The 57,173-nt window shown below is 69.9% G+C and carries 54 protein-coding genes (2 of these 54 running past the window's edge); 36 read left to right on the forward strand and 18 right to left on the reverse strand.

What is annotated here, in order from left to right:
* Window positions 1-448: the 5' portion of a serine hydrolase gene (locus G406_RS54535; RefSeq protein ID WP_051342672.1), read on the reverse strand. 407 nt of this gene lie to the left of the window's left edge; the window shows 448 of its 855 coding nt (coding positions 1-448); the start codon lies at window positions 446-448; the stop codon falls past the left edge of the window.
* An 87-nt stretch (window positions 449-535) separates the two neighbouring features.
* Here G406_RS54535 and G406_RS49810 point away from each other — a divergent pair, with 87 nt between their 5' ends.
* On the forward strand, window positions 536-1,156 hold the full coding sequence (locus G406_RS49810) for an HD domain-containing protein (RefSeq protein WP_051342673.1): 621 nt from the start codon (window positions 536-538) through the stop codon (window positions 1,154-1,156).
* 33 nt (window positions 1,157-1,189) lie between these two features.
* The gene (locus tag G406_RS0125375) at window positions 1,190-1,912 is read left to right on the forward strand and encodes a polysaccharide deacetylase family protein (protein ID WP_028935924.1); all 723 of its coding nucleotides are present in this window, start codon (window positions 1,190-1,192) and stop codon (window positions 1,910-1,912) included.
* 124 nt (window positions 1,913-2,036) lie between these two features.
* On the opposite strand, the gene G406_RS0125380 is transcribed toward G406_RS0125375, so the two are convergent.
* Window positions 2,037-2,867 carry a class I SAM-dependent methyltransferase gene (locus G406_RS0125380; protein WP_028935925.1) on the reverse strand — a complete coding sequence of 277 codons (831 nt, stop codon included), beginning with the start codon at window positions 2,865-2,867 and terminating at the stop codon, window positions 2,037-2,039.
* A 225-nt stretch (window positions 2,868-3,092) separates the two neighbouring features.
* Here G406_RS0125380 and rpsA point away from each other — a divergent pair, with 225 nt between their 5' ends.
* From rpsA to G406_RS0125405, 5 genes are all read left to right on the forward strand, one after another.
* A complete protein-coding gene (gene rpsA, locus G406_RS0125385; protein WP_028935926.1) occupies window positions 3,093-4,574 on the forward strand; it encodes a 30S ribosomal protein S1 in 1,482 nt (493 codons plus the stop codon).
* 172 nt (window positions 4,575-4,746) lie between these two features.
* Window positions 4,747-5,400, forward strand: coding sequence for a hypothetical protein (locus tag G406_RS0125390; protein ID WP_156935156.1), 654 nt, complete (start codon window positions 4,747-4,749; stop codon window positions 5,398-5,400).
* Between the two features lie 9 nt (window positions 5,401-5,409).
* Window positions 5,410-6,621, forward strand: a complete 1,212-nt coding sequence (gene coaE, locus G406_RS0125395; protein WP_028935928.1) for a dephospho-CoA kinase — start codon at window positions 5,410-5,412, stop codon at window positions 6,619-6,621.
* A 196-nt stretch (window positions 6,622-6,817) separates the two neighbouring features.
* The gene (locus G406_RS49815) at window positions 6,818-7,387 is read left to right on the forward strand and encodes a sigma factor-like helix-turn-helix DNA-binding protein (RefSeq protein ID WP_169736783.1); all 570 of its coding nucleotides are present in this window, start codon (window positions 6,818-6,820) and stop codon (window positions 7,385-7,387) included.
* On the forward strand, window positions 7,384-8,913 hold the full coding sequence (locus tag G406_RS0125405) for a hypothetical protein (protein WP_156935157.1): 1,530 nt from the start codon (window positions 7,384-7,386) through the stop codon (window positions 8,911-8,913). The genes G406_RS49815 and G406_RS0125405 overlap by 4 nt, the downstream gene beginning before the upstream one ends.
* A gap of 168 nt (window positions 8,914-9,081) precedes the next feature.
* Here G406_RS0125405 and G406_RS0125410 read toward each other — a convergent pair whose 3' ends face one another.
* Window positions 9,082-9,588: a ribonuclease FAU-1 family protein gene (locus tag G406_RS0125410; RefSeq protein ID WP_037078393.1), complete on the reverse strand. Its 507-nt coding sequence runs from the start codon at window positions 9,586-9,588 to the stop codon at window positions 9,082-9,084.
* 294 nt (window positions 9,589-9,882) lie between these two features.
* Here G406_RS0125410 and uvrB point away from each other — a divergent pair, with 294 nt between their 5' ends.
* From uvrB to G406_RS0125425, 3 genes are all read left to right on the forward strand, one after another.
* On the forward strand, window positions 9,883-12,030 hold the full coding sequence (gene uvrB, locus G406_RS0125415; protein ID WP_028935931.1) for an excinuclease ABC subunit UvrB: 2,148 nt from the start codon (window positions 9,883-9,885) through the stop codon (window positions 12,028-12,030).
* Window positions 12,031-12,608: 578 nt separating this feature from the next.
* On the forward strand, window positions 12,609-13,814 hold the full coding sequence (locus G406_RS49820; protein WP_051342676.1) for a glycosyltransferase 87 family protein: 1,206 nt from the start codon (window positions 12,609-12,611) through the stop codon (window positions 13,812-13,814).
* A 156-nt stretch (window positions 13,815-13,970) separates the two neighbouring features.
* Window positions 13,971-14,810: a hypothetical protein gene (locus tag G406_RS0125425; RefSeq protein ID WP_156935159.1), complete on the forward strand. Its 840-nt coding sequence runs from the start codon at window positions 13,971-13,973 to the stop codon at window positions 14,808-14,810.
* Here G406_RS0125425 and mug read toward each other — a convergent pair.
* The 3 genes from mug to G406_RS0125435 all read right to left on the reverse strand — a co-directional run bounded on the left by mug (window position 14,807) and on the right by G406_RS0125435 (window position 16,790).
* A complete protein-coding gene (gene mug, locus G406_RS0125430) occupies window positions 14,807-15,328 on the reverse strand; it encodes a G/U mismatch-specific DNA glycosylase (protein WP_028935933.1) in 522 nt (173 codons plus the stop codon). The genes G406_RS0125425 and mug overlap by 4 nt on opposite strands.
* A complete protein-coding gene (locus G406_RS57900; protein ID WP_169736769.1) occupies window positions 15,325-15,738 on the reverse strand; it encodes a hypothetical protein in 414 nt (137 codons plus the stop codon). The genes mug and G406_RS57900 overlap by 4 nt, the downstream gene beginning before the upstream one ends.
* Window positions 15,739-15,878: 140 nt before the next feature.
* Window positions 15,879-16,790 carry a LysR family transcriptional regulator gene (locus tag G406_RS0125435; protein ID WP_028935934.1) on the reverse strand — a complete coding sequence of 304 codons (912 nt, stop codon included), beginning with the start codon at window positions 16,788-16,790 and terminating at the stop codon, window positions 15,879-15,881.
* Between the two features lie 71 nt (window positions 16,791-16,861).
* Between G406_RS0125435 and G406_RS49825 the strand changes: the two genes are divergently transcribed.
* The 8 genes from G406_RS49825 to G406_RS0125475 all read left to right on the forward strand — a co-directional run bounded on the left by G406_RS49825 (window position 16,862) and on the right by G406_RS0125475 (window position 25,331).
* Entirely contained in the window at window positions 16,862-17,794 is a 933-nt protein-coding gene (locus G406_RS49825; protein WP_156935160.1) for an EamA family transporter, read from the forward strand.
* 94 nt (window positions 17,795-17,888) lie between these two features.
* Complete coding sequence (locus tag G406_RS49830; protein WP_425414621.1) at window positions 17,889-19,163, forward strand: GAF domain-containing protein; 1,275 nt, start codon at window positions 17,889-17,891, stop codon at window positions 19,161-19,163.
* A 148-nt stretch (window positions 19,164-19,311) separates the two neighbouring features.
* Window positions 19,312-20,388 (forward strand): ATP-NAD kinase family protein, encoded by a 1,077-nt coding sequence (locus G406_RS49835; RefSeq protein WP_245607213.1) that lies wholly within the window; start codon window positions 19,312-19,314, stop codon window positions 20,386-20,388.
* On the forward strand, window positions 20,385-21,455 hold the full coding sequence (locus tag G406_RS0125455; protein ID WP_028935935.1) for a 2,3-butanediol dehydrogenase: 1,071 nt from the start codon (window positions 20,385-20,387) through the stop codon (window positions 21,453-21,455). Before G406_RS49835 ends, G406_RS0125455 begins: the two co-directional genes overlap by 4 nt.
* Complete coding sequence (locus G406_RS0125460) at window positions 21,452-22,210, forward strand: acetoin reductase (RefSeq protein WP_028935936.1); 759 nt, start codon at window positions 21,452-21,454, stop codon at window positions 22,208-22,210. The genes G406_RS0125455 and G406_RS0125460 overlap by 4 nt, the downstream gene beginning before the upstream one ends.
* Entirely contained in the window at window positions 22,207-23,202 is a 996-nt protein-coding gene (locus G406_RS0125465; protein WP_028935937.1) for a thiamine pyrophosphate-dependent dehydrogenase E1 component subunit alpha, read from the forward strand. Before G406_RS0125460 ends, G406_RS0125465 begins: the two co-directional genes overlap by 4 nt.
* 12 nt (window positions 23,203-23,214) lie before the next feature.
* Window positions 23,215-24,228: an alpha-ketoacid dehydrogenase subunit beta gene (locus G406_RS0125470; RefSeq protein ID WP_028935938.1), complete on the forward strand. Its 1,014-nt coding sequence runs from the start codon at window positions 23,215-23,217 to the stop codon at window positions 24,226-24,228.
* Window positions 24,229-24,233: 5 nt separating this feature from the next.
* Complete coding sequence (locus G406_RS0125475) at window positions 24,234-25,331, forward strand: acetoin dehydrogenase dihydrolipoyllysine-residue acetyltransferase subunit (protein WP_028935939.1); 1,098 nt, start codon at window positions 24,234-24,236, stop codon at window positions 25,329-25,331.
* A gap of 41 nt (window positions 25,332-25,372) precedes the next feature.
* Here the strand turns inward: G406_RS0125475 and G406_RS49840 are convergent, their stop codons facing one another.
* Window positions 25,373-26,230 (reverse strand): ABC transporter permease, encoded by an 858-nt coding sequence (locus G406_RS49840; RefSeq protein ID WP_156935161.1) that lies wholly within the window; start codon window positions 26,228-26,230, stop codon window positions 25,373-25,375.
* Window positions 26,227-29,148 (reverse strand): alpha/beta fold hydrolase, encoded by a 2,922-nt coding sequence (locus G406_RS0125485; RefSeq protein WP_028935940.1) that lies wholly within the window; start codon window positions 29,146-29,148, stop codon window positions 26,227-26,229. The genes G406_RS49840 and G406_RS0125485 overlap by 4 nt, the downstream gene beginning before the upstream one ends.
* Before the next feature lie 660 nt (window positions 29,149-29,808).
* Between G406_RS0125485 and G406_RS49845 the strand changes: the two genes are divergently transcribed.
* From G406_RS49845 to G406_RS49855, 3 genes are all read left to right on the forward strand, one after another.
* Window positions 29,809-30,924: a TerC family protein gene (locus G406_RS49845; protein ID WP_084216375.1), complete on the forward strand. Its 1,116-nt coding sequence runs from the start codon at window positions 29,809-29,811 to the stop codon at window positions 30,922-30,924.
* A gap of 96 nt (window positions 30,925-31,020) precedes the next feature.
* Window positions 31,021-32,418, forward strand: coding sequence for an MFS transporter (locus G406_RS49850; RefSeq protein WP_084216448.1), 1,398 nt, complete (start codon window positions 31,021-31,023; stop codon window positions 32,416-32,418).
* Entirely contained in the window at window positions 32,415-33,701 is a 1,287-nt protein-coding gene (locus G406_RS49855; protein ID WP_037078399.1) for an MFS transporter, read from the forward strand. The genes G406_RS49850 and G406_RS49855 overlap by 4 nt, the downstream gene beginning before the upstream one ends.
* A gap of 18 nt (window positions 33,702-33,719) precedes the next feature.
* Here G406_RS49855 and G406_RS0125505 read toward each other — a convergent pair whose 3' ends face one another.
* Window positions 33,720-34,229: a metallophosphoesterase family protein gene (locus G406_RS0125505; protein ID WP_028935941.1), complete on the reverse strand. Its 510-nt coding sequence runs from the start codon at window positions 34,227-34,229 to the stop codon at window positions 33,720-33,722.
* A gap of 7 nt (window positions 34,230-34,236) precedes the next feature.
* Window positions 34,237-34,518, reverse strand: coding sequence for a hypothetical protein (locus G406_RS0125510; RefSeq protein ID WP_028935942.1), 282 nt, complete (start codon window positions 34,516-34,518; stop codon window positions 34,237-34,239).
* 384 nt (window positions 34,519-34,902) lie between these two features.
* On the opposite strand from G406_RS0125510, the gene G406_RS0125515 reads away from it, so the two are divergent.
* The gene (locus tag G406_RS0125515; RefSeq protein WP_169736784.1) at window positions 34,903-36,429 is read left to right on the forward strand and encodes an efflux RND transporter periplasmic adaptor subunit; all 1,527 of its coding nucleotides are present in this window, start codon (window positions 34,903-34,905) and stop codon (window positions 36,427-36,429) included.
* A gap of 124 nt (window positions 36,430-36,553) precedes the next feature.
* Window positions 36,554-36,817 (forward strand): hypothetical protein, encoded by a 264-nt coding sequence (locus tag G406_RS0125520; RefSeq protein ID WP_028935944.1) that lies wholly within the window; start codon window positions 36,554-36,556, stop codon window positions 36,815-36,817.
* A gap of 82 nt (window positions 36,818-36,899) precedes the next feature.
* Here the strand turns inward: G406_RS0125520 and G406_RS49860 are convergent, their stop codons facing one another.
* A complete protein-coding gene (locus G406_RS49860; RefSeq protein ID WP_051342830.1) occupies window positions 36,900-37,982 on the reverse strand; it encodes a cupin domain-containing protein in 1,083 nt (360 codons plus the stop codon).
* Window positions 37,983-38,227: 245 nt separating this feature from the next.
* Between G406_RS49860 and G406_RS49865 the strand changes: the two genes are divergently transcribed.
* The 13 genes from G406_RS49865 (at window position 38,228) to G406_RS54540 (ending at window position 53,474) form a co-directional block, all read left to right on the forward strand.
* Complete coding sequence (locus G406_RS49865; RefSeq protein ID WP_051342678.1) at window positions 38,228-39,073, forward strand: FAD binding domain-containing protein; 846 nt, start codon at window positions 38,228-38,230, stop codon at window positions 39,071-39,073.
* Entirely contained in the window at window positions 39,070-39,567 is a 498-nt protein-coding gene (locus G406_RS0125535; RefSeq protein ID WP_028935945.1) for a (2Fe-2S)-binding protein, read from the forward strand. The genes G406_RS49865 and G406_RS0125535 overlap by 4 nt, the downstream gene beginning before the upstream one ends.
* A complete protein-coding gene (locus G406_RS49870; RefSeq protein WP_051342679.1) occupies window positions 39,564-41,963 on the forward strand; it encodes a xanthine dehydrogenase family protein molybdopterin-binding subunit in 2,400 nt (799 codons plus the stop codon). The genes G406_RS0125535 and G406_RS49870 overlap by 4 nt, the downstream gene beginning before the upstream one ends.
* A 25-nt stretch (window positions 41,964-41,988) precedes the next feature.
* Window positions 41,989-42,999: an LLM class flavin-dependent oxidoreductase gene (locus tag G406_RS0125545; RefSeq protein ID WP_037078401.1), complete on the forward strand. Its 1,011-nt coding sequence runs from the start codon at window positions 41,989-41,991 to the stop codon at window positions 42,997-42,999.
* A gap of 39 nt (window positions 43,000-43,038) precedes the next feature.
* Window positions 43,039-43,500 (forward strand): nuclear transport factor 2 family protein, encoded by a 462-nt coding sequence (locus G406_RS58520; RefSeq protein ID WP_028935947.1) that lies wholly within the window; start codon window positions 43,039-43,041, stop codon window positions 43,498-43,500.
* Window positions 43,497-44,279 (forward strand): alpha/beta fold hydrolase, encoded by a 783-nt coding sequence (locus G406_RS0125555; RefSeq protein WP_028935948.1) that lies wholly within the window; start codon window positions 43,497-43,499, stop codon window positions 44,277-44,279. Before G406_RS58520 ends, G406_RS0125555 begins: the two co-directional genes overlap by 4 nt.
* Window positions 44,276-45,187, forward strand: coding sequence for a DUF1028 domain-containing protein (locus G406_RS0125560; protein WP_028935949.1), 912 nt, complete (start codon window positions 44,276-44,278; stop codon window positions 45,185-45,187). The genes G406_RS0125555 and G406_RS0125560 overlap by 4 nt, the downstream gene beginning before the upstream one ends.
* On the forward strand, window positions 45,184-46,380 hold the full coding sequence (locus G406_RS0125565; RefSeq protein WP_037078404.1) for a M20 family metallopeptidase: 1,197 nt from the start codon (window positions 45,184-45,186) through the stop codon (window positions 46,378-46,380). Before G406_RS0125560 ends, G406_RS0125565 begins: the two co-directional genes overlap by 4 nt.
* Window positions 46,381-46,431: 51 nt before the next feature.
* Window positions 46,432-47,511 (forward strand): S-methyl thiohydantoin desulfurase family protein, encoded by a 1,080-nt coding sequence (locus tag G406_RS0125570; RefSeq protein WP_028935951.1) that lies wholly within the window; start codon window positions 46,432-46,434, stop codon window positions 47,509-47,511.
* Window positions 47,508-48,899, forward strand: coding sequence for a hydantoinase/oxoprolinase family protein (locus tag G406_RS57325; RefSeq protein WP_028935952.1), 1,392 nt, complete (start codon window positions 47,508-47,510; stop codon window positions 48,897-48,899). The genes G406_RS0125570 and G406_RS57325 overlap by 4 nt, the downstream gene beginning before the upstream one ends.
* On the forward strand, window positions 48,896-50,497 hold the full coding sequence (locus G406_RS0125580; RefSeq protein WP_028935953.1) for a helix-turn-helix domain-containing protein: 1,602 nt from the start codon (window positions 48,896-48,898) through the stop codon (window positions 50,495-50,497). The genes G406_RS57325 and G406_RS0125580 overlap by 4 nt, the downstream gene beginning before the upstream one ends.
* Window positions 50,498-50,626: 129 nt before the next feature.
* Window positions 50,627-52,276 (forward strand): PucR family transcriptional regulator, encoded by a 1,650-nt coding sequence (locus G406_RS0125585; RefSeq protein ID WP_028935954.1) that lies wholly within the window; start codon window positions 50,627-50,629, stop codon window positions 52,274-52,276.
* A gap of 271 nt (window positions 52,277-52,547) precedes the next feature.
* Window positions 52,548-53,474: a coiled-coil domain-containing protein gene (locus G406_RS54540; RefSeq protein ID WP_156935162.1), complete on the forward strand. Its 927-nt coding sequence runs from the start codon at window positions 52,548-52,550 to the stop codon at window positions 53,472-53,474.
* Window positions 53,475-53,563: 89 nt separating this feature from the next.
* Here G406_RS54540 and G406_RS0125595 read toward each other — a convergent pair whose 3' ends face one another.
* The 7 genes from G406_RS0125595 to G406_RS0125625 all read right to left on the reverse strand — a co-directional run.
* Entirely contained in the window at window positions 53,564-54,382 is an 819-nt protein-coding gene (locus tag G406_RS0125595) for an IniB N-terminal domain-containing protein (RefSeq protein ID WP_028935956.1), read from the reverse strand.
* Window positions 54,383-54,544: 162 nt separating this feature from the next.
* A complete protein-coding gene (locus tag G406_RS0125600) occupies window positions 54,545-54,931 on the reverse strand; it encodes a VOC family protein (protein WP_037078409.1) in 387 nt (128 codons plus the stop codon).
* Between the two features lie 2 nt (window positions 54,932-54,933).
* The gene (locus G406_RS54545) at window positions 54,934-55,335 is read right to left on the reverse strand and encodes an STAS domain-containing protein (protein ID WP_051342680.1); all 402 of its coding nucleotides are present in this window, start codon (window positions 55,333-55,335) and stop codon (window positions 54,934-54,936) included.
* A gap of 206 nt (window positions 55,336-55,541) precedes the next feature.
* Window positions 55,542-55,883, reverse strand: coding sequence for a hypothetical protein (locus tag G406_RS0125610; protein WP_156935163.1), 342 nt, complete (start codon window positions 55,881-55,883; stop codon window positions 55,542-55,544).
* Between the two features lie 154 nt (window positions 55,884-56,037).
* Window positions 56,038-56,694: an HAD family hydrolase gene (locus tag G406_RS49890; protein ID WP_051342681.1), complete on the reverse strand. Its 657-nt coding sequence runs from the start codon at window positions 56,692-56,694 to the stop codon at window positions 56,038-56,040.
* Complete coding sequence (locus G406_RS0125620) at window positions 56,691-57,164, reverse strand: PTS sugar transporter subunit IIA (protein WP_028935959.1); 474 nt, start codon at window positions 57,162-57,164, stop codon at window positions 56,691-56,693. Before G406_RS0125620 ends, G406_RS49890 begins: the two co-directional genes overlap by 4 nt.
* Window positions 57,161-57,173, reverse strand: the 3' end of a protein-coding gene (locus tag G406_RS0125625) for a PTS sugar transporter subunit IIB (RefSeq protein WP_028935960.1). Its footprint extends 218 nt past the window's final position; 13 of the gene's 231 nt are visible here — the last part of the coding sequence; the start codon falls outside the window, past its right edge; it ends in the stop codon at window positions 57,161-57,163. Before G406_RS0125625 ends, G406_RS0125620 begins: the two co-directional genes overlap by 4 nt.

The following is a 57,173-nucleotide window of genomic DNA, read 5'->3' on the forward strand; positions in this document are numbered from 1 at the left end:
GCCCAGCGAGGCCGATCAGCTCGGTGATGGTGCTCGGTCCACCGAACGCGTTCCACAGTGCGCTCATCGCCGCGTCGTCGCTCACCGTCAGGGTCCGTTTGAGGCTCACGAGCTGGGCCGGGGTCAACTTCGCGGCGCCGGTCTCGGTGCGGTGCAGGATGTCGACGACGGTGAACAGCTTCACCACGGACGCGGAGAAGAACGGGGTAGCGCCCTCCCGGCCGAGCGTGAGCACACCGGTGGTGCGGTCGAGTACGGCGACGCCGAACTCGGCGGAGCCGGAGCTCATCGCATCGACGGCGGTCACGGCCGTCCGGACCGGGTCGCCGGCGGCGCGGCGGGCAGCGGACGCGGTACCCGACGAACCGAGCAGGGCGGTCACGACCAGTGCGGCGAACGAGGCGACCAGGCACCCGGCACGGCGTGATCGAGAGCGGAACGCGGTCACCTGATCCCCTCCCTCGTGCAATCGATCTTGCCAGTTCGGAAGGGTTGCCGCTTGGCGCAGCGCAGGTAGCGGGCCTAATCTGCCCGAGTGGCTGACCTCAGTGATGATCTGCTCACCCGGTGGAGTGAGGTAGCGCCCGGTTCCGTCGGCTGCGGGCGGGACCTTCTCGAACGGTGGGGCGAGCCGCACCGCCGCTATCACACGCCGACTCACCTGGCGGCCGTCCTGGACCGCGTCGCGCTGCTCGGCGACCACGCCGACGATCTGGCGGCGGTCCTGCTGGCGGCCTGGTTCCACGACGCCGTGTACGACCTGGACAGCGACGAGAACGAGGAGCGCAGTGCGCGGCTGGCGGAGCAGCTGCTGCCCGGGCTGGGGGTCGAGAACGAACGCACCGCCGAGGTCGCGCGCCTGGTGCGCCTCACCGCCGGGCACCTCCCCGCGATCGGCGACCGCAACGGCGAGGTGCTGTGCGACGCCGATCTCGCGGTGCTCGGTGGAACGCCCGCCGAGTACGAGGCCTACGCGGCGTCGGTCCGCGACGAGTACGGCTTCCTGCCCGACGAGACCTTCGCCGCGGGCCGCGCGGACGTCCTGCGACGGCTGCTCGGGCTGCCGACCCTGTTCCGCACGCCGCTCGGTCACGATCGCTGGGAGGAAGCCGCCCGCGAGAACCTCGAGGCCGAACTGGCGCGGCTGGGCGGCTGACACCCCGTTCCCGACGCACGCGACACTGGGGCCGTGCGTAGGTGGATCACCGCGGTCGGGGTCGTCCTCCTGGTGGCGGTCGCCGTCTCCAGCGGCCTGTGGTGGGTGACGAACGCCCGCGGCTTCCAGCTGTTCGGGGACCTCGTCGACCGCGTGGACACCGCTGACAAGGTCGTGGCGCTCACGTTCGACGACGGGCCTGCTCCGGCGGGCACCCAACCGCTACTGGACGTAGTGGCGAGCAGACGGGTCCCCGCCACCTTCTACCTGATCGGCAGTGATCTGCGGCGGAATCCGGAGCTGGGTGCGCGGATCGCCGCCGCCGGTCACGAGATCGGCAACCACACCTACTCACACCGGCGGATGGTCTTCGTCAGCGGCGACGTCGTCGCGTCCGAGATCGAGCGGACCGACGAGCTGATCCGCCGGACCGGATATCGAGGCGACATCACCTTCCGGCCGCCGAACGGCAAGAAGTTCTACGCACTGCCGCACTACCTCGGCGCACACCATCGGCTGACCGTCACCTGGGACGTCGAACCGAACTCGGATCCGGAGACGGACGCGCACGCGTCCGCGATCGTCGAGTGGGCCGCGACCCGGGTCCGCCCGGGGTCGATCATCCTGCTGCACGGGATGTATCCGAGCCGGGAACAGACCCGTCTCGCGGTAGGCCCGCTGATCGACCGGCTGCACGCGGACGGCTACCGCTTCGTCACGGTCTCCGACCTGCTCGGCCACCGAGCCGCGGGCTAGGCGTCAGCCGGCTTGAGGCGCGACTTCGCAGAGCCTCGTGTCGTGTCGCAGACACTGCGGTGTCTGCGACACGACACGACGGTCTGCGAGGCGAGACGAACGGTGTCGGCCACCGAGCCGCGGGTCAGCTCGGTTTGCGGCAGCAGAAGATCGCGGTGCCGGGGAACAGGTCGCCGCGCAGCGGTGACCACTGGCCCCAGGTCGCGGTGAGGTCCTCGGGCCACTCCGGCTCCACGACGTCGACCAGCTCCAGGCCGGCGCCGACGATGTCGCGGATGCGGTCGCCCATCGTGCGGTGGTGCTCGACGTACCCGGGCACGCCGTCGGCGTCGACCTCGACATAGGGGGAGCGGTCGAAGTAGGACTGGGCGACCTTCAGGCCGTCGGGCCCGGGGTCGTCGGAGAACATCCAGCGCATCGGATGGTTCACCGAGAACACCCAGCGGCCGCCGGGACGCAGGACCCTGGCGATCTCGCTCATGACCCGGGCCGGCTCGGCGACGAACGGGACGGCGCCGAACGCCGAGCACGCGAGATCGAAGGAGGCGTCGGAGAAAGGCAGCCATTCGGCGCCGGCCTGGACCAGCGGCACCGTGATCCCGGTGCGTACGGACGCCAGCGCGGCCTGACGCAACATCCCGCCGGACAGATCGAGCGCCACCGGCAGTGCACCCCGGCGCTTCAGCCACCGGGAGCATGCCGCCGCGCCGCAGCCGACCTCGAGCACCCGTGCGCCGACGAGGGTGCTGGGGTCGCCGAGCAGCCGGGCGTCGGCCTCGCGCAGCCGTTCCGGGCACCAGACGAAGTCGTCGTCACCGAGGAACTCGCCGTGTTCGGCCTGGTAGTCGTCGGCGTCCGCGTCCCACCAGCGCCGGCTGGCCGACGCCGATTCCTGGGGTCCGACCGCGACTCGCGCCACCCCGGAGAGACCGAGCCGTTGTTCCGTGGAGCTCACCGCTGAATCTTGACCGGTCCACGTGCCGGAATAACGGTGGGGCGCCGTTGCCGCCTCGAACAGGTGATGCGTAATATGGACAGTGCATGGGTTTACCTGTTGCCCGGAATACGTCGTCACTGTTCCGCGTTGGATCATGACGGACGAACGGTGCCAGGCTCGCCTCGTGCAACCACGTCCACCTGTCCGTCTCATCCCTATCCATTAACCGGAGCAACCCACCGCATGTCCATCGACACCACCACCGTCTCGACGACCCCGCAGGTCGCAGTCAACGACATCGGGACGGAGGAGGACTTCCTCGCCGCCATCGATCAGACGATCAAGTACTTCAACGACGGCGATATCGTTGAAGGCACCATTGTCAAGGTCGACCGTGACGAGGTTCTTCTCGATATCGGCTACAAGACCGAGGGGGTCATCCCCTCCCGCGAGCTCTCCATCAAACACGACGTCGATCCGGCCGAAGTGGTCAAGGTCGGCGAGTTCGTGGAGGCCCTCGTTCTCCAGAAGGAGGACAAGGAGGGCCGGCTGATCCTGTCCAAGAAGCGCGCTCAGTACGAGCGGGCCTGGGGCACGATCGAAGCTCTCAAGGAGGCCGACGAGCCGGTCGAGGGCACGGTCATCGAGGTCGTCAAGGGTGGTCTCATCCTGGACATCGGGCTCCGTGGCTTCCTCCCCGCCTCGCTGGTGGAGATGCGTCGTGTCCGCGACCTGCAGCCGTACGTCGGCCGCAAGATCGAGGCCAAGATCATCGAGCTGGACAAGAACCGCAACAACGTGGTTCTGTCCCGCCGCGCCTGGCTGGAGCAGACCCAGTCCGAGGTGCGCAGCGAGTTCCTCAACCAGCTCGCCAAGGGCCAGGTCCGCAAGGGCCAGGTCTCGTCGGTGGTCAACTTCGGTGCGTTCGTGGACCTGGGCGGGGTCGACGGCCTCGTGCACGTCTCCGAGCTGTCCTGGAAGCACATCGACCACCCGAGCGAGGTCGTCGAGGTCGGCCAGGAGGTCACCGTCGAGGTTCTCGACGTCGACCTGGACCGCGAGCGTGTCTCGCTGTCGCTCAAGGCCACCCAGGAAGACCCGTGGCGCCTGTACGCCCGGACCCACGCGATCGGCCAGATCGTGCCGGGCAAGGTCACCAAGCTCGTTCCGTTCGGCGCGTTCGTCCGCGTCGAGGAGGGCATCGAGGGCCTGGTGCACATCTCCGAGCTGGCCGAGCGCCACGTGGAGATTCCGGAGCAGGTCGTGCAGGTCGGCGACGACTGCATGGTCAAGGTCATCGACATCGACCTCGACCGGCGTCGCATCTCGCTGTCGCTCAAGCAGGCCAACGAGGGCATGACGGTCGAGACCGAGTTCGACCCGACGCGCTACGGCATGGCTGCCGAGTACGACAACGAGGGCAACTACATCTACCCCGAGGGCTTCGACGTCGAGAGCGGCGACTGGCAGGAGGGCTTCGAGGCTCAGCGCGAGGAGTGGGAGCGCCAGTACGCGGAGGCGCACGTCCGCTACGAGCAGCACATCGCGCAGCTCAAGAAGGCCGCCGAGGCCGAGGCAGAGGCTGCAACCGAGGAAGGCGTCGCCGCGGCGTCGAACTACTCCTCGGACAGCGCCGCCCCGTCGTCGGAGGCCAGCACCGGTGGCACCCTGGCCAGCGACGAGCAGCTCGCCGCGCTGCGCGAGAAGCTGTCGGGTGGCGCCTGAGAACTGAGGAGCGTGTGCCCGTGACGTCTCTCGGGCCGCCCGCTTAATCAGTTCCGGTACATCTCGAACACGAGCCGGGTACTCCCAACCTGTTGGGGGTACCCGGTTTCGTGTTCCCAGACCCGTTCCGGCTGCCCGCGGGCACGCTCGGTATCCAGCTAAGGTGATAACGGTGCGTGCTCACTTATCACTCCTCGTGTTCGCGGTGACAGCCGTGCTGGGTGCGGGTGTACTGGCGGGTTGCGCCGGCTCGTCCCGGGAGCAGACCGAGCAGCCGATCCCCACTTTCTCGTCGTCCGCGCAACCGGGTCTGGCAGGTCAGGCACATCCTCGGGAGACCTTGCTGCCCGTCGACTGCGCCGACATGCTGCCCGGCGCGAACATGTCCGCGCTGCTCGGTCAGCCGGTGGACAGCGTCGACCTGCACACCGTCCTCGGAGTCGGCTCGCCCTCCGTCGGCCGCTTGGAACGCGTCGCCTGTCAGTACCGCAGGGCGGGCGCGAAGAAGGGGACGCCGCCGGTACTGGAGATCAACGCGGCCGCCTACACGACGCCGGCCGCCGCAGACACCCAGATGACCACCAACTCCTCGGCCGAGCGCGCCGATGCGCAGAAGGTCGAGAACATCTCGATCGGCAGTGCCAGAGCGGCACTGTTCACCGAACGAGGCAAGACCGTCATGCTCGTGGCCAGCGGCCGGTCGACGATCACCATGACGATGCTCGACGGAGTCATCGCGCCGGACCAGACCCGCCCGGTCATGGTGGACCTGGTGCAGCGTGTCCTGCCGACCCTCATCCCCGAGCCGCAGGGAAAGGCGCGATAGCGTCACCGCATGCTGCGAATTGGGCTGACCGGTGGGATCGGTGCCGGTAAGTCGACGGTCGCCCGCCGGCTGGTGGAGCTGGGCGCGACACTGGTCGACGCGGACGTCGTCGCCCGAGAGGTCGTCGAGCCGGGCAGCGAGGGACTGGCGCAGGTCGTCGCCGAGTTCGGGTCGGAGGTGCTCGATGCGGACGGCGCGCTTGACCGGCCGGCGCTGGGGTCCATCGTGTTCGGTGATCCCGCCGCGCTCACACGGCTGAACGGCATCCTGCACCCGTTGATCGGGCGCCGCACCATGGAGCTGGTGGAGCGTGCGCCGGAGGACGGTGTGCTGGTCCAGGACATCCCGCTTCTCGTCGAAGGCACCATGGCGCCGTTGTTCGCCCTGGTCATCGTGGTGAACGCGGCGGAGGACGAGCGGGTGCGCCGGCTGGTCGGCGACCGGGGGATGAGCGAGTCCGAAGCTCGGGCGCGCATCGGTGCGCAGGCGACGGACGACGCGCGACGTGCGGCGGCCGACGTGTGGCTGGACAACTCGGGTAGCCCGGACCAGGCGCGGGACGAGGTCGACCGGCTGTGGCGCGACCGGTTGCTGCCGTTCGAGGAGAACGTCCGCCTGGGGCGCCCCGGGTCATCGCGTCCACCTCGACTGGTCGAACCGGACGCGTCCTGGCCGGTGCAGTACGAGCGCCTGGCCGCCCGCATCGGTCACGCGGTGGGGGATGCCGCGCTCCGGGTGGACCACATCGGCTCCACCGCGATCCCCGGCCTGCCGGCCAAGGACGTGCTGGACATCCAGCTCACGGTCAAGGAGCTCTCGGCGGTCGATGTGGCGCTGCCGGCTCTGCGCGGCGTCGGCTTCATCGACCGGCCCGGCGTCGACCGGGACAACCCGAAACCCGCCGACCCGGATCCTGAGCACTGGCGGAAGCGGTTCCTCACCTCGGCCGATCCCGCGCGACCGGTGAATCTGCACGTTCGCGCCGAGGGTTCCCCCGGCGCCCGTTACGCGCTGTTGTTCCGCGACTGGCTGCGCGCCGACCGCCGGGCGCGCGACGAGTACCTGACGGTCAAGCGGCGCGCGGCGGAGCGTCATGCCGGCGATTCGGACGCATCTCGCTACGTCGAGGAGAAGGAACCGTGGTTCGACGAGGCGCTGCCGAAGGCCGAACAGTGGGCACAGAACGAGGCCTGGCGCAACCCGACAGATGGCTTATTGTGACGTGATCCTCTCCGCTCAAAAGGTGTAACACTCTCGCGCCGGTACTCGACAGACCAGTCACAAGGCGGACGTCGCAAGGCGGCCGATCCACGTGGAGAAGGGGCGGCCACGCCCCCCGAGTCGCCCTTCTCTCCGTTCTACTGCTCAGTCGGGGGTCTTTCCCGGAGACGGTGGGGGGAGTGACATGGACCAGTGGATGGCTGCCCAGCCAGAGTCTGCGACCGAGTACTTGGGCGCCGCTGTCGCGACCGCGCCGGAACCGAACCTGCGTGCCGAATTCGGTGCGAACCTCGAGGCCAACTATCCGCGCCTGGTCGCTCAGCTGTGCATGATCACGCTGAGCCCTGGTGAAGCGCAGGACCTGGTCCAAGAAGCGTTCGCGCGTGCCTGGCAGCGCTGGGGTGACATTCGTGAGCTGCCCGACCCGACGCACTGGGTCCGCCAGATGGCGGTGCGGGGCAGCAACAGCCGCTGGCGCCGACTGCTGAGCAAGCTCGGCCGAGGTAAGCACACCGGTGAGGTGCCGTCCGACGACCCGCAGCACGCGGCCGTGCTGGACGCCCTGCGACAGATTCCGCCGTACCGGCGCCGCGCACTGGTACTCGGCGACGTCGCGCAGCTCTCCCTCGAGGAGATCGCCGACATCGAGGGCATCGCCCCCGGTGTGGCCGAGGCACGACTGACCCACGCACGACGTGAGCTGAACGAATTTATGGCGATGCAGGGCCCCGTACCCGCTTCGCCCTCGCACTGGGAGGACATGTGACTGCCCCTTCGGGTCTCGGCGCTGCCGCACTCCGGCGGCTGGATGAGGATCTGACCCGATCCGTCATGTTGCCCCCGGTCGACGCGGTCATCCGGCGCGCCGACACGATGAACCGCACCACGACCGCCGCGACCGCGGCGGTGCTCACCGTGGGTGCTCTCGGCGCCGTGACCGTCATCGCGCAGTCCGTGGTGTCCGGCGCGGTTCCGCTGCCCGCGCCCGTCGCGCTCGCTCCCGTTCCGGCCGCCGCGCAGCTTCCCGCCGCGGGCCAGCCACCCGCCGTCGCCGAGGTGCTCAACCCCGGTGAGCAGCTCGTCCGGCTCAAGCCGGGCGTCGCCGCACCGGCAGGCTCGCACAGCATCGAGAACGTCGGCGTGGTGCTCGCGCCGGGTACCCACCTCACCGAGGGTGAAGCGGACCCGGTCGACGTCCAGCGCGACGACGACGATGACGACGATGACAACGGGCGCGACTGGGACGACGACCACGGTCGTGACCACGACTGGAACGACGGGCGCGACCACGACGGCCACCACGACAACGACGGTCACAACCACGATGGCGGCTGGGACCACGACGGCGACCACAACGGTCACGACGGTGACCACAACGGCGGTCACAACGGGGATCACGACGGCGACCACAACGGTGGGCACGACGGCGACTGGCCGGGCAACAACCACCCGGGTTGGCCAGGCGGCAACTGGCCGGGTAACCCCGGTCGTCCCGGTGACAACGACCCCGGCCACAACTGGCCTGGTCGTCCCGGTGACAACCACCCGGGTCGCCCGGGTGGCGGCACCGACGGATCGGCGGACCCGAAGCCTCCGGTGACGACCCTGCCGGCCCCGTCGAACCCGACGACCTCGGACACCCCGAAGCCGCTGCCGTTCCCGGTGCCGACCAAGGACACTCCGAAGCCGGACCCGACGACGTCCGAGGCGCCGAAGCCGAACCCGTTCCCGGTGCCGACGAAGGACACCCCGAAGCCGCTGCCGACCACGGCACCGACCCAGGAGAGGCCGGTTCCGTTCCCGATCCCGACCCGGGAGACGCCGAAGCCGGACCCGACGACGCAGGAGAAGCCGAAGCCGGTCCCGTCGTTCTCGGTGCCGACCAAGGAGACCACGCAGGAAGCGCCGAAGCCGGTGCGGACGCAGGCTCCCGAGCCGAAGCCCGCCGTCAGCAAGCCGGCGCCGGAGCGGGAAGAGCCGAAGCCGGTCGCCACCCGTGAGTCGAAACCGACCGTGAGCCACGAGTCGAACAGCGGCTCCCGCGGCGGTAGCTCGGAGGGTTCCGCGTCCCGCGGCGGCAGCGGTGGCGGCTCGGACAGCGGTGCGTCCCGAGGCAGCTCGGGCGGCTCGGACAGCGGCAGCTCGCGCGGCGGCGGTTCGAGCGGCAGTGGTTCTTCGGGTGGCGGCAGCTCACGCGGCGGCGGCAGCAGCGAAGGCGCGGCTACCGGCGGCGGCTCCGGCGGAGCCGAGGCCGGCGCCTACCCCCGTGGCGGTTCTCGCGGCGGCGAGTGACCGACCAGCACGACATGACGCCGTGGGCGGCCGGACACAGTCCGGCCGCCCACGGCGTTTCTGTACCGAGGTCCTCTCGGCGAGGGACCTTGCACACCGTGATGTCGCGTCGCACATGTCCGGACGTGTGCGAGGCAGCACGAAGGTGTGCGAAGTCCCGGTGCGGGGTCAGTGGCGCTTCCAGGTGAGTTTCATTCCCAGGTCGGTGAGCCAGGCGTTGAGGTCGTGGCGGTGTGTCGCCAGGCCGTCCAACGCCCGGTAGCTGCTGGTCAGGGCTCGTTGCGCGGCTGCATGGTCCAACAGTCCCTGACCGACCGCCTCGACGTACTCGTCGAGGTCGATGACCTCGCTGCGCCGGCCCGTGTGCACGATGACGTCCAGGTAGTGGTCGACGGTGTGCCAGACGTCACCGTCGCGCTCGATGTCCACGATGTCGATATAGAAGTCCTGGTCGCGTTCCTGACCGGGGTGCCACCACCAGTCGGTCACCCGGATGCCCAGCTCGGGCAGTAGCCACGACTCCAACGCCGATACCCGGGGATGGTTCTCCATCGGCCGGGCGACGTAGAGGCCGAAGGGCTCCGTGCGGTACTCGTCGACCGGGCGGACGAAACCCTTGGGGTCGGTGTTGGTGCGAGCGGGGACGTCGAAAGTCTCGACCTTCGGCGGGTGCATCCGCCGAATCCTGTCAGTGTTCGATCCGCACCGCACCGTGATCATTCCGTCAACGGATCTCCGAGTGGGTTTCCGCAGGTCCAGGTACTCTAGGAGCGCGCTGATCAACTCGGGCCTACCGCGTGGCGCCCAGGCGGCGCCCTTGCTGCGTTGTCGGTGCGGGCCGATCCAACAGCGGGATCGGCCCACGCCTCCGCCTTCCGATGACGTCACCTGGCCGTCACGCGCCACGGCCGGAGTTGACCAGCACGCTCCTAGCGGAAACTGTCGGTGGGAGGGCTTACTCTCGACAACGTGGCATTCGCGACTGAATACCCTGTCCTCGCCCACTCCGACACCCGGCCGGTCGAGGCGATCCCTCGCGAGACCGGTCGCTTCGAGGTGGTCAGCGAGTTCGAGCCCGCCGGCGACCAGCCGGCGGCGATCGAGGAGCTGGAGCGCCGGATCAGGGCCCGCGAACAGGATGTCGTCCTGCTCGGTGCCACCGGTACCGGTAAGTCGGCGACCACGGCCTGGCTGATCGAGCGGCTGCAGCGTCCGGCGCTGGTGATGGCGCCGAACAAGACACTCGCGGCGCAGCTGGCCAACGAGCTGCGCGAGATGTTGCCGAACAACGCGGTCGAGTACTTCGTCTCGTACTACGACTACTACCAACCCGAGGCGTACATCGCGCAGACCGACACCTACATCGAGAAGGACTCGTCGATCAACGACGACGTCGAGCGGCTGCGGCACTCGGCGACGATGAACCTGCTGTCGCGCCGTGATGTGGTGGTCGTCGCGTCGGTGTCCTGCATCTACGGCCTCGGTACGCCGCAGTCGTACCTGGATCGGTCGGTGCAGCTGGAGGTCGGCACCCAGATCGACCGGGACGCATTGCTGCGCGCGCTGGTTGACGTGCAGTACACGCGCAACGACGTCGCGTTCAACCGGGGCACGTTCCGCGTTCGGGGCGACACGGTGGAGATCATCCCCGCGTACGAGGAGCTCGCGGTCCGGATCGAGTTCTTCGGCGACGAGATCGAGTCGCTGTACTACCTGCACCCGCTCACCGGTGACGTGGTCAAGCAGGTCGACACGGTGCGCATCTTCCCGGCGACGCACTACGTCGCGGGCCCGGAGCGCATGGAGCGGGCGATCCGCGACATCGAGGCCGAGCTGGAGGAGCGGCTGGCCGAGCTGGAGCGTCAGGGCAAGCTCCTGGAGGCGCAGCGGCTGCGGATGCGCACGCAGTACGACCTGGAGATGATGCGGCAGGTCGGGTTCTGCTCCGGGATCGAGAACTACTCGCGCCACATCGACGGGCGCGCCGCCGGCACCGCGCCGTCGACGCTGCTGGACTACTTCCCGGAGGACTTCCTCCTGGTGATCGACGAGTCGCACCAGACGGTTCCGCAGATCGGCGGCATGTACGAGGGCGACATGTCCCGCAAGCGCAACCTGGTCGAGTACGGGTTCCGCCTGCCGTCCGCGGTCGACAACCGGCCTCTGACCTGGGAGGAGTTCGCCGACCGGATCGGTCAGGTCGTGTACCTGTCCGCGACGCCAGGGCCGTACGAGATGCAGCGCACCGGTGGCGAGTTCGTCGAACAGGTCATCCGGCCCACCGGCCTGGTCGATCCGAAGGTCGTGATCAAGCCGACGAAGGGGCAGATCGACGACCTGGTGCACGAGATCCGGGAGCGCGCCGAGAAGGACGAGCGGGTGCTGGTCACCACACTCACGAAGAAGATGGCGGAAGACCTCACCGACTACCTGCTGGAGCTGGGCATCCGGGTGCGCTACCTGCACTCGGAGGTCGACACGTTGCGGCGGGTCGAGCTGTTGCGGCAGCTACGGCTGGGTGACTTCGACGTGCTGGTCGGCATCAACCTGCTGCGTGAGGGCCTCGACCTGCCCGAGGTGTCGCTCGTGGCGATCCTCGATGCGGACAAGGAGGGCTTCCTGCGGTCCGGCACGTCGCTGATCCAGACGATCGGCCGTGCGGCGCGCAACGTGTCCGGCGAGGTCCACATGTACGCGGACAAGATCACCGACTCGATGCAGTACGCGATCGACGAGACCGACCGTCGCCGGGCCAAACAGGTTGCTTACAACACGGAGAAGGGGCTCGACCCCCAGCCGCTGCGCAAGAAGATCGCCGACATCCTCGACCAGGTCTACCGGGAGAACGAGGAGGTCCCGGTCGGTGGGTCGGGCCGCAACGCCTCGCGTGGCAAGCGCGCGGCGGGCGAGCCCGGGCGTGCCAGCTCCGGCGTGATCGCCGGGCGCGACACGAAGAACCTGCCCCGCGCCGAGCTGGCCGACCTGATCCAGCAGCTGTCGGACCAGATGATGACCGCGGCGCGCGACCTTCAGTTCGAGCTGGCCGCCCGCCTGCGCGACGAGATCCACGACCTGAAGAAGGAGCTGCGGGGCATGGACGCGGCCGGCATCGGCTAGCCGGCCCGCCGACCGGACCGGGGCGGCTCGCACAGAGATTCTCTGCGCCGCACAGAGGCTGGTGTCGGTGCCACTCGCGTAGTTCGATCGTGGTGTTTGAGCTGTGGCTTTGTCGGTGGTTCTGTCTACGACGGTCTGAACCGGGGACGGTGTGGCAGATGGCGGTTGTTGCTGGCCGGGTGGCGGCGCGGTGCGTCGGAGTGCGCCCGGAGACTTCTCGGATCGATGCCCGTCAGTTCTTACGGGCCCCGTGTGTACTTTCTCTGCGAAGTCGGGTTCAGTGCGGGCCGTCGGCCGGGTTTTCATGATCAGCACGGTGTGGTGGCGGAGTTGCCGCCCGGATTCAGCCACCAGGCCGTGGTGGTCATGACTGAGGGCTTTCGGGCGCAGCCTTCGGAGCCAGCTGACAGCCGGCCGAGTGGTATCGGGCCAGGCCTCTGTGTGGTGTGTAGCCAGTCTGCGCGAGAGGGGGTCTCGCGGTGCGGGCTTGGGAAGTGGCGCCGCTGAGGCGCTGGTTACCCATCCGTTACGGTGTTGCTGTGATGGCGGTGGCAGCTCTGCGTGGGCGCGTGAGCGGAATGGGATCGTCGTTACGGGAGCATCCCCAGCGTCTCTACTTCGTGTCGGTGCCGCTGCTGATCGCCACGGTCGCGTTGCTGGTGGTGGAGCTCGGCGGGTACTTCCTCGATCTCGAGGTGTACCGGCTGGGCGTGCAGACCTGGTTGTCCGGGGGAGACCTCTACGGGGTGCTGCCACCGACCAGCGTGGGGCGGGTGTTGCCGTTCATCTACCCGCCGTTCGCGGCGTTGCTGATGGTGCCGCTGACCGTCACCGGGTGGGTGTTCGCCTGGGTGTCGCTGTTCGTGGTCTCGCTGGTGTCGCTCGCGGTCACCATGTACGTGGTGGTGCGGCGGTTGTGGCCGACAGGCGGCCACGCTGGTGCGCTGGCCGCGACGTCCGCGGTACTGCCGCTGTGCCTGGCGCTGGAACCGGTGCTGGAGACGTTCAAGTTCGGGCAGGTCAACCTCATCCTGATGGCCATGGTCACCGTCGACTGCCTGATGGTTCGGACCAGGTGGCCGCGCGGAGTGCTGGTCGGGCTGGCCGCCGCGATCAAGCTGACACCCGCCGCCTTCGTACTGTTCTTCCTGCTGCGCCGTGACTACCGCTCGGCTGTGGTCGCGGCGGTCAGCGGCGCCGTCGCCACCGGGGTGGGTGCGGTCATCGCGCCGGCCGCGTCGCAGCGCTACTGGGGCAACGGGCTGGCCGGCGCCAGCGGTGTCGGCGGCTCGCCGTTCTTCACCAACCAGACCTTCCAGGCGGTCCTGGCCCGCGCCGGGATCACCGGGGTCGAGTTCAAGCTGATCTGGATCGTGCTGTCCGTGCTCCTCCTGCTGCTGGCCGCTCCGGCGATCCGCCGCGCACCCCAGCCGTTGGCGCTCATGGCGACCGCGGGCGCGGCGTTGCTCGTGTCGCCGACCTCCTGGTCGCACCACTGGGTGTGGATCGCTCCGTCGCTGCTGATCGCCGGGGTGTCCGCGTGGCGCGCCCGCTCGGCCTTGTGGAGCGCGGTCACGGGCGTGCTCGCGGTCGTGTTCGTCGTGGCGACCCACCGGTTCCTCCCGCACGACAACGGCGCGGAGATGACCTGGTCGCTGGTCCAGCAGCTGTTCGGCGCCAGCTACGTGATCGTCACGTCGGCGGTCTTCGTCCTGCTGTGGTTGACCTACCGGGCTCCAGCGAGGGCAGCTACCGCTGAGGCCGGGCTGGTGCGCGCCGAGTAGCTCCCGCCACGGGAGCAGCGCTGGTCCTGACACCAAGGCCCAGGGTGGTCCGATCCTGAGCCTCAGCAGTGTCGCCTGCGCCGCGTTCCTGGCCGACGTCCGGTAACTGTCTGCTCCGACCCCAACCGTTCCGCCGCGGTGGGGGTCAGGGAAGGCATGACACAAAACTTCTCAGGCGGTGCGGGCGACCCGTTGGTGGCCCAGGGCTTCGGTAGCTGGACCCAGGCGGTCGCGCGGACCGTCGTCCGCAGCGCGTGGCCACTGTTGCGGCTGCATTTGCTGCTGGTCGCTGTGCTCCTAGTTCCGGCGGCGGTGTCCGCTGGGCTGTTGTTCGCGAGTGGCTTCAGCCTTAGCGACGGACACGTGCCGGACGGCGGCAAGGTGTACCTGGTCGTGGCGCTGGTTCTCGTCTTCGTGTCGTTGACGGCGTGGGCGGGTTTCGCCGCCGGCGCGTCGGTGGCCGTCGTCGTCCTCGACGCGGCCGGTGAACCTCAGAGCGTGCGCAAGGCGCTGCCGGTGGCCTGGCGTCGGTGCCTTCCGATGCTGCTGATGGGCTTGGCCGGGGGAATTCTCGCGGTGGTTGGGCTCATCTGCCTGGTCCTCCCGGGTATCTGGGTGATGGTTGTCCTCAACGCGGCGCTCAGCGGAGCGGTCGTCGTCGAAGGCCGGGGGATCGCCAGGAGTTTCGAGCTGGTCAGCCGCCGGTTCTGGGTGACGTTCGGGCGTCTGTTCTTCGGCTGGTTCGTCGGCCAGGCCCTGTATCTGGTCGTCAGCGTCGGCGCTCAGCTCGGCGCCTCGCAGGTGCACACCACGACAGGATCGTGGATGGCGACCGTGCTGTTCGGCATCGTGATCGCGCTGCCGACGATGGCGGCGATGTGGTTCGTCGGGCTCATCCTGCCGACGGCGACGAGCGTGGTCACCTATGCCGAGCTGCGCGGCCATCACGGCCCGGGGACGTCGACCGCGCTGCTCGCCGCCGAGATGACCCGCTAGGGGCCGGCCACGGCGTGGAGCCGCGCGAACTCCTCGGCCAGCGCGGGAAGCTGCCAGTGCGCGTTCAGGCCGCTCGGGTTCGGCAATGCCCAGACCCGGGCGTCGCCGAGGAGGCGGTCCTGCCGGCCGACGACGGCCTTCGGTTCGGCGAAGGCCGTCCGGTAGGCGGTGATGCCGACGACGGCCACCCACCTCGGGGCCAGCCGTCGCGCGAGCTCGGTCAGCCGGGCGCCGCCTGCGCGAAGCTCGTCGGTAGTCAGCTCCTGGGCGCGGGCGGTCGGCCGGGAGACCAGGTTCGTGATGCCCAGCCCGAGCGCCGGCAGCTCGGACTGCTGGTCCGGGCCCAAGAGGGTCGGGGTGAAGCCGGAGCCGTGCAGCGCGGGCCAGAACCTGTTGCCGGGCCGGGCGAAGTGCTGGCCCTTCCGGGCTGACAGCAGTCCGGGGTTGATGCCGCAGAACAGCACGCGCAGCGGGGGATCGGCCGGTCCCGGCAGGATGTCCGGCAGCGGGTCGGTCAGAGCAACCCCGCGAGAACGAACGCCGCCGCCACACCGGCGGCGAACACGAGCCAGCCCAGCCAGCCGGCGACGACGGGGGAGCGCCGCAGCTTCACGACGATCCGGCCGCCCACGATGCTCACCGCGAGTCCGGCGATCATGGCGGCCACCGGCAGCGCCACGACCATCGCGTGCACCTTCGGTACACAGATCCGCAGGCCGGGACTCGGGCAGGCGTTGACCGCCGCACCCAGCGGCCCCAGCGACCAGAAGCCGACGACCAGCCCGACGACGAACAGCGACATGGTGATCAGGCCCCACGCCGGATACCGCGCGGCGAGCGCCGCACGGCTCACCGAGGGCCGAGGGTTGCGGCTGAGCTCGTCCAGCACGTCGCCCTGCCGCACACCCTCACCACCTGCTTCAGCCACGTCGGCACACTAGCCTGCGGACCGGGCCACAACTCCTGGGCCCACGCACCACCTCGCAGAGCTTCACGTTGCATCGCACACACTGCAGCGTCTGCGATGCGACATGAAGCTCTGCGAAGTCGCCCGAACAGCCTCCGCGGCTAGCTCCGCGACGTCACCGCGTCGGCCTCCGTGCGCAGGGCGTTGAGGACCGTTCGGACGGCTGGGCGGACCAGGGTGCTCCGGCGGGCTATCGCCTCGACCAGGCGCGCCGCGTGCACGCCGGTCAGGGGGCGCCGGACCAGTCGCCGGCCGCCCCGGTCGTCGGTCGAGTAGCGGGGCAGCAGCGCGATGCCCAGACCGGCGGCCACCAGCTCCTCGGTGACTCCGAAGTCGTTGATGCGCTGCACGATCCGGGGCTGGGTCCCGGTGCGGATCGCGATCGAGCGCAGGACATCGTCGACCGGGAATCCGTCGCGCACACTGATCCAGGACTCGTCCGCCAGGTCGGCCGGGCGCAGGCCCCGGCGGCGGGCGAGTCGGTGACCGGGGGGAAGGACCACGTCCAGGGGCTCGCGCAGCAGCGCGGTGACCTCCCAGCGGTCGGTGGAGAACGGCGCGGAGTGCTCGTCGCGGTGTGCGATCACCAGGTCGAAATCGGCGGCCAGCTGGGGGACCTCGTTCGGCACCATGTCGACGTCGGTACACCGCAGGTCGATGTGCGGGTTCGCCGCGACCCGGCGCAACAGCGCCGGCAGCAGCAGCCGCGCCGCGGACTGGAACATCGCGACCCGCACCACGCCCCGGGGCTCGGACCGGTACCGCTGCACGGCGGCTTCGGCCTCGGCGAGCGCGGCGAGCACCGAGTCGGCCTGTCCCGCCAGCTCACGGCCCGCCTCGGTGAGACGCAGACCCCGGCCCGCCGGCTCGGTCAGCGTCAGCCCGACCTCCTGAGCCAGGGCACCCAGCTGCTGGGAGATCGCCGACGGGGTGAAGGACAACGCCTCGGCGACCGCCGCCACCGAGCCACGATCGGCGAACTCACGCAACACCCGCAACCGACGAACATCCATGAAGCAACCCTAAACAATAGGCACAGATTATCTTGATTGTCTTTTTAGTTGTAGTCACGGACGTTGGGAGCGTGACGTTCAAGGATCGGATGCTGGCGGTTGTCGTGGCGGTGCTGTGGGGGGCCAACTTTCTGGCGATCCACTACGGGCTCGACCACTTTCCGCCGCTGTTGCTCGGTTCACTGCGATTCCTGGTGCTGGCGATTCCGACGGTCGTGTTCGTGCGACGGCCGAACGTCCGGTGGCGGTGGCTGGTCGGCTACGGCGTCGGGTTCGGCACCGTGCAGTTCGCCTTCCTGTTCCTCTCCATGTCCGCCGGCCTGCCGACCGGGCTCGCCTCGCTCGTCCTGCAGGCCTCGGCGCCGTTCACCGCGGTCCTCGCCGCGCTCCTGCTGCGTGAACGCATGGGCCGCCGGCAGGCGATCGGGATCAGCGCCGCCGTGGCCGGTCTGGTGGCCATCGCGGTGGCTCGATCGGCGGTCGCGCCGATCCTCCCGCTGATGCTGTGCCTGCTCGGGGCGCTCGGCTGGGCGTTCGGGAACCTGTGCAGCCGCAAGGCTGAGACCGACGACCCGCTGCGGTTCATGCTCTGGATGTCGGTGGTCCCGCCCGTTCCGCTGTTCCTGCTGTCCTGGTTCGTGGAGGGCCCACGCGCGATCGGCGAAGCACTGGCCACCGCTGTGACCCCGGCAGGGATTCCGGGTCTCGCCGCGCTGGGCTACCTCGTCGTGTGCGCGACGATCATCGGGCAGGGCATGTGGACGGCGTTGCTCGGGCGCTACCCGGCGGGCATGGTGGCGCCCTACTCGCTGCTCGTCCCGGTCGTCGGCATCGGGCTGGCGTTCGTGCTGCTCGCCGAGCGGCCCAGCTGGATCGAGCTGGTGGCCGGCGTCGTGATCGTCGGTGGAGTTCTGCTGGGGACGCCACGGGCCCGCAAGGCGGTTCCCCCGCTGGACCCGGGTGCCGCCGCCGTGCTGGAGGAGCCCACCCGCGCCGCGCCCTGAGGCGCGACCACGTCCGGGCTATGGCGTAGCGCACACGCTCTACCTAGGCTGGGCTCCGGGCGGAGGGTGACAGACCGCTCTCGGAGGTATGTCGGTGGACGAAGGCGTCTGCGCGGTCCGGCCCGGGGTCGACCTGGGTCGGCATGCCCGGCTGCTCGCCCGGGTACACAGTGCTCTGCTCACCGGCGACCGGCCGCCCGTGCCGCCGCGTGACCTGGTCGGCCGGTCCTGGACGAGGGTCCGCAGCCAGGGCGTGAGTCCGGACCTGGGTGACCCGCCGGCCGCGGTCGCTCTCGACGAGGTCGAGCTGCGCCGCCAGACCTCACCGCTGGCCCGAGTGCTCCCGGAGCTGCGGGCGAGTCTGACCTCGGTCGCCGAGGACGCGCGGCACGTCATGGTGATCACCGACGCGCAGGGTGTCCTGCTGTGGCGCGAGGGCGCGCCGAGGGTCCGGCACCGTGCCGACGCGCTGGGGTTCATCGAGGGTGCACGCTGGTCAGAGGGAATCGTCGGGACGAACGCGATCGGCACGGCGCTGGTCGAAGGGGCGCCGGTGCAGATCTTCTCGGCCGAGCACTTCGTCCGCAGCCAACATGCCTGGACCTGCACCGCGTGCCCGATCCACGACCCGCGCACCGGTGAGCTACTCGGCGTCGTCGACGTCAGCGGGCCGGCCGAGACGGTGCACCCGACGACCGTGGCACTGGTGTGCACGGCGGTGAAGCTCGCCGAGTCCAGCCTGTGGCGCCAGCACGAGACCCGCCTCGACGCGCTGCGCACGATCGGCGCCCCCCTGCTCGCCGGGATCAACGGCCCCGGTCTCGTCGTCGACGACCACGGATGGGTCGCCGCCGTGGCCGGGATGGCGCCACTGGACCGGGTGTCGGTGCCCCGGCAGGGCCTCCCGCTCGCGGTGCACGGCGTCGGCCCGTGCCAGCCGGAGGCGGTGCCCGGAGGTTGGCTGCTGCGCGCCGATGCCTCGGCGCGCAGCGGGAGCGCCACCGAGCGGATGCGGCTGCGGCTCGAGCTGGACGTCAGACCAGCGAGAGCCGTCGTGGAAGGCACGAACGTGTGGATCCATCCGCTGTCGACCCGGCACGCCGAGGTGCTCCTGCTGCTCGCGGCGGCGGGGCAGAAGGGTATGAACGCGGCCGAGCTGAGCCGCGCGCTGTACGGCGACGGCGAACACCTGGTGACCCTGCGAGCCGAGCTGTCCCGTCTGCGGCGCACCCTCGGTGGTCTGCTGCAGGCCAGGCCGTACCGCATCGGCCCCGGCATCGAGGTGACGCTGCCCGACCTGCTCGCGTCAGGTTTCGCGGCCCGCTCGACCGCCCCCGGCGTACACGCGCTGGCCGCCCGCCCCCAGTGACACGAATGTGGCTTCAGGGACGTTCAACGTCCCTGAAGCCACATTCGTGCCGTCGGCTGCAACGGTGGTGCAACTGTTGCTGTGTGCGTCAGCTTGGGGTGAGGTGGGACACATCGCACGGTGACGCGCACAGCAAAGGAGCTGGTCGGTGCAGCTGCCCGTGGTTCCTGGCTCGTCGCTCGGCATCATCGTCAACCCGATGTCGGGGCGGGACATCCGGCGGCTCGTCGCGCGTGCCTCGGTCTTCCCGAATGCGGAGAAGACCAACATGGCGCTGCGGCTGATCTCCGCGGCAGGCGCACTGGGCGTCGAGCGGGTGCACATGTCCACCGACGCGATGGGCGTCGCCGCCGGCGTGCTGCGTGCGGCCGCGAAGCGACGGGAACGCGAGGGCCGATGGCCGGAGCTGGAGTTCTGCGAGCTCGCGCCCACCGGCACCGCCGAGGACACGAAGACGCTGGTCCGCCGGATGCGTGAGCTGGGCGTCCGGGTGCTTGTCGTGCTGGGCGGGGACGGCACGGTGCGCGCGGCCGCCGTTCACAGCGGTGACCTGCCCGTGCTGCCGCTGTCCACCGGCACGAACAACGCATTTCCGGAGATGTGGGAGGCGACCGTCGCCGGCACGGCGGCCGGCCTGCTCGCCACCGAACGGATCAGCGAGGCGGAAGCGACCTACCGGGCCAAGGCACTGCGGGTGAACTGCGCCGACCAGGTCGAGAACGCTCTCGTCGACGTGTGCATCTCGACCGTGGCACACGTCGGCGCGCGGGCGCTGTGGGAGATCGGGCCGCTGCGTGAGCTGTACTGCGCGTTCGCCGAACCGCACGCGATCGGGCTGTCCGCCATCGCCGGTCTCGCGGCGCCGGTCGGACGTACCGAGGCGAACGGGGTGCGGGTCCGCCTCGCCGGCTCCGAGGACGCCACCAGGCGGGTCCTCGCGCCGATCGCGCCGGGCGTGCTCGCCTCGGTCGGGCTGCACGACGTCGCACCGCTGCTGCCGGACAGCCCGGTGACCAGCGCGGTCGCCCGAGGGACCGTGGCCGTCGACGGTGAACGCGAGATCGAGTTCGGCCCGTCGGCCCCGGTGACCGTGACCCTCACCTCGACCGGACCGAGAGTGGTGGACGTGCGTGCCGCGCTGGCCGCGGCTGCCGAGCGGCACCTGCTCGTGTCCGAGTTCGTCCTCGACGCTGCACCGATGAACAGCTACCAGGAGGTTCGATGAAAGCGGCACGGTTCCACGGACGCGGCGACATCCGGATCGACGAGGTACCCGAGCCGGAGGTGGGCCCCGGTCAGGTCAAGGTCGCGGTCGATTGGTGCGGGATCTGCGGCAGCGACCTGCACGAATATCTCGAAGGACCGCTGTTCATCCCACCGCCCGGCTCCCCGCATCCGCTGACCGGGGAGACCCTGCCGGTCGTCATGGGGCACGAGTTCGCGGGCACGATCGCCGAGCTCGGTGACGGCGTGTCCGGCATGTCGGTGGGGGACAAGGTCGCCGTCGAGCCGTACCTGGTGTGCGGGAAATGTCCGGCGTGCGCGGCCGGGCGGTACAACATCTGCCGCACGTTCGGGTTCGTCGGCCTGTCCGGTACCCAGGGCGGGTTCTCCGAGCGTTGCGTCGTCGACCAGAAGTGGATTCACCCGCTCGGCGACCTGGGCACCGACGTCGGTGCGTTGGTCGAGCCGCTCGCCGTCGGGTACCACGCGGCGCGGTTGTCACCGATGCGTGAGGGCGACACCGCCGTCGTGTTCGGCGCGGGCCCGATCGGTCTGGTCACCATCGCCTCGCTCAAGGCCCGGGGCGCCGGTCAGGTCATCTCCGTCGAGCCCGCCGCCGCGCGCAAAGGCAAGGCGCCCGGTGCCGGTGCGGACGTCGTGCTCGACCCGACCGAGGTGGACGTGACGAGCGCGGTCCGCGACCTGACCGGCGGCGCCGGTGCCGACGTGGCGTTCGAGTGCGCCGGCATCGACGCGGTGCTCGCCGGGGCGATCGCCTCGGTCCGCCCCGGCGGGACGGTGGTCAACGTGGCGATCTGGGGGCACGAGGCCACCGTCCAGATGAACGCGCTGGTCGCCTCCGAGGTCGCGGTGATCGGCTCACTCGCCTACTGCGAGGACCACTCCGACACCATCGCGCTGCTTCGGGACAAGAAGGTCGACGCCGGGCAGTTCATCACCGGCCGGATCGGACTCGACGACCTGGTGTCCGGCGGGTTCCGCGAGCTGATCGACAACAAGGAGGAGAACGTGAAGATCCTCGTGTCTCCCCAGGAAGCACTGCTGTGAGCACCGCGATCGTCACCGGCGCCGGTCGCGGCATCGGCAGGGCCATCGCCTTGCGGCTGGCCAGGGACGGGCACGCGGTCGCGGTCAACGACGTCGACGCCGAGAGCGCCGAGGCGGTGGCGAAGGAGATCGGCGGGCGGTCCATGGCGGTGCCCGCCGACGTGACCGACCGGGACGCCGTCTTCGCCATGGTCGACGCGGTGGCCGGTGAGCTCGGCAGCGTCGACGTGATGGTGGCCAATGCCGGCATCGCGCAGGTCAAGACTCTGCTGGAGGTCACGCCGGACGACCTGCGGACGATGTTCTCGGTCAATGTGTTCGGCGTCGTCTACTGCCTGCAGGCGGCGGCGACGCGCATGATCACCCAGGGTGGCGGCGGCAAGATCATCAACGCCGCGTCGATCGCCGGACACGCGGGCTTCAGCCTCCTCGGGCACTACTCGGCGACCAAGTTCGCGGTCCGGGGCATCACCCAGGCCGCCGCCAAGGAGCTGGCGCAGCACCAGATCACCGTCAACTCGTACTGCCCGGGGATCGTCGGCACCGACATGTGGGACCTGATCGACGAGAAGATGGGCGGCTACCTGGGCAACGAGAAGGGCGAGACGCTGGAGGAGTTCTCCAAGCTCATCGCACTGGGCCGGGTACAGACCCCCGACGACGTGGCCGGATTCGTCTCCTATCTGGCAGGACCTGATTCGAACTACATGACCGGACAGTCGGTCATGATCGACGGAGGGATCGTGATGGTATGACCGACACCCTGGACAGCACGGTGAGCCAAGAGCTCGGCCCCGAGCAGCTGCTCGAGGCGTATCGCACGATGCGCACCATCCGGGACTTCGAGGAACGCGTCCACGAGGAGTTCGCCAGCGGCGACATCCCCGGATTCGTCCACCTCTACGCGGGGGAGGAAGCGTCCGCGACCGGCATCTGCATGCACCTCGACGACCGGGACGCGATCGCCAGCACCCACCGCGGCCACGGTCACTGCATCGCCAAGGGCGTCGACGTGATCGGGATGATGGCCGAGATCTACGGCAAGTCCACCGGGTCCTGCAAGGGCAAGGGCGGCTCGATGCACATCGCCGACCTGTCCAAGGGCATGCTCGGTGCCAACGGCATCGTGGGTGGCGGTCCGCCGCTCATCTGCGGGCGTGCGCTCGCGTCGAAGCAGCTCGGGACCGGCGGTGTGGCGGTGGCGTTCTTCGGTGACGGTGCCTCGAACCAGGGCACCACGCTCGAGTCGCTCAACCTGGCCACCGTGTGGAATCTGCCGGTGATCTTCGTCGCGGAGAACAACGGCTACGCCGAGGCCACCTCCTCGACCTGGTCGGTCGCCACCGATGACATCGCCGACCGGGCCGCCGCCTTCGGCATGCCCGGCGTGATCGTCGACGGCTTCGACTTCTTCGCCGTACACGAAGCGGCTGGCGAGGCCATCGCACGGGCTCGGGAGGGCGGCGGGCCGACACTCATCGAGGTCAAGTTCACCCGCTATTTCGGCCACTTCGAAGGTGACCAGCAGCTCTACCGGGGCGACGAGGTGGCGAACGCCAGGGAGAACCTCGACTGCCTCAAGCGGTTCCGCGCGGCGGTGACCGACGGTGGCCAGCTGAACGCCGACCAGCTCGACGCCATCGACACCGAGGTCGCCGCGTTGATCGACCGCTCCGTGGACGAGGCCAAGGCCGCACCGAAGCCGACGGCCGCCGACCTGCTGACCGACGTCTACGTCTCGTACTGAGGAGGAATTCTCATGGCACGCAGCATCAGCTACCGCGAGGCGATCAACGAGGCACTGGCGCAGGAGATGGAACGCGACCCGCGCGTCGTGGTGTTCGGCGAGGACAACGTCGGTGGTACCGGCGCGCCCGGCGACATCGACGCATGGGGCGGGGTCCTCGGTGTCACGAAGGGCCTGCACGGCAGGTTCCCCGGCCGCGTCATGGACACCCCGATCTCGGAGTCGGCGTTCATCGGCGCCGCGATCGGGGCCGCCACCGGCGGTCTGCGCCCGGTCGCCGAGCTCATGTTCATCGACTTCATGGGTGTGTGTTTCGACCAGATCTTCAACCAGGCCGCGAAGTTCCGGTACATGTTCGGCGGCAAGGCGGTGACCCCGGTGGTCATCCGCACGATGTGGGGCGCGGGCCTGCGGGCGGCGGCGCAGCACTCGCAGTCGCTGCTGTCCACGTTCACCCACATCCCCGGGCTGAAGGTCGTTGCGCCGTCCAACGCCTACGACGTCAAGGGGCTGCTCATCCAGGCGATCCGGGACGACGATCCGGTGATCTTCGCGGAGCACAAGATGCTCTACGACACCACGGCCGACGTGCCGGAGGAGAGCTACACGATCCCGTTCGGTGAGGCCAATATCGTCCGCGAGGGTTCGGACGTGACGATCGTGGCGATCGGCAGGATGGTGCACACTGCGACCGACGCGGCGGCTGAGCTGGCCGGGGCCGGTATCGAGGCCGAGATCATCGACCCGAGGACCACGAGCCCGCTCGACCTGGACACGATCCTGGAGAGCGTCGAGAACACCGGGCGGCTGGTCGTGGTGGACGAGGCGAACCCGCGCTGCTCGCTGGCCAGCGACATCGGCGCGTCGGTCGCGCAGGAGGCGTTCGGCGCGCTGCGCGCCCCGATCCAGCTGGTCACCGGCCCGCACACACCCGTGCCGTTCGCCGACTCGCTGGAGGACCTGTTCATCCCGGACGCCCAGAAGGTCATCGGCGCGGTGAAGACCGCCGTCGACTGGACACGGTGAAACCTGTGACGGACGAGCGCATCCAACGGGTCACCATGCCCAAATGGGGCCTCTCGATGAAGACCGGCAAGGTCATCGAGTGGTTCGTGGCCGAGGGCGACACCATCACCAAGGGCGACGACCTGGCCGACATCGAGACCGAGAAGATCGCCGGCACGCTGGAGTCGCCGCAGGAAGGGCTGCTGCGACGGCTCGTGGCGGAGCCCGGTGCCGAGCTGCCGGTCGGCGCGACCCTCGCGGTCGTGGCGCCCGCCGACGTCGCGGACGCCGACATCGACGCGGTGGTCGAGGAGGCCAAGGCGCAGCTGGCGTCCGGTGAGCTGGACGAAGGCGACGGGATCGAACCGGCCACGACCGAAGTGGGGGGACGATCCATCTCCCACGTCACGCTCGGGTCCGCCGAGGGCGACCCGGTGGTCCTGGTGCACGGGTTCGGGGGCGACAAGAACTCCTGGCTGTTCGTGCAGCAGCCGTTGTCCGAGACCCACACCGTGCACGCGCTGGACCTGCCGGGTCACGGCCAGTCCGGCAAGGACGTCGGCGACGGTTCGCTCGACACCCTCGCCGGGGTGGTGCTCGGGCTGCTCGACGCGGTCGGTGCCCAGCGAGCGCACCTCGTCGGGCATTCGCTCGGCGGAGCGGTCGCGGCCGCGGTCGCCGCGCAGACCCCGGACCGGGTCGCGTCGCTGACACTGCTGGCGCCTGCCGGGTTCGGCTCCGAAGCGGACGCCGAGTACCTGCGCGGGTTCGCCGGCGCGGCGTCGCGGCGGGAGCTGAAACCGCTGCTCGGGCGGTTGTTCGCGGACGAGTCGCAGGTGACCAGGCAGCTCGTGGACGACCTGCTGAAGTACAAGCGGCTCGACGGTGTGGCCGAGGCTCTGCGGATCCTGCTGGACACGCTGCTCGACGGTGACCGACAAGCCATCGACCTGCCGGCGCTGCTCGACAAGGTGAGCGTGCCGGTCACCGTCGTGTGGGGTGAGGCCGACCGCATCCTGCCGTTGCCGGACGGGGTGGAGCTGCAGCGCGTGAAGGCCGGGCACATGCTCCACATGGAGGCGGCGAACGACGTCCTACGTCACGTCCAGGCAGCCGTCACCTGAGGCTCGTGAGTGGTACGGGCGCCTCTGGGCGCCCGTACCACTCACGAGGTGATGTCCTTGCGGGCGAAGCGCCAGACCGCGAGTGCGACGAACACGGCACAGTAGGCCAGCGCGGAGAACACACCCCGGGTCATGTCGCCCCAGTCGACCTGGTCCGCCAGCAGACCCGACCAGGCGTTCCCGTAGTGCGTCGGCAGGACGTCACGCAGATCGCCCAGCGCGGTGATCGTGTTCAGGATCTGCGACACGATCGACGCCATGACGGCGCCACCGACCGCGCCGAGCGGCGCATCGGTCGTCACCGACAGCAGCAGCGCCAGCCCAGCGACCCAGCTCAGATGGACCGCGATGTACAGGGCGCCGAACAGGATGTGCAGCGCGGCGTTCCCGAACGTCAGCGACTCGCCGCTGGGGCTGACCAGGTCGCCGGTCCCGTAGGTGAGCGAGCCCACGATCAACGCGACCGCGGGCAGCAGCAGGATCGCCACCAGCGACAGACCGGCGGCGACGATCGCCTTCTGCCGCAGCAACCGGGCGCGGGGGACCGGCATCGCCAGCAGATAACGCAGGCTCGACCAGGAGGCCTCGCTCGCCACCGTGTCGCCGAAGAACAGCGCCACGACGACGACCAGCAGGAAACCGGCCGAGGCGAAGATCGCGAAGATCGTGAAGTTCGGCCCGCTCGTCTTGGCGAGGTCGACCAGCGACAGCGAGCCGGGCGGACCGGGCTCGGACAGCTGGAACGCGCCCCACAGAATCACCGGGAGCAGCGCCACCAGCCCGAGCGCGACCTGGGTGCGCCGGCGCGCCAGCTGACGGGCGAGCTCGACGCGAAGCCGCAGCGTCCTGCCGGGTCGGTAGCCGGGCGTCGCCGCCTGGCCCGGTTCTACGACCGTCATCGGGGACCGTCCTCTCCGACCAGCTGCAGGAACGCGTCTTCCAACCGTCGCCTGGGCCCGACCGACTCGACCGCGACACCGGCGCGGACCAGCCGCCCGACGACGTCGGCGCGCGCCGTGCCGTTCAGGTCGGCGTAGACCGCCTCGTCGTCCACCTCGATCGCGCTGACCCCCGCCAGGTCGCGCAGCACGTCGGCCGCGCGAGCGGGATCATCGACCCGGAAACTGGACTGGCCGGCACCCGACACCAGGTCCGCAACCGTGCCGTCCGCGACGACCTGACCACGGTGCATGACCACGACGTGGTCGCAGGTCTGCTCCACCTCGGCGAGCAGGTGACTGGACACCAGGACGGAACGGCCGTCGCGGGCGTAGCTGCGCAGCACCTCGCGCATGGCGTGGATCTGGGGCGGATCGAGGCCGTTGGTCGGTTCGTCGAGCACCAGCAGGTCCGGCAGCCCGAGCATGGCCTGCGCGATCGCGAGTCTTTGGCGCATGCCCTGGCTGTAGGTCCGCACGGCCCGGTCGAGTGCGCCACCGAGACCGGCGATCTCCAGGGCCTCCTCCAGGTGCGAGTCGGCGGCGGGGCGCCCGGTGGCCGCCCAGTAGAGCCGCAGGTTCTCCGCGCCGGACAGGTGCGGGAGGAGACCGGAGCCCTCGACGAACGACCCGATCCGGGACAGCACCGCCGCGCCGGGGGCGACCGGATGACCGAAGACCGTGATGCCGCCGTCGCTCGGGTGGATGAGCCCCATCAGCATGCGCAGCACCGTCGTCTTGCCGGCACCGTTCGGGCCGAGCAGCCCCAGCACCTGGTTGCGTTCCAGGGCGAAGCTGACGCCGTTGACCGCGCTGACGCCGCCCGGATAGGTCTTGCGCAGCCCGTCGATCACGAGCGGGCGCGGGTCGTCGGACGCCTCGGCGACGTCCCGTCGACGCCTGCGCAGCTGACCCACCACCCCGGCCGAGGCGGCCAGCACGAGGATCACCCCGATGCCGATCGCCGGACCGAGCGGGACGGTGTTGGCGGTGGCGGCCGTACCCGGCACCAGCGGAACGCCGAGCGTCGGCGGCCCGGATGTGTTCCGGGCGAGGCCGATGCGCCAGACCGCCTGCTCGGCGGCGCCCTGGTAGGACTGGTCCGTGGTGCTGAGCGCCACCGCGATGCGGTGACCGGCGGGAACCGGCGCGACCACGGCGGGCAGCGTCACGGTCGCCTGGGTGCCGGTCGGCGGAACGGTCAGCCGCATCGGAGCGACGGCGCTGCCCAGCAGCGTCGCGCGACCGTCCGGCGCCACATCGAGCAGCTTCCCGAACAGCACCGCCTCGGCGGTGGCCGGCTGACCGGGTACCGGGGCCACGTCGATGCGGACCCGGGACGCCCCGGCGACCACGGTCTGCTCGGCCAACGGTTCGGTCGCGAACGTCGCCGACTGGCCCGGCAACGCCGAGGTCAGCGCGGACAGGCGTCCGGCGAGGCTGCCCAGCGTGCCACCGACTCCCGGGATCGCGGTGATCGCAGCGGGGTTGGCGCCCGCCGGATTCAGTACATCCTGCTGGTCACCGTGCAGCGGTAGTTCCGCGAGCTGTACCGGAGCCGCGCCGGGCAGGCCGGGGTAGTGGTCGGCGGCCACGGTGCGGACGGTCTGGGTGTTGCGGCCACCACCGCGCACGCCACCCTGGACCGCATAGTCGAGACCACCGACGACGGGCAGATCGTCGGTGTCGAGGTCCACTCCCGGTGGCGTTCCGAGGTAGCGGTCGAACCAGGCGGTGATCCGGTCGCGGACAGCCGGCCCGGGCGCTCCACCGTCGTGGCCGCCGGAGTACCAGATGACCGACACGGTGCCGCCGGCCGACGCGATCTGACGAGCGGTGACGTCGGCCTGGTCCAGACCGAACAACGTGTCGCTCTCACCCTGGATCAGCAGGGTGGGCGCGACGATCCGGTCCGCCACACTGGCCGGTGAGGAACGCAGCAGCAGCCGCGCGGTGCCCGGGTCGATACGGCCGGTGGCGGCCACCTGGGCGTAGGCCTGGCACACGGCGGGCACGAATCGGCCGCAGCTGGTCGGCGGGGTGCTGCCGGGCAGCGGTCCCGCCGGGTCGGCGGGCATGGTCCGCAGGAAGCTCGTCGTGGAACCGGAGGTGTCCGAGGACGAGGAGTTCTGCTGCTCGGAGCCGTCGTTCCCGCCACCGTCCCCCGAAGCGGTGTTCGCGGTCTGGTCCTGGGCGTCAGCCGGTGCCGGCGTCAGCCCGGCGGAGAAGAAGATGCCCGCCCAACCGCGCTTGAACACCCCGTCCGCACCGAACACCCGATGCGCCGGGGTGTCAGCGGGTGGCGCGCCGTTGGCGGCCGAGTTCGGGAACAGTGCCTGGCCCAGGTCGTTCCAGGTGATCGCGGGCGCGAGCGCGTCGACCCGGTGGTCATACGCGGCGAGCAGCAACGACAACGCACCACCGTAGGAGCCGCCGGTGACCCCGACCCTGGGATCGTTCGGCCCGTCCAGCCGAACCTCGGGCCGGTGCGCGAGATAGTCGATCAACCGGGACGCGTCCGCGACCTCGTGTTCGGGCGAGTCCAGGCTGATCTGCCCGGTGCTGCGCCCGAAACCCCGGGCCGACCAGCTCAAGGCCACGAAACCGTGCTCGGCCAGCTCACGGGCATCCGCGTCGACGGACGCCTTGCTGCCTCCGAACCCGTGCGCGACGAGCACAGCCGGAGCCGGCGTGCGATCCGGGAGGTAGACGCTCACGTCGAGCGACACGGTGCCCGACTCGCCGGGCCCCGCCGGGACGTCGAGCCGAAGCTCCTCGGTGCGCACCTGGTCAGCACCACTACGGCTCACGAGCACACCGGCGAGGACAGCGAGTGCGACGGCGAGCAGCGCCGCCGTGACGACCCGCCCAGTCGTCATCCATGGTCGGGTCGTCAAGGGGCTCGCGGCTCCGAATCCTGAGGGGGAGATCCTACCTACCTACACAACTACCAGGACTGGTCTGGTTTGTTGGGCCTGTTCCGCGCGGAGTTTTTCTGTGACCACCCCGGCTCGCGTAAACGCTCGCTGGGGTACTCCCAGAAAAACAAGCTCCTTCGTCGCTGGGCGCGCGCTTGTTGTCGCCCTGGGAGCCGCCGTCCGGGTTGGGAGCCTGGGTGCGGACATTCAGTACGCCGGCCTTCGCCGGAACTCCTTCGGAGACTTGCGGAGCTGGCTTTGCTGTGGCTGGGGTTGGGGTGCCTTCGCCGGAGCTTCTTCGGAGACTTGCGGAGCTGGCTTTGCTGTGAGCGGGTTGGGTGTCTCCACCCGTACCTCGTGCATGCTGAGAATTCTGTGAAGCTGCTGGGGGTCGGCCGAAAAAGTACTTGCGCCCGGGCGGGTGTGTTCACTCACGTATGGGGCGTCCGGCTGGCTTCTGCTGCCGGTTTGAGGAAGACTTGAGCCTGCCAAGGGGAGTATCCCTCACGCGGCGACATCGTCAGCACGGCTAATAGGCCCGGTGTCGTCGGTCGGATCAGTTCAGCCGGCGGGAGAGACCTCGGTCTATGACCGATGCTCTTTTCTGGAGGCTCGACCGTTATGAACGTTCCTGTCTGGCTGTGGCTCGCCACAGTGGGCACGCTGTGTGCGGTGATCCTGGTCGACCTGTTCGTCGTCGACCATCACCCGCACAAGGTCAAACTTGCCGAGGCAGCGCGTTGGGTCGTCTTCTATCTGACGCTGGCGGTGCTGTTCGGCATCGGCGTGTGGATCTTCGCGGGCGGCACCCCGGCAGGTGAGTTCTTCGCCGGTTATCTGACCGAGTACTCGCTCTCGGTGGACAACCTCTTCATCTTCGTGATCATCATGGCGGCCTTCCGGGTTCCGGAGGAGTACCAGCACAAGGTGCTGCTGTTCGGCGTGGTGATCGCGCTGATCATGCGCGGCATCTTCATCGCGGTCGGCGCCGCCGCGATCGCCCAGTTCAGCTGGGTCTTCTACCTGTTCGCGGTCGTGCTGCTGGTCACCGCCTACCGGCTGCTGCGTGACCACAACAAGGACGACGGCGAGTACCACGAGAACCGCGCGCTCAAGCTGCTGCGCAAGGTCCTGCCGGTCACCGAGGAGTACCACGGCGCGAAGACCACGGTGAAGGTCGACGGCAAGCGCTGGGTCACCCCGATGCTCATCGTGATGATCGCGATCGGCACCACCGACCTGCTCTTCGCGCTCGACTCGATCCCGGCGATCTTCGGTCTCACCAAGGAGCCGTACCTCGTCTTCACCGCGAACGCCTTCGCGCTCATGGGGCTGCGGCAGCTGTACTTCCTGCTCGGCGGTCTGCTCAGCAAACTGGTCTACCTGTCCTACGGCCTGTCGATCATCCTCGCCTTCATCGGCGTCAAGCTGGTGCTCGAGGCGCTGCACGAGAACGAGCTGCCGTTCATCAACGGTGGCGAAGCGGTGCCGGTACCGGAGATCGGCATCCTGGTCTCGCTCGGCGTGATCGTCGGAGTGCTGGCGATCACCACGGTGGCGAGTCTGCTCAAGGTTCGCAAGGACGAGCGCGCCGCCGGCGACAGGTACTCCGAGGACACCTCTTCCGACACCGAGGCGACCGACGGCGCTCCGAAGGGAGCCGCGTCCTTTCCGGCGTCCACGTCAGTGAGGCCGACCACGGGAGTCGGGCGTCGGGAGGCGCGCGGCGAGGCGTGAGGTCACACTGACCGGGTGACACAGCCGGCCGCCGAGGAGTACCAACCCGACCCCCGGCGGTGGGGTGCACTCTGGATCACGCTGACGGCCGGTTTCATGGGCCTGCTGGACGTCAGCATCGTGGCGGTCGCGCTCCCGTCGATGGAACGGTCGCTCGGTGGCTCGGCCGCCGGAGTGCAGTGGGTGGTCTCCGGGTATGCACTGACGTTCGGCCTGGTCCTCGTCGCGGCGGGGCGGCTCGGTGATGCATGGGGCCGCCGCCGGATGTTCCTGCTGTCGATGGCCGGGTTCGTGCTCACCAGCGCACTGTGCGGCGCTGCACCCAGCCTTGCCTGGTTGGTTGTCGGCCGGCTGGTCCAGGGGATGGCGGCCGGCATGATCGGCCCGCAGAACTCCGGTCTCATCCAGGACCTGTTCCGGGGACCGGAGCGGGGACGCGCCTTCGGCATGTTCGGTGCCTCGGTCGGTCTGTCCACGGCGGTCGGGCCGGTGCTCGGTGGTGTGCTCCTCGGGATCTTCAGCGGACCGGACGGCTGGCGTTGGATCTTCTTCGTCAACGTGCCGATCGGCATCGTGGTGCTGGCGCTGGCGCCTCGGCTACTTCCCGGGCCCGCGGCCATCGGAGCCGCCTCCTCCCCACGTCAGCGGCTGGATCTGCTGGGCACCGCGTTGCTCGGGGCCGGTGTCCTGGCGATCATGCTGCCGCTGCTGGAACCGGACCGGTTCGGTGAGCTGTGGTGGTTGTTGGTGGTCGCCATCGCTCTGTTCGTGGGCTTCGTGCGGTGGGAGGCCCGGCTGGTCAGGGTCGGTGACCGCGCACCGCTGCTGGACATGAGGCTGCTGACCGAGACCCCGGGGTACGCGTCCGGAGCGGCGCTGGGCATGACCTACTTCGTGGGATTCAGCGGCATCTGGATGGTCCTCGCGTTGTTCTTCCAGTCCGGCCTCGGCTTCTCCCCGCTGTACTCCGGCCTCGCGGTCACCCCGTTCGCGGTCGGATCGGCGATCTCGGCGTTCGCGGGTGGCAGCCTGGTGGTGCGCTGGGGTCGCCGGCTCACCGTGTTCGGCCTGGTGGGGGTAGCCGTCGGGCTGGTCGGCGCCGCCTTCGCGCTGGCCGACGGAACGACTCACGCGGCGTGGCTGGCGGCCGTGCCGCTGCTGGTGGCCGGCATCGGCGGGGGACTGGTCATCACCCCGAACATCACCCTCACCCTCGACGCGGTCCCGGTCCGGATGGCCGGCGCGGCCGGTGGGGCGCTGCAGACCGGGCAGCGGATCGGGTCGGCGGTCGGGACGGCGCTGCTGGCCGGCGTGTACTACAGCGCGCTCGGAGCCGGTCCGCCGCGACCGGGCACCGCGGTGTTCGCCGCGATGCTGTGCGCCGTGCTGTTCGTCCTGGTTGCATGTGGCATCGGCGGGTACGAACTGCTGCGCGCCGGCCCAGGCGGGCGCGGGACGACCAGGCGGGCCGAACACGAGGTGATCACCGAATGAGCAATGACGCGGCACCCACCCAGGAGCAGGCCCCCGGCATCCGCCGTTCGGTGCTCGCGGCGCTGATCGGCAATGTCCTCGAGTGGTACGACTGGCAGGCGTACGCGATCTTCTCGGTGTTCTTCGCCGGGCAGTTCTTCGCCTCGGGCTCGGGTGCGTCGCAGCTGCTGGCCACGCTGGCGATCTTCGCGGTCGGCTTCTTCTTCCGGCCGCTGGGTGGCCTGCTGCTGGCGGGGTTCACCGACCGGGTCGGACGACGCGGTGGGCTCGTCGCGTCGGTGCTGCTGATGGCGGCCGGCAGCCTGCTGATCGCGGTGTGTCCGACCTATGCGCAGGCCGGGGTGTTCGCACCGGTGCTGCTGCTGGTCGCCCGGATACTGCAGGGACTGTCCACCGGTGGCGAGTTCGCCGCGTCGGCGACGTACCTGTCCGAGATCGCGCCCCCGCATCGCCGGGGCTTCGTGACGTCGTTCTTCTACGTGTCCAACGTTCTCGGGACGCTGCTCGCCACCGTGCTCGGTTCGGTACTGGTCGCCACGCTCGGCGCTACGCAGGTCCGCGAATGGGGCTGGCGGATCGCGTTCGTGCTGGGGGCGTTGCTGGCCTTCGTCGCGCTCTACCTGCGTGCCAGGCTGGTCGAGAGCGCGGCGTTCACCGCGCAGGGCGAGCGTCCGCAACGACCGACGCTGCGGGCGTTCCGGGAGCACCCGAAGGCGGTGGCCAGGGTCGTCGGCTTCACCATCGGTGGCACGGTCTCGTACTACACGTTCGCCGTCTACCTGCCCAACTTCGCGCAGCAGGCACACGGCGTCAGCACATCCTCCGCGCTGTGGGCCTCGATCGCCGCGCAGCTGATCCTGATCGCGATCCTGCCGATGCTCGGCGCGTTGTCCGACCGCATCGGACGGCGACCGCTACTGATCGGGTTCGGGCTCGGTTTCGCGCTGTTGTCGGTGCCGCTGTTCGCGCTGATGTCCTCGTCCGGCTGGTCGTTGTTCCTCGTCATGACGATCGGGCTGGTGCTGTTCGCCGGGTACGGGGCGGTCGCGCCGGTGGCGATGGCCGAACTGTTCCCCACCGCCGTGCGCACCTCGGGCATCGGGCTGCCCTACGCGCTCACCGTGGCCGTCTTCGGCGGTACCGCGCCCTACCTGGTCACCGAGCTCACCCAGTCCGGCCGGGGCGCGATCTTCCCCTGGTATCTGGCCGCGACGTGTCTGATCACGCTGGTGGTGTGCGTGTTCAGCAGGGAGACGAAGAGCGTGGACCTGACCGAGGCCTAGCGGTTTCGTCGGTGGGCATCAACCGGGTGCGGTGGCCTCGAGGTGATGTAGCTCGACGTCGAGCAGCCGACCCGAGGAGACCCGTGCGGTCATCCACGTGTGGGTCGGCTGACGCCTGCGATCCGTGGGCGAGCCGGGGTTGAGCAGCCGCAGGCCGTTGTCCGCCACCGAGTCCCACGGGATGTGGCTGTGTCCGAACACCAGCACGTCGGTGTCCGGGTACCGGGCTGCGCAGCGCCGCTCCCGTCCCGCCGCCTGACCGGTCTCGTGAACGACCGCGAGCCGGACACCGTCCAGTTCGACCCGGGCGACCTCGGGAAGCCGGGCACGCAGCTGCGGCCCGTCGTTGTTGCCGAACACCGCGACCAACCTGTTGGCGCGGGACTCCAGCTCGTCGAGCAGCTCGACACCCACCCAGTCGCCGGCGTGCACCACGACATCGACGGTCTCGACCGCCCGCCAGACCTCGTCCGGCAGGCGACGACCGCGACCCGGCATGTGTGTGTCCGAGATCAGCAGAAGGTCCATCGGCCGCCTATTTGCTGGTGCTGGTGTCGATCGTCTCCACGTTGCCGATCGTGCCGTAGCCGGGGACGGCCTGGCCGCCGGGCACCGAGTAGGGGCCGCGAGGCACCGAGCTGGACGGGTCCGTCGACGGGTCCGTATCGCGAACCGGACCAGCGGGCAGAGCGAGCATCGAGGTCAATAACAACAGGAGTGCGAACACGGTGAGAAGCCAGGCTGTCCTGACCGTCGAAGTGTCCTGCTGACCGGTGTTCCGGGGCGGCGCCGACAGCGCGACCCATAGGCCGACCATCAGGCCGATAACGCCAACTCCATCCACCTCTCGTAGGTACACCCCGGTATAGCGGCAGGTCATCACTCGCCCGGGTCATGAGTTCGCACACTACGTAACGTAGTCACATCTGTGACATTGAGTCACAGAATGTCACGTTCTTCTCGGTGGTCACAACGGATCCATAGAGCCAAACGAGTGAATATTGGCCCTGAGTGACAACTTTCTCGGCGTGGAGCCGTCACTGAACACTCCAAAGGGTGTTGAACATCTTGCGTACCAAGATTCACAACCTCAACGGGAAGGCTCCCCGGTCCCATGTTGACGGCCCCTCGGTCGGCTCGAACCCGATTGCACGACAGGCGGACACGTCGGTGTCTGGCCATCTCACTGGCGGTGTCCGCCGTGCTGATCAGTTCGGCCTGCGGCAGTTCGGACGCCGGTGGCTGGACGACGGTGCGCGTCACGAAGGGCACCGTGGCTCGCACGGTGTCCGCCACCGGAACCCTCCAGGCGATCACGGAACAGAACCTCGGCTTCTCCAAGGGCGGCAAGCTCACCGCGCTCATGGTCGCGGTCGGACAGCAGGTCAAGGCGGGCCAGGTGCTGGCCAAGGTCGACGACTTCGACGCACAGAGTGATCTGCAGGAGGCCAAGGCGAAGCTGTCGCGCCAGGAGGCCGTGCTGGCCCGGCTGGAGGACAGCAACAAGACCGACGCGGCCGAGGACGACTACGACCGCGCCAAGGACGTGCTCGGCGCCACGAAGGACGAGGCTGACGTGCTCAGCAGCGTCAACGACGACTCGCTCAAGCAGACCCAGCAGCAGCTCGACGACGATCGGGACAAGCTCAAGAAGATCCAGGCCGTCGCCAAGGCGGACCAGGACAAGTGCAACCGGTCGCTGACCGGCGGCTCACACCGCTACGACGGCTACGGCGACAACGCGGACGTGACGACCAAGAACCAGAAGGGTCTGTTGCTGGAGTCGCCGCTCGACCTGCACTCGCCCTCCTGTGACCGCGCCGAGCGAGGTAAGGCCACGATCGCGTCCTACCAGCGGCGGATCGACTCGGGCAAGCGGTCGATCCAGCGTCTGCAGCGGCAGCAGGACATCCAGGACGCACGGCAGAAGGTTGCTGTGGAGAACGCCCGCCGGGACGCGGACGCGGCGGGCAACGCCGCCGACGGAGCGGCGAGCGACCACCCGCACGACCTCGACGAGCAGCAGGCGATCGTCGAGGACGCCGCCACCGACGTACGCCGCGCCCAGCACGCCGTGGACAACACGGTGCTGATCGCGCCGGTCTCGGGCAAGGTCGCCAGCATCAACGGCGCGGTCGGCGAGTACATCGGCTCCGGTGGCGGCTCGACGGCGCTCGCCCCGGGTTCCCGGACCGCGCTGCCCAACACCGACTCCGGGGTGTCGTCACACGGCGACTCCGGCGACAAGTCCGATCGTCCCGGCGACGGATCGTTCATGACGCTCAAGGACGTCAACAGCTTCTCCGTCGTCGTGCCCTTCGAGGAGTCCGACGCCACGCTGGTCCAGCCCAACCAGCGGGTCAACGTCACGTTCGACGCGGTGCCCGGGCTCAGCGCACCGGGAACGGTGGCCTCCATCGCCCCGACCGGGACGCAGATCAAGGACGTCAACAACTACTACGCGACGATCGTGCTGAACGCCGTCGACCCACGGCTCAAGGGTGGGCAGACCGCGGAGGCCAAGGTCATCGTCGGCGGGGTCAGCAACGTACTGGTGGTGCCCACGGCGGCGATCCAGCGCGGCGGGACCAACGGTGTGGTGCAGGTGATGCAGCCGGACGGCACGACCCGCCGGGTTCAGGTGCAGCTCGGACTCGTCGGTGACACCACCACCCAGATCGTCGGTGGCCTGACCGAGGGGCAGCAGGTAGCCATCTCACAGAGCTGACCGAACCGGGTGAATGTGACCCCTGATACTGGCGTGGCGTCTGACTGGACGGTCGCGACCGGATAAGAAGCCCTACGTGGCCGGAGCATCCGCGCCGGCCGGGGGAAATGAGGAGGTAAATGTGATGCGCACGCTCGGACGGCGCACCGCTGTTGCGGTGGCCGCGGTTGCGCTGGGCGTTGTCGGGTTCGGTGGCACCGCTTTCGCCACCGGCCATCACCACGTCGACGGCGAAGGTGGCAGCGGAGGCAACGGCGGTAACTCGAACGCCAACTGCGTGATCCCGCTGGGCATCTCGGCCGGCGTCGTTGGCCAGGGTGGCAGCAACACGCAGTGCACCTCCAACGCCGGTGACGCCGGCGAAGGCGGCGACGGCGTGGACAAGTAGGAAGCCCGCTCCCTAGCCAGCTTCTGACGGATGCAGGTCCCTGGATGTGTCTGGGACCTGCATTCGTCGCGAACGGGCCGTCCTAACGAGGGGTGAAGACCCCGGTGACCTGTTGCGGCGCGTCCAGCGGTTGCTCGCGGTAGAGACCGAGCGCGCGCAGCACCGGCGAGTCGCTCAGGGTGAACAGGTCGGAGCGCCGGTCGGCGTGATGTTCCACCGCGGACCAGGAGGGCACCACGAACATGTCGCCGGTCGCCCAGTCGAACCGGCGGCCGTCGATGATGCTGTGGCCGGCACCGTCCCTGACCACGAACGTCCAGTTCCCGGCGCGCCGCACCCCGGAGGTCGTGCGTCCCGCGAAGACCCGCTGCATGCCGCAGGCCAGGGTGGGCAGAACGCTGCCGCCGGAACGCGGGTTGACGTACTCGACGGACACCGACGGCTGTTCCGGCCGGGCGGCCGCCTCGGCGTCGAGGCGGGCGTCGGTGTCGGTCCAGCGGTAGATCAGCAGTGGGGAATGGGTCGGGTCCAGCACGTCGTGCACCACACCGGAGGTGTGCGCGGCGCGCCCGCCGAACCGTCGCTCCGAGTCGTTGCGCGCCAGGACCTGCTGGTTGGCCTCGGGGTGCGGTTCGAAGAAGATCGCGTCCAGCGCCAGGACCAGGGGGACGTCCAGACCGTCGAACCACAGCATGTTCCGGTCGGTCGAGTTCAGGTGGTCGTGCCAGTTCATCGAGGGGGTCAGCACCAGGTCGCCCGCCCGCATGTCGCAGGCGTCGCCGTTGACCGTCGTGCTGACGCCCTCGCCCTCCAGCACGAACCGGATCGCGCCGGGGCTGTGCCGGTGCGCGGGCGCGCTCTCGTGCGGACCGAGACACTGGATTCCACCCCACAGGGTGCCCGCGACGTACGGGCGCCCGGCGAGGCCGGGATTACGCAGGCTGAGTACTCGTCGTTCGCCGCCGCGCTCGATCGGAACGAACTCGATCGCCCGCTCGGCGAGCGCGCGGTACACCTCCGCCCGCCACAGCCATGGCCGTGCCTTGGGACGCGGTGTCGGGGTCAGCAACTCTTCGGTGATGGTCCACAGCGGCGTCAGGTCGACCGCGTCGAGGTCGCGGTACAACCGCGCCAGTTCCGCATCGGTGTGCTGCTGCACGGTCATCGGTGCGTTCGCCTCCAGGTGATTCTGTGCCCGCCCGATCAGCCGTCCGGCCGGGTGCAATCAGGACACTAGTTGCTGGAGCGAGGTCGAAGAAGTCGTACTGTCCGGCGACCTTCGCGAAGTTTCGTGCCGACTGGGCACCGTGCACAAGGCCGTCCGGGAGATTTGTCGGCCACGCCGAAGAGGAGCGATCGTCCGCGCTTCTACGGTCTGAGCACTGCACGACGACCGAGCGGAGGGGATCGATGCGGCCGGTGCCGTTCGAGTACCTGGAACCAGTGACCGTGGAGCAGGCCTGTGCCGCGCTCACCGGGCGCGCGGTCGTTCTCGCGGGCGGGCAGAGCCTCGTCGCGCGGCTGAACACGAGGGAGTCCAGACCGGACGTGGTCGTCGCCATCGGGCGCATCGCCGAGCTCACCACGATCGAACTCGCCGACGGGATCCTGCACATCGGTGCGGCGGTCACCCAGCGCGCGGTGCAGCAGGCGCCGTGCGCGGCGCGGGTGCCGGTCCTGCTGTCCGCGCTCGACCATGTCGGGCACGTGCCGACCCGCAACCGGGGCACGGTGGGCGGCAGTATCGCGTTCGCCGACCCGGCGGCCGAGCTCCCGGTGGTACTGCTCGCGCTCGGTGGTTCGGTCACCGCGGCCTCGTCCGCCGGGACGAGGACCGTGGCGGCGAGTGAGCTCTTCCTCGGTGCGTTTCGCACCACGCTGGACCCCGGTGAGCTGCTGACCTCGGTGCGGCTGCCGCTCCCTGCGGACGGCACGCGGTGGGCGTTCGCGCAGCGTGACTTCCGCAGGCACGCGAAGGTCTCGGTCGTCGCCGGCGGCGACGACGACGGGCTGCTCACCGTGGCGGTCGCCGGCGTGACCGACCGGCCGGTGCTGCTGGCCGACGCCTCGGCGTTGCTGGAGAAGGCCGGCGGCACGTCCGAGGGCGTGAAGCTCGTCGCGGACGCCGTGGCCGACCTGGTCACCCCGAACACGGACCCTCTCGGCTCGGTCGACTACCGGCGGCAGCTGGCCGTCGCGGCGACCGTCTCGGCCGTCGGACGGGTCGTGTCCGCGGGCGACGAGGTCGCGGCGTGAGCGCCAGGCAGGCACGGCGCCCGGTGTCCGTGCGAGTCAACGGCGACGACGTCGAGGCGCTCGTCGAACCACGCACACTCCTGGTCGACTTCCTGCGGGAGAAGGCCCAGCTGACCGGCACGCACACCGGCTGCCACCAGGGATGGTGCGGCGCATGCACGGTGCTGATGGACGGGACCACGGCGCGGTCGTGCCTGACGCTGGCGGTGCAGGCCGACGGCGCCGAGGTGACGACCGTGGAAGGCCTTGAGGACCCGGACGGCACCCTGTCGCCGCTGCAGCAGGCGTTCATCGAGCACTTCGGCTTCCAGTGCGGCTTCTGCACGCCCGGATTCGTGGTGCTCGGTACGGAGATCCTGGCGGAGGCCGAGGCGGGAGCGACGTTCACCCGGGCCGAGCTGCAGCGCAGGCTGGCGGCCAACATCTGTCGCTGCACCGGCTACCGGGGAATCCTCGACGCGCTCGAGGCGACGCTGAGCGAGGTCGTCAGATGACCGCCGGCACGGCCCGCTACGTGGGCACCGAGGTGACCTCCCGCAACGGTGCCCGGTTCGTCCGGGGCGCCGGCCGCTACACCGACGACGTCCATCTGCCCCGCGAGGCGACCCTCGCGGTCCTGCGCAGCACACACGCACACGCCCGAATCCGGTCCATCGACACCTCGGCGGGGCGGGCACTGGACGGGGTGTTCGCGGTCGCCACCGGAGCGGAGCTGTTCGACCGGATCGGGCCGCAGAAGTACCTGTGGGACCTGCCCGGCCAGAAGGTGGGACCCGGCAGGCCACTCGCGGCGGGCAAGGTGCGGCACGTCGGTGAGCCGGTCGCCGTCGTCGTCGCCGTCGACCAGTACGTGGCCGAGGACGCGCTCGACCTGATCGTCGTGGACTACGAACCGCTGCCGGTGGTCAACACGGTCGACGACGCGCTCGCCGAAGGCGCGCCACTGCTGCACGAGGAGTGGGGCACCAACGTCGAGGTCACCGCCGCGTGGCCGACCGCGCTGCCCGGCCTGCCACCGCCCCCGGACGCCGGTGCCGCGCTCGCCGGGGCTCACCTCGTCGTCACCGAGACGTTCACCAGCGCCCGGATCGTGGCGACCTCGATGGAGGGTCGCGGCGTGGTGTGTGACTACGACCCGGCCGGCCCCAGCCTGACGATCTACACCTCCACCCAGTCACCGCACCAGATCCGGGAAGCCGTCGCGCTGATGATCGGCGTCCCGGAGCACCGGATCCGGGTCATCGCACCGGACGTCGGTGGCGCGTTCGGCATGAAGGCGGTGCTCTACCCCGAGGAGGTGCTGGTCCCGTACTTCGCGCTGACGCTGCGCCGCCCGGTCCGCTTCGCCGAGCAGCGCGACGAGTCGTTCGTCGCCTCGACCCCGGCCAGGGCCCAGCGGATGACGCTGGAGCTGGGGTTCACCGAGGACGGCCGGGTCCTCGGTCTGCGTGCCCGCTACACGATCGACCTGGGCAGCGCGCCGTCCAGCTGCGGTGCCGGGACCGGGTGGGTGACGGGTGCTCTGCTCGGCGGGCCGTACGCCGTGCCCTCGGTGGACATTCAGGCGACGGCCGTCGTCACCAACAAGACCCCGCTCGGTGCCTATCGCGGCTTCGGCCAGCCCGAGGCGAACTTCCCGCTCGAACGGCTCATGGACATCGCGGCGGGCCGTCTGGGAATCGACCGGATCGAGCTGCGCCGCCGCAACCTGGTCGCCGCCGACGCATTCCCGTACACCACGGCGACCGGCATGCTCCTGGACAGCGGCGACTACCCGGCGATGCTCGATCTGGCGGTGCGCAGGCCCGCGTATCTGGCGGCACTGCGTGAGCGCGACCAGGCCAGGGCCGAGGGGCGGCGAGCCGGGATCGGGCTGGCCTTCTACAACGAGTGCACCAACTTCGGGCCGTCCGGGCTGTTCCCACTGATCGGGATCAGTACCGGCGGCTGGGATGCCACGACGATCACCGTCGAACCGGACGGTCGGATCCGGGTCGCCAGTGGTCAGACGCCGATGGGCCAGGGCGTGGAGACGGCGTTCGCGCAGCTCGCGGCCGACGCGTTCGGTGTCGACATCGACGACGTCGCGGTGCAGTTCGGGGACACCGCGTCCAGCCACTACACGGCGTACGCGAGCGGGGCCAGCCGTGCGGCGGGCATCGGCGGGTCCTCGCTGCTGGTCGCGGCGGGCAAGGCGATCGAGAAGATGCGGGCCATCGCCGCGCACCTCATGGAAGCCGACCCCGACGACGTCGAACAGCACGAAGGTGGCTTCCGGGTCCGTGGGACCGGGACCGCCCCGGTGTCCTATGCGGCCGTCGCGTCCGCCGCGTACCAGGGCGGGAACCTGCCGGCAGGCATGGAGCCCGGCCTGCAGGTCATGGGCACGTTCGACCCGCAGGCACTGGGTTTCTCCTACGGCGTGGCGATCGCGCTGGTCGAGCTGGACGAGCAGACCGGCGAGGTCACGGTCAAGCGGCTGATCTTCGGGCACGACTGCGGGACCCAGCTCAACCCTCGCATCGTCGCCAACCAGGTGATCGGCGGCGCGTTGCAGGGCCAGGGCGCCGCGCTGCTGGAGCAGCTGCTCTACGACGACGCGGGCAGGCCGCTGGCCACCGCGTTCAAGGACTACCTGGTGCCGCTCGCCACCGAGATCCCGGAGCTCGACCTGTTCCACACGGAGACCCCCACGCCGTTCACCCTCAACGGCGCGAAGGGCGTCGGTGAGAGCGGGGTGATCGCGGCCCCGGCGGCGATCGTGAACGCCATCCAGGACGCGCTGCCTCCGGACGCCGAGCAGCTCACCGAGATCCCGGTGCTGCCCGAGCGGGTCCTGCGGGAGCTGAACCGACCGACCCCACCCGGCCACAACCCAGTCCACACGTGAGCTAGAGCGGAGATGACCAGTCGTCATGGTGAGCGAACAGAACAACACACGGATCGGGCTGCTGCTGGGCAGCACCACGCCGCCCGAGCACATCGCCCGCCTGGCCCGTGAGGTCGAGGACGGTGGCTTCGGTGAGCTGTGGATCCCCGAGGACTACTTCTTCCTCGGTGGTATGTCCGCGGCCGCGATCGCGCTCGGCGCCACCGAGCGGATCCCGGTCGGGACCGCGGTGGTCTCGGCGATGGTGCGCCACCCGGCGTTGCTGGCGATGGAGATCGCCACCCTGGCACGGGCGTTCCCGGGCAGGCTGCGGCCGGGCATCGGGCACGGCGTGCCCGGATGGACCGCGCAGATGGGTCTGACCGTCTCCTCACCGATGAGCGCGCTGCGGGAGACGATGGTCGGCGTCCGTTCTCTGCTCTCCGGCGAGAAGGTCACCGACCAGGGGCGGGTGCACAGCTTCGCCGAGGTCGCACTGACCCACCCACCGAGCGAGCGGGTGCCGCTGTACGGCGGGGTGCTGGGCGACAAGGGCATCGGCCTGGTCGGTGAGCTGGCCGACGGCCTGGTGGTGAGCGTGCTCGCCACCCCGGAGTACGTCGCGGCCACCAGGGAGAAGCTCGACAAGGCAGCGGCATCGGCGGGCCGGGACTCGCGCCCGGAGATGGTCGTGCTCGTGGCGCTGAACGTCACCAGGGACGCCGCCCAGGCCGCCGCGACCCGCGAGGCGATCAAGCCGATCCTCGCGTTCTACCTCGCCGCCACCGGGCCGAACCCGCTGCTGGCCTCCATCGACGGTAACGAGCGGCTCGCCGAGATGCTCACCCGGGGCGGCCCCGAGGTCGTCCACGCGGAGATGCCCGATGAATGGGTCGACGCCATGTCGATCACCGGCAGCACCGAGGGCGCCCGGACGCGTCTGCGCTGCTTCTTCGACGCCGGCGCCGACCGGGTCGTCGTGGTCCCGCTCGTCGAGGCAGGCGCCGAGGAGTCGCTGGCCACCGTTCGTGAGCTGCTGGCCGACTTCCCGGTCTGAGCAGCCGACCCGGTTCCGATTTCGACACGAGGAGATGTCATGTCCGATGTAGACACCGACGCCGCCGCCGTACTGAAGGTGCACAACGGTTGGCTGGCGGCCAACGTCGGCCTGGAGGCGAACTCCATGCTCGGCTACTTCCCGGAGGGCGAGGGCTACCTGCAGTTCAACCTCAACGGGTTCACCTACAACGGGGTGCTCGACAAGGCCAAGCTGTGGAACAACCTCAACGCGGTGGGGGTGGACATCACGCGCATCGAGGACACCAGCGAACCGGTCGTCCAGGTGTTCGGGGACGTCGCGCTGCTCACCTCCGAGGGCGAAGCAGAGCTGCTGCTGCCCAGCGCGACGGGAAAGCTGGAGTCCTCGGGAGCGACGCGCTTCCGCAACACCGAGTTCTACCGGCGCGACGACGGCACGGGCGGCGCGGACTGGCGGATCTGGCACATGCACGTCAGCGAGGCGGCGCCCGAGGGCACCCTCAAGTACGGGACAGAGTGAGTACGACGACGGTCGCGGGCCCGGCAGGTGACCTGTCGGTCGTCCTGTCGGGCGAGCCACCGAGGGACGGCGCGATCGTCCTGGTGCACCCGATCAACACGGCCGCCGTCGTGTGGGAACGGGTGGTCGCGCTGCTCGACCGCCCTTCGGTGACGCTGGACCTGCGTGGTCACGGACGGTCCACGATGGCCGGGCCGTTCACGATCGAGGCCGGCTACCTGCCCGACCTCGTTGCGGTGCTCGACGCACTGAACCTGTCCTCGGTGCACCTGGTCGGCGGGTCGTTGGGCGGGCCGATCTCGCTGGCGGCCGCCGCGCTGCACCCGGAGCGGGTACGCAGTGTCACGACGTTGGGGTCGACGCTCGGTACCGGGGTTCCCGACGAGGCGATCGCCGCGATGATCGCCGAGCTGGAGGCCAAGGGCACCGACCGGTACTTCGAGGAACTGGTGCCGACGATCGTCGGCACCGGCTACCGCGAGGAACGCCGGGTCCTGGACACGATGCGGGTCGCGGCGGGCGGCCGTGCGGAGTCCGTGGTCGCCGACATCCTGCGCGGAGCCTTCGGCGCGGACATCAGACACCTGGTCGACAAGGTCGACACGCCGGTGCTCGCCGTCGGCGGAAGCGAGGACCCGACGTGTCCGCCCGCGATGACCGAGGAGATCGCCTCGGCGACCGGCGGCCGGGCGGTCCGGTGGGACGGCATCGGCCACCTGCCGATGCTGGAGGCCCCGGAGCGGGTGGCGGAACTGATCCTGGAACAGGTGGATGGATGACGTACTCGATCGTCGCGCGCGACGCGGCCACCGGGGAACTGGGTTACGGCTCGCAGTCGCACTTCTTCGGAGTGGGCCGGCTGGTGGGCTGGGGTGAGGCCGGCGTCGGAGTCGCGGCGACCCAGGCGTTCGTCAACGTCGACTACGGTCCGGGCGCGATCGCCGGACTGCGTGCCGGTCGAGGAGCCCAGGAGGTCGTCGACGAGCTGACCGGCGCCGACGAGCTCAGTGCGTACCGGCAGCTCGGGGTCGTCGACGCCGAAGGGCACGCGGTGTCCTTCACCGGGACCAGCTGCGCCCCGACCGCCGGTGGCTCGGTCGGCGATGGGGTGGCGGTGCAGGGCAACATGCTCGCCGGCCCGGAGGTGTACCGGGACATGCTCACCGCGTACCAGCGGGCGACGGGGCCGCTGGCCGACCGGATGCTCGCCGCGATGGTGGCTGCCGAACGCGCCGGTGGCGACGTGCGCGGCTCGCAGTCGGCAGTGCTGCGGGTGTACTCCGGCACGCGTTCGGACACGCCGTGGCGGGAATCGTTGGTCGATCTGCGGGTGGACGATCATCCCGATCCGATCGGGGAGCTGGCCAGGTTGTTGCCCCGACAGCGGGCGTTCGACCTGATCGGGGAGGTGATCTTCGCGCCGAACCTGACGATCGGGCCCTACGAGGGCGTGTCCGCCGAGCTGCTCGCGGACAAGCTGACCGGTCTCGCCCGCGCATCGGAGCTGCTCGGGCCGGACAACCGGGAGGCCGACTTCTGGCGGGCGCTCCTACTGGCTCGTAGCGGCGAGCGAGCCGCGGCCCGCGCGCTGTTCGACGACCTGTTCGCCTACCGCCCCGCGCTGCGCGGGTTCCTCGCCGGAATCGGTCCGCTCGGCTTCCTCGACGACGTCACGGAGTATCTATGACAGCCGGCCCCTCGACGATCGACGCCGCGGCATCGGCGCGCGCCCGCGTGGACGTTCAGCGGTGCGCGGCGCTCGCCGCCGCCATGGTGCAGTGCGACACGCGGAACCCGCCCGGTGACGAGAGCTCGATCATCGGGTTGCTCTCGGACGTGTTGCGCGGCCTCGGGGCACGGGTGGAGACGTTCGAGCCCTCACCCGGCCGGACGTCACTGCTGGCCTCCGTCGAACACGGCGCAGACCGGCCGAACCTGCTGGTGAACGGTCACCTCGACGTCGTCCCGGTGGTCGACAAGGACTGGTCGGTGCCACCGTTCGGTGGTGTCATCCGCGACGACGTGCTGTACGGCAGGGGCTCGTGCGACATGAAGGGCGGCATCGCGTCGGCGATCGAGGGACTGCGCGCGTGTGCCGACGCCGGTGTCCGGCCGAGCTGTGACATCACGTTCCACCTGGTCGCCGACGAGGAGACCGGTGGCCGGTGGGGGACCGAGGCACTGCTGAGAGCGGGCCGTATCTCGGCCGACGCCGCGATCGTGCCCGAGCCGAGCGAGCTGGGGGTGTGCGTCGCGGAGCGTGGCGCACTGCTGGCCGAGATCGTCGTGTCCGGGCGCGCGGCGCACGGCAGCGACCCGGCGCGCGGCAGGTCCGCGATCGGGGACGCCGCGCGGCTCGTACGTGCCGTGCAGGAGGCCGACCTCGGTGACCCTGCCCACGCGCTGCTCGGCACGCCGACCTGCAACGTCGGGGTCATCTCCGGCGGGACCGCACCGAACATCGTCGCCAGCTCGTGCACGTTGCGAGTGGATCGCCGGGTCCTGCCCGGCCAGAGCCGCGAGTACGCGGTCGAGACACTGCGCGCGGCGTTGGACGGAGCAGGAACCGACATCGACTACCGCCTGGACGTGCTCGCCTTCGTCGAAGGCTCGGAGCTGGACTCCGCGCACCCCTTCGTGGGCTTCATGCGGGCGGCGACGAACCCCGGCAGACCGGTGCGTGGCCTCTACCTCGGCACCGACGCCCGGTTCCTGCGCAATCAGCTGGGGATCCCCACCGTCGTCTACGGGCCGGGGTCGATGACCGTGGCGCACACCGCGGACGAGTACGTTCCACTCGCGGAGCTCGGCGACGCGGCGCGCTCGTTCGCCACCGCCTACGCGACGTACCCGGTCACCGGCGTCCACCTCACCCCGTGAGTGTTGCGGCCGCCCAGGACCGGCCGCAACACTCACGGGAGATACCGGCCGATGCGCTACATCACCGCTGACGACGTGGACGACCTCGTCGTGGGCGCGGGCGTTCTGGGCAGCGGCGGGGGCGGCGACTGGTACGCGCCCAGGCAGATGCTGATCGCCGCGATCGAGCGTCACGGCCCGGTGCCGCTGGTGGACCCGGCCGATCTCGACCCGGCCGCGCGGCTCCTGCCGATCATCTCGGGAGGCGCACCGCCGGTACTGATCGAGATGATCCCGGGAACCCGGGAGAGCGCGCTGCTTCGGGCGACGGTCGAGGATGCGCTGCACGAGCGGTGCTCCGCGGTGCTCCCACTGCAGATGGGACCGGTCAACGCGGTGATCCCGGTAGTCGTCGCCGCCCAGCTGGGGCTGCCGTGCGTCGACGCCGACGCGATGCTGCGGTGCTTCCCGATGGTGGAGATGACGCTGTTCACCCTCGCGGGGCTGTCGCCGTCCCCGCTCGTGGTGGTCGACGCGATGGGTGCCGCCGCGGTGCTGTCGGCGCCGGACAACAACACGGTGTCCGCGATGCTGCGCAGCTGCCTGCCGCACATGGGCCTGGTGGCGCTGGGCAGCGCCTACCGGATCACCGCCGGTGAATGCGCCCGCATCGCTCCGCGGGGCGGGGTGAGCCGGTGCCTGCGAATCGGGCGCACGTTCCGGGAGGCGCAGAGCGACCCGGACGGCGTCGGTGACGAACAGCTACGCGACTGTCTGGACGCGATCGGCGGGGTACTGCTGTTCACCGGCTTCGTCGCGGAGCTGTTCCAACGCACCACCGACGGGTTCCCGCGTGGTGTGCTCAGCATCGAGTCGTCGGAGGATCCGTCGTCGGTGCTCCGGGTGGACTTCCAGAACGAGAACCTGGTCGTGGCCAGGGACGGGATCGTTCTGGCGACCGTCCCGGACCTCATCGTCCTGCTCGATCTGGACACCGGAACGGTCATGCAGACCGTCGACGTGGTCGTGGGCCAGCGCCTGCACGTGATCGGCGCGCCGGTCGGCGACCGTTGGCACACCGGGGCGGGCACCGCCCTCGTCGGGCCACGGGCGTTCGGATACGACATCGACCCGGTGCGGGTCGGCGCATGAGCGAGCTGCGGCTGGGTGTGGACATCCGGGCCCGAGGTGCGACCGGGGTCCTGCTGGACGTCGACGACACGATCCTCGCCGAACTCACCGTTCCCGGCCCGGGCGCGCCGGCCGACCTGCTGCGCACGGTCGTCGGCGACCTCGCCGACGATCGGCGCACCGCGATCGGCGCCGTTGTCATCGCCAGCTCCGTCCCCGCCGAGGGGCTCACCGTGCCGTCCGAGCTGTCCCGGGTGGGGGTGCTCCGGATCGGGGCGCCGGCCGCGACCTCGGTGCCGCCACTCACCGGCTGGCCGGCGGAGCTCACGGTGCCGGTCGGCGGCCCGGTGGCGATGATCAGGGGAGGGCATCGCTACGACGGCGAGGAGCTCGCGGCGCTCGATCTCGACGGGGTCGCCGAGTTCGGTCGTACCTGCCGGGGTGTCGTCGGCGCCGTCGCGGTGAGCGCGATCGACTCGCACGTCAACGCGCTGCACGAACAGCGGGCCGTGGCGCTGCTGAGCGACCTGCTGGGTCCTGGCGTACCGATCATCGCCGGCTACCGCGCCGGAGGTTCCGGGCTGCTGGAACGCGAGAACACCGCTGTGCTCGACGCCGCGCTGGCCACCCGGGCACGCCGGTTCGTCGAGGACTGTGGCGCGGGCCTCGCCGAGGCGGGGGTCGCCGGCGACCTGTATCTCACCGGCGGCGACGGCACGGTGGCACCGGCGTCGTGGGTCGCGGACCATCCGCTGCACACGTTGGACGCTGTGCACGGCGCCGCGCGAGCCGGGGCCGCGCAGCTGACCGGACGACGCAGCCTGGTCGTCGTCGACGTCGACGAGGAGCGGGTGAGGATCAGCGCGCAGTCCGGCGGGCTGCCGGTAGAGACGGGAACACCGACCGTGATCCGGGGCGTCCGTCTCGGTACACGGCAGGTGCGCGGTGTGGAGGTGGACCACTCGGGCCCGTCGGCCCGACGTCCGGCGACGGTGCGCAGGGTGGCCCGGGCAGTGGAGCGTGTGCGGGCCGGCCTGCTCGAGGTGCCGCTGGTCATGGTCGGTACGCGAGCCGACACGGTCCCGGCGCCCACCGGGATGGAGGTGCTGCGGCCGGTTCACGCTGCCTGTGCGTCGGCGGTCGGGGCCGCGGGCGGTCAGGCGTCCGGGTCGGTCGATCGCCTGTTCTGGCTGGGCGGCGACGGCATGGCCGAGTGTGTCGAGGCGGCCCGTGTCGAGGCGAAGGACGCGGCGATCCGTTCGGGGGCGGATCCCGCGCGGCTGACCGTCGGCGACGTGCGGGAGGCACTCATGACCTACGTCCCGGTCGGCTGCGTCCGGCTCCGGGTGACGGCGACCGGCCCGATCATGTCGGCCCCGGTGGGTCCGGTCGAGGAGGCGAGCCGGTGAACGGTCGGGCCGTCACTCTCGGCCAGCTGCTGGCCATGGGGCTGCTGCGGGAGCACGAGGTGCTAGGCGGTGCGGGCGGGCTGGACCGCCCGGTCCGCATGGTCGTCCCGGGCACGACGGTGCACGGCATCGGCGACCTCGCGCCGAACAGTGTGGTGGTGTTCGGTCCGGACCAGCTGGCCCTCGACGAGCTCGGCACCGATCTGGCGCTTCGCCTGGCACGCAGCGCCGGGCTGTCCGGCATCATCGCGCACCGGCCGTCCGGCAAGGTACCGCTGGTCACCCGCAGGCTCGCGGACAAGCTGAACCTGCCGCTCGTCGGTGTCGACGAGGTGGCGCCCGCCGCGGTCGCGGCCACGTTCGACCCGTACGTCCGTGCACCCGAGATCGCCGGCCTGCGCATCCTGGGGACCACTGCTCAGCGGTTCCAGACCCCGCCGACCAGCGCGAACGAGCTCACCAGGACGTTGAGTCAGACCCTGGGCGGCCCGGTGACACTCGTCGACGGCCGCGCCGGGTTCGTCGCGGGGGACAGCGAGCTGCACCGGCTGCTGGCCGAGCCGGAGATCCGTGCCCGGCTCGGCGGTTCGCAAGCCGGCGCGAGCACCGTCTCGCTGGGCGAGGCGGACGCGCTCCTGCTGCATCCGGTCCGCCTGGAACGTGCGGGGCAGGCGAACTTCTGGCTGGTCGCCCGCCTGCACACCGCGACCGGGGCGCTACTGGAACCGCTACGTCAGTCGCTGGCGATCGCGGCGCTGTCCTTCGCGGTCTACGTCGCGGGCAACACGGCGGCATTGGAACGGGAGAGCCGCGCGCGCTCACTGTTGCTGGGAGAGGTGCTGGACCAGACCGAGGCGCCGTCGCCGAGAGCCGTGGAACGTGCGGCGGCTCTGGGCTGGCGGTTGGCGGGCTGGCACACCGCCGTCCAGATCGCGGTCAAGGAGTCCGGTGGGACGGCGAGACCGGGGGAGCTGATGGCCGAGCTCGAGGAGGAGCTGACCCGGGGCGGACTGACCGCGGCGCTCGTCGAGCGGCCGGACGGGTGGGCGTTCTGGACCACCGCCCAGTCCGAGCCGGACTCGGTGGATCCCCGGCCGCTCCTCGAGTCGGTGCGCTCGGCCCTGCTGGCGGTGGTGCGCGAGCACGCCGGACTGTCGCTGTGTGCGGGGATCGGCGGAGCGTGGGCGGGTACGTCGGGTATCCAACGATCGCTCGACGAGGCTCGGAGGGCATGCCTGCTGGCCATGACCGAGCACGGTGTCGCGCCGGTCGAGCACGTCGACGCGGTGAGTATGAAGCGCCTGCTGGTCGGCTGGTACGCCTCGGGCTCGCTGCGTTCGGTGGCCGCCGAGATCGTGACCCCGCTGCTCGAAGCGGACCCCTCCGGCGAGCTGGTCCGGACGTTGAGGCGTTACCTGGACCAGGAGTCGTCGGTGACCGAGACGGCCGCCCTGCTCGGAATCCACCGCAACACGGTCATGCAGCGCATGGAGCGGATTCGGACGTTGCTGCCGGTCAGCCTGGACGATCCCGACGACCGCATCGTGGTCCATCTGGCGACACGTGCGGTGGGCATCGACTGGGACGAGCACTCTTGATCCACCGTTGTGTGCAGAACGCCCACTCGGTAGGCGAATGCAGGGCGTAATGCCCACTGACTCATCGTGGTCGGGTTCGTAGTCTTCCGCACAAAGCTCCAGCTGGGCGGTAAGGCGGAGGGTGGTCCCATGTCGCTGGTGGACGAGCGGACTCGGCACGTCGACGAGCAGGTGACCTCGCTGCTCATCGCCGAACCCGCGCGGTTGCGGGATCTGCTGAGCGGCTCCGGGCGTCGCGGCTTCCACTTCGCGGCCGCTCCGAGGGGCTTGGACCGTGAGGTGCGTGGGGTGACGATCTGGGATCCGCTCACGCCCGACCCGCTGCGCACCGGGGACCTGGTATTGGCGACGACCCCGGGCATGTCTCCCGAGATGGTGGGACGCGTGCTCGGCGAGGCGGAGAGCGCGGGCGCCTCGGGAGTACTCGTGAAAGGTATCGAGGACCTGGCGGCCGCGCGTGCGGTGGCGGAGCGTGCGGGTGTCGCGCTTGTGGTGGCTGACGACGAGCTGTGCTGGGACGACATCTGTCTGATGGCGCGCTCGGTGATCCCCGCGGCGCGAGCGGGACGGTCCGCCGGAGCGGGGTGGTCGGGTGGGCTGTTCGAGCTCGCGGAGACCGCTGCCGCACTGCTGTGCGCGCCGGTCGAGATCGCCGACGCCGAGCTGCGCGTGCTCGCGTTCGCCAACCTCGACCACCCCGTCGACCGGCTGCGCACCGAGTCGATCATGTCCAGGCGGACGCCCGAGTACGCGCGGGCTTGGCTCGCGGCCTCCGGCGTGCTGGGCAGGCTCCGCTACGGCAGGCGCCCGGAGCTGGTGTCGCTGCCGGATACCGCTCCTCGGCTGGTCGCGCCGGTCGTCGTCCGGGACGCGGTGGTGGGCTACGTCAGCGTCGCACAGGCAGACAGGCCGCTGGGCAGCGCGGACCTGCCCGTGGTCGTGGACCTCGCCCACGCCGTCGCGAGCCGGATGATGAACGCGCCGGAGCCCGGACGCCACGAGGATCTCGTGCTCGGCGACCTGTTCAGGGGCGTCCTGCTCGGGCGTGGAGCGCTCGACGTGCTCGTCGAGCGCCTGGCGGAGCGCACGCGCGGCACGGTCGTCGGTGACTGGTGTGTGGCGGGCTTCGCCCCACGTTCACGGCGCGAGGTGCTCGACCAAAATGACTCCGTGGTGGCCTCGTGCGCCCGGCTGCTGTGCGGCGGGGCAACCGCGACGGTGCTGGACGGCCGCGTCATGGTATTGCTGCCGTACACCGGAACGGCCGAGGTCGGCAGGCTCGTCGAGCTGTTGCGCTCGCGGTACTCGGCGCAGCTGGGGACGCAGCTGGTGGCGTGCATCGGAGAACCGTTCAGGACTCTCCGGGAGCCGATGACCCTGGTGCGCAGGATGAGCAGGGGACTTGCGGTCCTGGGCGCCGGGAGCGGGGTGGAGGTGTCGACGCTCGCCGAGCTGAGGCCTCGGATGCTGATCGCGGAGCTCGGTGAGGTGGCGCTGCACTATCCGAGCCTGGTTCGCGGCGTGCTCGACGTGCTGCGGGACACGGACTCCGTGCGCAACCGCGAGTACCTGGACTCGCTGCTCGGTTACTTCGACGCGGGATGCGACGTGAGCGAGGCGGCGAAGCGGCTGGGGATCCATCGCAATACGCTGTACTACCGCTTGCGGCGGGTCGAGACCCTGTGCGGGTTCGAGCTGGACAATCCGATGGACAGATTCACGGTCGAACTGCAAGTGCGTGTGCATTTCATAACAGCTACTCGCGCACAGTTACTTTGATCTTCACTTCTGTCGCATCCACCACGTGAGTGATATGGCTGTACGCCTACACGGTTGATCGATTTCATACGTAAGAGTGGCATAATTAAGCTGTAAACTACTTTTGGGTGTACCCTTTGGCGGCTCCCACTGCTCCACTAAGGTCACTCTTATAGACAGAGATATATCGGGTCTTGGAGAGTGATGCGCTCGCGGGCCGTACGCCCCGGGTCACTGACAACGAAGAACCGGGGGGTTCCTTGTGTCCCACAGCAACACCGTGCGGCTCCCGATGGTAGAGGAGTCGGCGGAGTCGGCCCAGGGTAATACGTTTGACCTGGTCAGGCGTGGCTATGACCGGCGGCAGGTGGACGACCACCTCGCGGCGCTGGCCACCCAGGTCGCGGAGCTGAAGGTCGCGCACCAGCGGGAGAGCCGCAGGGCGGAGCGCGCCGAGGGCGAGCTGCAGAACGCGCGCGTGCAGATCGAGCAGCAGGCCGCGACGGCCGCCGAGTCCAGTGAGAGCGGCACGGCCCAGGGCTTCGGCTACCGGGTCGAGAAGCTGTTGCGGACCGCCGAGAACGAGGCGTCCGAGGTTCGCTCCAGCGCGGCGCGTGAGGCGACCGCGTTGCTCGAACGGGCCCGTGAAGAGGCCGAGAAGCACCGCCACGAGGTCGAGCAGTCGCTCATCACCCGCACCTCCGCGCTCGATCAGGAGGCGGCGCAGCGCAAGGTGGAGCTGGACGAGCGCGAACGCCAGATCGCGGAACAGACCTCGGCGGCTCGTGAAGAGGTCGACCGGATGTTCGCCGAGGTGCACCGCCAGTCCGAGCAGCAACGCCTCGAGGCTCAGGCGCGCATCGAGCAGGAACGCGCGTCGGCCGAGAAGTCCATCCGCGAACGGCACCTGGCCGCCGAGCAGGAGCTGGGCCGGTTGCGCGGGCTGCACGAAGAGGTGCGCGGTCAGCTGGCCCGGTTGCTCGACTCGCTGGCGACCGAGTTCGGTGGCACACAGCCGCACATCCCACAGCCGCAGCAGCGCTCCCGTCCCGCGCAGCAGTCGCACCGCCCGAGGCCCCAGCCGCACCCCAGGCAGCAGCGCCCCGCTCCGCCCGCCGCGGCGGCGCCCCGGCCGGTGGAGGAGTCCGCCCCGGTGGCCGTCACGGGCACCACCCCGGTCGACACGGTGGAGACCCAAGCGGTCCGCACCGAGGCCTGACCCGCTCGCGCCCCACGATCACCACCGCCTCAGGGCTGATCTCCGACGGAGAATCAGCCCTGAGGCGGTGGTGATCTTTGTTCGGGGTGTCAGACGTGCGAGCTGTAGTCGTGGCTGTCCTGCAGGTCCGCGCTGTTGTGCGAGTTGTACGCGTCGTGGTTGTCGGTGTGCGACGAGTCCTCGTAGTTGCTGTGCTCGCTGTTGTCCGACTCGTGCTGGTCCGCGTAGGTGTCCGAGTAACCGCCCGCGCCCGCCGCGTTGACCGAGGTGTCGCCGGAACCGGAGTTGTGCGCCACGGTGTGGGTGTCATTGTCGGTGGCGTGGCCGTCCGCGTCACCGTTGCCGGTCAACGAGCTTCCGTCACCGAAGCGGGAGTGGTCGATGTCGGTGCTGCTCGCGTCGCCCGAGCCGAACGCGGTGTTGTTGCCGTCGCCGGTCTCGGCGTTGTTGTCGTCGCCGACCACGTTGCCGCTGCCGGGGGTGATCGTGCTGTCCCGGATGTCGCCGGCCGATGCCACCGCGCCGTCACCGGACGCGACCACCGGGTCGTTGTCGATGTGCTGGTCGAAGTCGCCACCGCCGGTGTCGATGTCCTGGTGGATCGACTGGTCGATGTTGGTCTCGTGCTTCTCGACCGTCGTGTAGTTGTTCGTGATGTAGCGGTTGAGGTAGTGCGGCGCGGCTTCGCCGTGATGGTGCCTCGGCGGCGGGGAGTGGTCCGAGTGGTCGGAATGCGCGGGCTGGCTGTCGGCGGCGACGCACAGGACGTCATGCATGTCGGCGGCCGAGACGTTCTCGAAACCGTGGTCGGACGCGTACTTGTCGGGGTCGGCCCGGAACGCTTCGCGCGCGTCTGGATCGTTGAACAGTGCCAGAATCCAGTCGAGCAGCGAGGTCGAGGTCGTCATCTACGATCATCTCCTGGTGGGGAGCCAGTCTCACATGTGACCAGCGTTAGAGCTGTGCACACGCTATGTGACCAGCTCACTCACAAGATCGAGAAACAGCCGACCAGGTGACGCCCGACCAGGTTGTTTGCAGCGGAAACAATCTTTCGGGTGGTTGCGAACTCAGCTCTCGGATGCCAAGCACAGGCAGAAGGGGTGCCCGACCGGATCGAGATAGACCCGGAACGTCGTGCCCGGTTGGACCTCCGCCTTGCGCGCGCCGAGCGCCAGGACCTGCGCCTCGCCGGCGTCGAGGTCGGGGACGTCGAAATCCAGATGCGCCTGCTGCGGATGTTGCTGGCCGGGCCACTCCGGCGGCCGATAGTCGGCCACGCGCTGGAAGGCGATGGTGACGGCCCCGTCGGCGACGAGCTCGACCCAGTCGTCGTCCTCGCCGTCCTGAGCCTGGGGACGTACCGGCCAGTCGGTCAGCCGGGAGTAGAACTCGGCCAGCGCGTGCGGATCGGGACAGTCCAGGGCGGCGACGGTGAACCGGGCGATCGGCGGCATCGTCAGCTGAAGGTGAGCGGCGCGGTCGTCCGGCTGAGCGCGTGCGGAAGGTCGTCGAAGCAGGGCAGCTTCTCGTGCGGCGCGCACAGCCGCAGCACTTTCGCCGCGGGGCTGCGGCCACCGATCAGCGCGAGCTTGGAGCCGTCCGTGCACGTGCTGGCGAGGTCGTGCAGGCAGCTGACACCTGCCGCACCGAAGAACGTCACCTGGGTGAGATCGATGAGTAGGTAGTGCGGCGCCCGGCTGAGCGCGGCACGCAGCTGCAGCTGGAAGTCAGGTGCCGTGGCGATGTCGATCTCGCCCACAGCGGTGCACACCTCGGTGGAAGGCCGGGGTGAGTGCAAGGTGACCGTCAACATGGAGATACCACCGGGGTCCGGGTAGCGCACGTCGCGTAGTGCCATACGCCGACGCCTCCTACAGTCCCGCCGGGACAGTGACGAGCCAACATGGGCGCGCGGCTGTTGCCCGGCATGGCCGGGTGGATGTGAAAGCTGATGACACTGACGTTACGGGAGAACCGAGCGGAGTCAAGTGGCCGTCACGGTTTGCTCCGTCTCAACTCGGTGTCGGCACCGTGATGTGACGGAGTGGGATCGGTCGTCGCAGGTCAGTCCGATTTCGGGGTGTTGGTGATGCTGCGGCCGTTGTGGGTGGAGGTGCCGTTGGCCCCATCGGCCCCCTTGCTCGAGTGCCCACCCTTGGCGTTCGACTGCGCGCTCTTGGACTTCGGGTTCTCGGTGCACTGCAGCGGGTTGGCGAGCTCGAGGTTCGGCTTCTCGTTGCAGTGCGCCGTGGCGGTACCGGCCTTGCCGTCCGCTCCGCGGTGGCTCGATCCGCCGCTGCTGTCGTCATCGTCGCTGGCATACGCCATGCCGCTGAACAGGACGGCGGACAGCATGACTGTCGCGGTGAGTGTCGTGGCGAAGCCGGTCTTGCTGATGCGGCTCATGTGCATCCCCTCGAGAGGCCGTGCTCGGTAGCTGCCTGTCTCCGTGCGGTCACTAGCTGTACTCGGACCCCTGTGAGCTGTCCATGCGGCCGGGCCCCGTTCATCCGACCGTCCGGCAACACCACGCGATGGGGTAGATGTGACGAGTGGGAGGCTACCGCGCGGAATTCAGTGCCCTCAGCCCGGCATCCAGACGCAGGTCGGTGACCGTTCGGTGAGCGCCGGCGGCGCGCAGCTCCGCTGCCGAGGACGTCGTGTCGATCCCCACGACGTCGCCGACCCCGGCGTCGACCAGCGCCTGTACGCCGGACGGTGAGTCCTCGACCCCGGCACACGCGGAGGGGGCGAGTCCGAGCTGCTCACAGGCGCGCAGGTACCCCTCGGGTGACGGCTTTCCGTGGACGATGTCCTCCGCGGTGACCACCACCGAGATCAGCTCGCGCACACCGAGGAGCTTGTTCAGCACTTCGTCGGCCCAGTCGGTTCCCGCGCTGGTCACGACCGCGATCGGTCGATCGGCGCGGCGCAGCGTGGTGAACAGCTCGACCGCGCCCGGAACGATCTCGACGGTGTGCGCCATCGCCTGCGCGTCCTCCGCGAGCGCGCGGAGCCCCACCTCGAGATCGGTCCCGCTCCATGGTCCGGGTACGTGGGTGAGCACGTCGCGGGCCCGGCGCCCCATGAACGTGCGCTGGTACTCCTGCTGCGAGACCTCGATGCCCCAGCTGGCGAAGAACCGTTGCCAGGTCTCACGATGGACCTTCTCGCTCAGCACCAGCGTGCCGTCGAGGTCGAGCAGCACCCCGGTCACGCGTCCGCGCCCTTCGTCCAGCTGAACAGCGGAGCACCGGCCGCGACGGCCGTTCCGGCGGCGATGTCGCCGACGCTGTCGGCGGGGGACTCGACCACCACGACCGGGCAGATCGCGGACAGGCCGCGTTCCCGTACCCGGGCCGCGTCGAAGGTGACCATCGGCGCCCCCGCGACGACCTCGTCACCCTCGGCGACGTGCACCGTGAAGCCGTCGCCGCCGAGCGTCACGGTGTCGATGCCCAGATGGACCAGGACGCCGGTTCCCGACGTCCCGACCACGATGAAGGCGTGCGGGTGCAGCTTCACGAGCTTCCCGCTGATCGGCGCGACGACGTCGACGGCGTGTGCGTCGGGCAGCGGCTCGATGGCGGCACCCGACCCGATGAGCTGGCCGGCGAACACCGGATCCGGTACGTCGGCGAGAGAGGTCACGGTGCCCGCGAGCGGGGCCGCGACCGCGAGGGTCACAGCAGGTCC

This window comes from Actinospineispora spinosispora DSM 44797 (genome assembly GCF_000429025.1).
GTDB classification, from domain to species: domain Bacteria; phylum Actinomycetota; class Actinomycetes; order Mycobacteriales; family Pseudonocardiaceae; genus Pseudonocardia; species Pseudonocardia spinosispora.

Coding starts and splice junctions, on each gene's coding strand:
- rpsA (WP_028935926.1), top strand. CDS start 3,093: ATGTCCATCGACACCACCACCGTCTCGACGACCCCGCAGGTCGCAGTC.
- coaE (WP_028935928.1), top strand. CDS start 5,410: ATGCTGCGAATTGGGCTGACCGGTGGGATCGGTGCCGGTAAGTCGACG.
- G406_RS49815 (WP_169736783.1), top strand. CDS start 6,818: ATGGCTGCCCAGCCAGAGTCTGCGACCGAGTACTTGGGCGCCGCTGTC.
- G406_RS0125410 (WP_037078393.1), bottom strand. CDS start 9,588: ATGCACCCGCCGAAGGTCGAGACTTTCGACGTCCCCGCTCGCACCAAC.
- G406_RS49820 (WP_051342676.1), top strand. CDS start 12,609: ATGGGATCGTCGTTACGGGAGCATCCCCAGCGTCTCTACTTCGTGTCG.
- G406_RS0125425 (WP_156935159.1), top strand. CDS start 13,971: ATGACACAAAACTTCTCAGGCGGTGCGGGCGACCCGTTGGTGGCCCAG.
- G406_RS0125435 (WP_028935934.1), bottom strand. CDS start 16,790: ATGGATGTTCGTCGGTTGCGGGTGTTGCGTGAGTTCGCCGATCGTGGC.
- G406_RS0125455 (WP_028935935.1), top strand. CDS start 20,385: ATGAAAGCGGCACGGTTCCACGGACGCGGCGACATCCGGATCGACGAG.
- G406_RS0125465 (WP_028935937.1), top strand. CDS start 22,207: ATGACCGACACCCTGGACAGCACGGTGAGCCAAGAGCTCGGCCCCGAG.
- G406_RS0125470 (WP_028935938.1), top strand. CDS start 23,215: ATGGCACGCAGCATCAGCTACCGCGAGGCGATCAACGAGGCACTGGCG.
- G406_RS49840 (WP_156935161.1), bottom strand. CDS start 26,230: ATGACGGTCGTAGAACCGGGCCAGGCGGCGACGCCCGGCTACCGACCC.
- G406_RS0125485 (WP_028935940.1), bottom strand. CDS start 29,148: ATGACGACTGGGCGGGTCGTCACGGCGGCGCTGCTCGCCGTCGCACTC.
- G406_RS49845 (WP_084216375.1), top strand. CDS start 29,809: ATGAACGTTCCTGTCTGGCTGTGGCTCGCCACAGTGGGCACGCTGTGT.
- G406_RS49850 (WP_084216448.1), top strand. CDS start 31,021: ATGGGCCTGCTGGACGTCAGCATCGTGGCGGTCGCGCTCCCGTCGATG.
- G406_RS49855 (WP_037078399.1), top strand. CDS start 32,415: ATGAGCAATGACGCGGCACCCACCCAGGAGCAGGCCCCCGGCATCCGC.
- G406_RS0125505 (WP_028935941.1), bottom strand. CDS start 34,229: ATGGACCTTCTGCTGATCTCGGACACACACATGCCGGGTCGCGGTCGT.
- G406_RS0125510 (WP_028935942.1), bottom strand. CDS start 34,518: ATGGTCGGCCTATGGGTCGCGCTGTCGGCGCCGCCCCGGAACACCGGT.
- G406_RS0125520 (WP_028935944.1), top strand. CDS start 36,554: ATGCGCACGCTCGGACGGCGCACCGCTGTTGCGGTGGCCGCGGTTGCG.
- G406_RS49860 (WP_051342830.1), bottom strand. CDS start 37,982: ATGACCGTGCAGCAGCACACCGATGCGGAACTGGCGCGGTTGTACCGC.
- G406_RS49865 (WP_051342678.1), top strand. CDS start 38,228: ATGCGGCCGGTGCCGTTCGAGTACCTGGAACCAGTGACCGTGGAGCAG.
- G406_RS49870 (WP_051342679.1), top strand. CDS start 39,564: ATGACCGCCGGCACGGCCCGCTACGTGGGCACCGAGGTGACCTCCCGC.
- G406_RS0125545 (WP_037078401.1), top strand. CDS start 41,989: ATGGTGAGCGAACAGAACAACACACGGATCGGGCTGCTGCTGGGCAGC.
- G406_RS58520 (WP_028935947.1), top strand. CDS start 43,039: ATGTCCGATGTAGACACCGACGCCGCCGCCGTACTGAAGGTGCACAAC.
- G406_RS0125560 (WP_028935949.1), top strand. CDS start 44,276: ATGACGTACTCGATCGTCGCGCGCGACGCGGCCACCGGGGAACTGGGT.
- G406_RS0125565 (WP_037078404.1), top strand. CDS start 45,184: ATGACAGCCGGCCCCTCGACGATCGACGCCGCGGCATCGGCGCGCGCC.
- G406_RS0125570 (WP_028935951.1), top strand. CDS start 46,432: ATGCGCTACATCACCGCTGACGACGTGGACGACCTCGTCGTGGGCGCG.
- G406_RS57325 (WP_028935952.1), top strand. CDS start 47,508: ATGAGCGAGCTGCGGCTGGGTGTGGACATCCGGGCCCGAGGTGCGACC.
- G406_RS0125585 (WP_028935954.1), top strand. CDS start 50,627: ATGTCGCTGGTGGACGAGCGGACTCGGCACGTCGACGAGCAGGTGACC.
- G406_RS54540 (WP_156935162.1), top strand. CDS start 52,548: ATGGTAGAGGAGTCGGCGGAGTCGGCCCAGGGTAATACGTTTGACCTG.
- G406_RS0125595 (WP_028935956.1), bottom strand. CDS start 54,382: ATGACGACCTCGACCTCGCTGCTCGACTGGATTCTGGCACTGTTCAAC.
- G406_RS0125600 (WP_037078409.1), bottom strand. CDS start 54,931: ATGCCGCCGATCGCCCGGTTCACCGTCGCCGCCCTGGACTGTCCCGAT.
- G406_RS54545 (WP_051342680.1), bottom strand. CDS start 55,335: ATGGCACTACGCGACGTGCGCTACCCGGACCCCGGTGGTATCTCCATG.
- G406_RS0125610 (WP_156935163.1), bottom strand. CDS start 55,883: ATGAGCCGCATCAGCAAGACCGGCTTCGCCACGACACTCACCGCGACA.